We start from the raw sequence: 57,671 nt of genomic DNA on the forward strand, positions 1-57,671 counted from the left end.
GCCCGTTCACGAGATCGCGAAAGCGACCGTGGCCGAGCTTGCACTGCTCGACTCCGTCGCTCGTCCTATCGTTCTCCTGCCATCGCGCAACAATCTGGCGCCCGCGGTAGCTCCCGGTTTATCGCGTGTGGGTGTAATGTTGCCCGCAGCGCCGCTGCATCACCTCATCTTCCGTGCGCTTCGCCCGCCAAACCCGCTTAAGGGATCTGGGCCGGTGATCGTCGCGACCAGCGCCAATCTCCACGGCGAACCGCTGCTCATTGACAACGCGCAGGCGCTGCGGCGGCTCGAGGGGATCGCCGACCTTGTCGTGACCCACGATCGCGACATTGTAACGCTTGCTGATGATTCCGTGCTTGCCGTGACGGCTGGCCGGCCCCAATTCATTCGTCGTGCCCGCGGCTATGTTCCCGATCCGATCCGGCTTCAGAGGTCCGTCCCGCCCGTCCTCGCCGTCGGTGGCGCATTGAAGTCAACCGTCACCATAACGCGGGGCAATCAGGCGTTCGTCTCTCAGCATATTGGCGACCTCAATACGGGCGAAGGTGTAAGAGCATTCGAGAAGACGATCCGACACCTCACCTCGAGCCTTGACGTGGAGCCCGTCGTCGTTGCGCACGACCTGGATCCCAATATGGCTTCCACCCGGTTTGCGGAATCGAATGCGCGCGCGCTAGTGCCGGTGCAGCATCACCATGCACACGCCGCCGCAGTGATCGCCGAGGCTGGCCATGAGGGCCCTGCACTTGCCCTGGTGCTAGATGGCCATGGTCTTGGCTCCGACGGCGGCAATTGGGGTGGCGAACTATTGTTGTGCGAAGGGACATGGTTCCGGCGCATCGGGCACTTAGAGCCCCTGCAGATGCCTGGGGGAGATCGGGCAGCCCGCGAGCCGTGGCGCATGGCGAGCGCAATATTACACATGCTTGGCCGCGGTAACGAAATCGAGCAGCGCTTTGCGGCGCAAAGGCAAGCAGGATGTGTGTCGGACTTGCTTGATCAGCCGGGCGGCACCACCACGACCAGTGCGGGACGGCTGTTCGACGCAGCAGCGGCGCTGCTGGGGATTGCGAACACGCAGAGTTATGAGGGCGAAGCAGCGATGAAGCTCGAAGCGGTGGTGCGGCGGGCTGCGATTCTGGAAGCCGGCTGGACCATCAATAGCGGCGTGCTGTCGCTTGGCCCGCTATTTTCACGTTTGGTTGCTGATGAGATCGACGCCGCCGGCGCAGCCGGGCTGTTTCATGGCACGTTCGCCGCCGCGTGCGTTGACTGGGTCATACGCTCTGCGATGACAACCGGCGTTAATACCGTCGTTCTGAGTGGCGGCTGTTTCCAAAACGCGGTGCTGGCAGACAAAATCCCGCGCGGTTGCCGCGATGCCGGTCTTACCCCGCTGGTACCGCGGCAGCTGCCGCCCAATGACGGTGGTTTGAGCCTCGGCCAAGCGTGGATTGCCGCCCTACAGATCGCTCGGTCGTCCACCAGAGGAGGAGCTGTCTGATGTGTCTTTCAGTCCCGGCAATGATCACTAAGGTTCTTCCTAACGATATGGCCCTCGTGTCCATTGATGGCATCAGCCTGGAGATATCAATTGCTCTCATCGACGAGCTCGACGTCGGCGATTGCGTCCTCGTCCATGTCGGCTATGCGCTCGCTAAGATCGATCCGGCGGAAGCCGAGCGTACGCTAGAACTCCTGCAGGAGCTAGGAAGCGCTACGCAGGAATGACGATTATGAAATATTCTGACGAATATCGCCACAAAGCCATCGTGCAGGGACTTGCTCGTGCGATTGGCGCTGAGGTCAGTTCGCAGAGAGCCTATCGGTTCATGGAATTTTGTGGTGGACACACTCATGCGATCTCTCGCTACGGTCTGGAGGATCTGCTACCCGCGAACGTCCGGATGATCCACGGGCCCGGTTGCCCGGTCTGCGTTCTGCCCGCGGGCAGAGTCGAAATGGCGATCCAGCTCGTCAAGCGACCAGAAGTCACTCTGTGCGTCTACGGCGACCTTATGCGTGCCCCCGGGTCGCAAGGACATACCCTGTTGCGAGCCAAAGCGCTGGGTGCCGACATTCGGATGGTCTACTCGACGCTGGACGCTATGCGGATCGCGGAACAGGCGCCCGGCCGCGAAGTGGTCTTCTTTGCTATCGGATTTGAGACCACGACACCTCAGACGGCGGTAATGATCAGAATTGCCGAGGACAAGCGCTTGCAGGGCCTTAGCGTATTCTGCAATCACGTGCTTACGCCTTCTGCAATGCACAGCATCCTCGAGAACCCGAAGATCCGCAACACCGGTGGGGTCCCCGTTGACGGCTTCATCGGACCTGCACATGTCAGTACCATTATTGGTACGCGGCCCTACGAGCCCCTTTCGGAACGGTTCGAGAAGCCGATCGTGGTTGCCGGATTTGAACCTCTTGACGTGCTGCAAGCTATCCTGATGCTGGTCCGGCAGGTGAACCAATGTCGCCACGAGGTGGAAAATCAATACAGCCGTGCAGTGACGCGCGAAGGCAATCGGCGCGCCAAGGAGGAGGTCTCGCAGGTATTTGAAATGCGAGAGCAGTTTGAATGGCGCGGGCTTGGACTTGTATCCAAGAGTGGACTGAAGCTAAAGCGATCTTACGAAAAATTTGACGCGGAGGCCCGTTTTGCGCTCCATGAAATGCGTTTGCCAGATAATCCGGCCTGCGAGTGCTGCGCGGTCCTGCGTGGCGCCAAACGACCGGTCGATTGCAAGTTGTTCGGAAACGCCTGCACTCCGGAGACGCCCATAGGTGCCTGCATGGTGTCGTCAGAAGGGGCCTGCGCGGCCTATTGGACCTATGGCCGATTCCGCGATGAGCAGGTGAGGCAGACGTCGTGAGGATGAATGCTTATAAACGCAAGCTCGACGTGGAGAACGGGCACGTTGAACTTTCCCACGGGTCCGGGGGGCGTGCCATGGCGCAGCTGATCTCGGGCCTTTTTCACCAAGCCTTCGGTAATGAATGGCTGGCGCGCTGCAATGATCAGTCGGCGTTTGACGTTATGGCGGGTAGGATGGTGATGACGACCGACGGCTATGTGGTTTCGCCACTGTTCTTTCCGGGCGGCAACATCGGGTCATTGGCTGTGCATGGCACGATCAATGATATCGCGATGTCTGGTGCGCGTCCCCTCTATTTGTCGGCCAGTTTTATCATCGAGGAGGGTTTTCGGCTCTCCGATCTCAAGGTTATCGCGGAGTCGATGGGCGCGGTAGCGCACGGGGCTGGCGTTTACATCATTGCCGGTGACACCAAGGTGGTTGAGCGCGGCAAGGCGGATGGTCTGTTCATCTCTATGGCAGGAATAGGGCATATAGCCGATGGGCTCGCTCTGTCCGCCGACAGGGCACGGGCCGGAGACCGCGTGCTGCTGTCCGGCAGCCTCGGCGATCACGGGGTGGCGATCATGTCAAAGCGCCAGAACGTCGCTTTTCAAACCGAAATTGTCTCGGACTCTGCGGCGTTGCATAATCTCGTAGCCGCCATGGTTACTGCTGGTGGTGGCGGCATTCGAGTGATGCGCGACCCCACGCGTGGTGGGCTGGCGGCGGCTCTCAACGAGATTGCGCATCAATCCAACGTCGGGTTTCATCTGCAGGAATCGACCATTCCGGTGAAGCCTGCGGTTGCGGCTATCTGCGAACTGCTAGGACTTGAGCCGATCCATGTCGCTAACGAGGGCAAACTCGTTGCGATCGTCGCTCCGGATGCCGCCGATGCCGTGCTCGCAGCCATGAAGGCGCATCCGCTCGGGTCCGATGCAGCTGACATTGGCGAGGCGGTGGCTGACGAGCACCATTTTGTTCAGATGACGACCGGTTTTGGCGGCCGACGAATCGTTGACTGGCTGTGGGGCGAACAATTGCCTCGGATCTGTTGAAAAGGCTGCGCAACGTCCATTTGCTGGAAGCCAATTTTCCATCAATAGTCATTGGCCATCAGCTATGAGAGCGCTTCGCTTGATTGGCAATCTTGCTTGATTGGCAAATCGCCATTCTCGCTGCTTGAGAACGTCAGGCCGGATTCCGCTTGTCAGTCTTCTGCGGGCGGAGACCCGCAATTCGGAACGATGTATCGCCATCGCGCAGTTTCGATGGTTAAGTTCGCCATCACATCGTACGATCCGTTCAGCCTCCCGGGTCTGAAATCCTGCGAAGCCTGTCAAATATCGCTGAATTCCTGCGCCATTTTGGTCGGCAGCGTCGCGATATTGCTTCGCTCTTCCGATAAGAAGAGCGCGTCAGGCAGGGAGTTTTCAAATGAAAGTCGGAGTCCCGAAGGAAATCAAGACGCACGAATATCGCGTGGGCCTTACTCCTGGGGCTGCCCGCGAGTACGTGGCAGCAGGCCACCGGGTGATGATCGAAACCGATGCGGGCGCTGGCATTGGCGCAACCGATGAAGATTATCGCAAGGCTGGCGCAACTATTCTAACCTCTGCAGCTGAGCTATTCGCGTCGAGCGAGATGATCGTAAAAGTCAAGGAGCCTCAGCCGTCGGAGTGGTCTCAGCTTCGTGAAGATCACATTCTGTTCACTTATCTGCATCTGGCTCCTGACCCTGATCAGGCAAAGGGTCTCTTGAAATCTGGATGCACCGCAATTGCCTACGAGACCGTAACTGATGCGCAGAATGGTCTTCCGCTGCTGGCGCCGATGAGCGAGGTCGCGGGCAGGCTTGCGATCGAAGCGGCCGGTAGCGCGTTGAAGCGCAGTACCGGTGGTCGAGGGCTCCTGATCGGCGGGGTACCCGGTGTCCAGCCTGCCCGAATCGTGGTGATCGGAGGTGGCGTCGTTGGCACGCACGCGGCACGCATGGCGGTCGGTCTGGGCGCAGAAGTGACCATCATCGATCGCTCGATAGTTCGGCTACGCGAACTGGACCAGCTATTTGAGGGACGCGTCCGCACCAGGTTTTCGACCATCGAGTCCGTTGAGGAAGAGGTATTTGCGGCGGATGTGGTGATAGGTGCGGTGCTCGTTCCAGGTGCGAGCGCGCCGAAGCTGGTCAGCCGGAGCATGCTGCGCTCGATGCGCAAGAGGGCGGTGCTCGTGGACGTTGCTATCGACCAGGGCGGTTGCTTTGAGACATCGCACCCGACCACTCACGCTGATCCGACTTACGAAGTAGATGACGTCATTCACTATTGTGTGGCCAATATGCCCGGAGCCGTGCCGCTGACGTCGAGCCAAGCCCTGAATAACGCTACCCTACCGTTTGGTTTGGCTCTGGCCAACAAGGGCTTTTCAGCCGTACTCGAGAATCCACATCTGCGCGCCGGCCTCAACGTTCATCGGGGGCGGCTAACCTACAAAGCGGTGGCCGAGAGTCTTGGGCTGCCCTTCTCACCGATCGAACAGGCTGCGGCCTGATCTCAGAGGCCCTCATGGGGGCGTTTCCTCCCTGACTTAAGGCCACCCTTCGGGGTGGCTTTTTTTTGGCTATCAGTCGGATCGACTCCGCCTATCTAGATTGCGGAGAGAAGCCGGGGATTGCCAGACGAGCGCCTGCCTTCAATCCTTAAATAGGCGACCGGATGGGAAAGACCCTGTTCCGCTCCTTGGAGCGCTGTTGGATGTCAGTGTCCCCGCGGTGCAGAGGAACTGAGAATGCATCCATAGGTGCGGGGATGCGTAAGAACGCTGCGACTTTACCAGGCAATCGCTGCGGCCATTCGGATCAGCCGAGGAGACGTGGGCCCGACCTGCAATGACGACCGGTGGTTCGTCGTGATGCTGTCGCCTAAGCCGCGTCTGTCCCGCTGAGTGGAACCAACACAATGCGCTCGGGGTCGTCCGCGCAGAACCTGGTTATGTCGCGCGATGCTTCGTTTGTAACCGCGCGACGTGCGCTTCGGGAATGTCCTAGCGCGAACCCCAGCGATAAGATCAAGCTGTCATGTCTCGTTGTAGGGTTTGCGACACGGCTTCGAGCGGCGACATGCGGCATGGAAATTGGTCAGACAATTCAAGCCGAGGCTGTTTGGCACAAGACTTGTTAGCAGGAAACTGTCGCGCAACTTTGCTTATGGAATCGCAGTAATGGCCTACAAGATAATCGCGTCCCAGTGCACCGTCTGTGGCGCGTGTGAGTTCGAGTGTCCAAATGCCGCGATCAGCCTAAAGAACGACATATATGTGATCAATCCGTCCAAGTGTACTCAATGCGAGGGTCAGTTTGACGCGCCACAATGCGCCGTCGTTTGCCCTGTGCCGGATACATGCGTGCCAGCACAGGGGGGCTAGCGGTTGGGGGATCTCCTGCATGACAGATGACGAAGACGCTCTCGATAAGCCGCAGGCTTTACGGTTGGTCTCCTGCATCCTCATTCGCTGCTCCCATATTCGAAATGGTTGATTCGAGTCGCTCGGAGCGCTTCCAGCGCAATGCTCGCGGTCGGAAGCTGCTCTTGCGCAAGTGGAGCGGGCAATGGTAACCGTTCGAGAGACGGGCGAGGCTATCAAGCCCGTCGAAGTCAAGAAGTATGGTTGTGGGTTTGAGACCCTGATCGCGCAGGCACCCAACGCGCTGTCGGAAGAGACCGCCGAGTTCATCGCGCAGAAGAAGAATGAACCCGGCTCGATGCTCCAGTCGCGGCTTGAGGCGTATCGCCGCGAGCTGACCATGAAGGAGCCGACATGGGGCAGCGTCGATTGTCCCAGATTCGACTTTCAGGATCTGTATTCCTGGGGGGCGCCGAAGCCGAAGCGAAAGAAAACGGTCACCTCGCTCGACGAAGTCCTGGAGACGTATGAGAAGCTCGGCATCTCATTGCGGGAAATCGCGATGCTTCGAAGGGCGTCGAGCCGAAGCTTGACGAAGAAAATTCCGTGCGCTGAGAGATCGCGGACGATGCGCTCTTCGATTCGGTATGGGTTGCGACCACCTTCAAGGCGGAGCTGAAGAAGGCCGCCGTGACTCTTAGGCCGGTCTCGGAGGCCATCCGCGAGCATTCCGAATTGGTCTAGAAACGTCTCTGATTGGTGGTTCCGGCCCATGGCAATTTGTGCGCGGCGCTGAACTCGCCAGTGTTGTCCGATGGCTTGCTGGGTTACGGCGACCGTACGTGCGCTGCCCGATGGAGCTGTCGACGTTTTTCCGTATCCACGAGCGAAACAGGGTCCGTTCAAGCGCACGCTGATCGTCGGCGACAAGCTTCCTCCGTCTTCTACGTCGAGGGTTGGCGCCGCACCGCTCTGCGAGCGGATGCTGTGATCCGATTGCGCCGAGGCCGAGAACGAGCCGAGCTCGCAATCATCGCTGACGACGTGACCTGCAGTCTAAGCGATTGAAGTATCGCGAGCAACCAATCTCGCGAGTTTGTCACCGAGCGACCTGAATACTGGCTGCAGGTCGGAGACCAGTAAGCTAGAGGATTGGCAAGCCTGCATCGGTCAGCGGGCATTGCAGGCAACCTCCGCCTTCGCATTGGGCTGCTACCACTGGCAAGCTCCGGAATCGGCACGAAGAGTCGCGCCACGACCAGCCTTGTACCATTTCGAACAGGGGCAAAGCGAGAGTTCTCTGAGAAAGCGGGATGTCGGATTCGCAACAACACGCCCGCCATTGGACTTAGTGCGCTAAGCAATGTTGATCGTTGTGCTTTTCGTGCTCACGACGCGCTGGCATGCTGGTTGCTAAGTCTTGGGGCACAAAGCCGCTCTCACAACAGCTAACCTTCAAAGGACATCAGATGAGTCTCGCCACGACCCAGGGCACCGCAGAAATTAGGGCTCGCAACAAAGAGCTGATCGAGGATGTGCTGAAGGTCTATCCGGAGAAAACCGCGAAACGGCGTGCCAAGCACCTCAACGTTCACCAGGCCGGCAAGGCCGATTGCGGTGTAAAGTCCAATATTAAATCCATACCTGGCGTGATGACGATTAGAGGGTGCGCCTATGCAGGATCAAAGGGGGTGGTCTGGGGACCAATCAAGGACATGGTCCATATAAGTCATGGCCCGGTCGGCTGCGGCCAGTATTCGTGGGGCTCGCGGCGAAACTATTACGTTGGCACTACCGGTATCGATAGCTTCGTGACGCTGCAATTCACCTCCGACTTCCAGGAAAAGGATATTGTATTTGGCGGCGACAAAAAGCTTGTCAAAGTCCTCGATGAAATCCAGGAGCTGTTTCCACTCAACAATGGCATCACGATCCAATCGGAATGCCCGGTCGGCTTGATCGGTGACGATATCGAGGCCGTGTCAAGAGCGAAATCCAAGGAATATGGTGGCAAGACCATCGTTCCGGTCCGTTGTGAGGGCTTCCGGGGCGTGTCGCAGTCACTAGGCCATCACATTGCAAACGATGCAGTGCGCGATTGGATTTTTGACAATCTCGATGTCGACGGCAAGCCAAAGTTCGAGCCGACATCCTACGACGTTGCGATCATCGGAGACTACAACATCGGTGGCGACGCCTGGTCGTCGCGGATCCTGCTGGAGGAAATGGGCCTGCGGGTAATCGCGCAGTGGTCCGGCGACGGTTCACTGGCAGAGCTCGAAGCAACCCCGAAAGCAAAACTCAACATCCTGCATTGCTATCGCTCGATGAATTACATCTCACGCCACATGGAAGAAAAGTTCGGTATTCCTTGGTGCGAGTACAACTTCTTCGGACCTTCAAAAATCGCGGAGTCGCTGCGCAGGATTGCCGGTTATTTCGACGACAAGATCAAAGAGGGCGCCGAGCGAGTGATCGAGAAGTATCAGCCGCTGGTGGACGCCGTGATCGCAAAATATCGCCCACGCCTCGAGGGCAAGTCGGTGATGCTGTACGTCGGTGGGCTCCGTCCACGTCACGTGATTGGCGCATACGAGGACCTCGGCATGGACGTCATTGGCACCGGATATGAGTTCGGTCACAACGACGACTATCAGCGCACAGCTCAGCACTACGTGAAGGACAGCACGCTCATTTACGACGATGTCAATGGTTACGAATTCGAGCGCTTCGTCGAAAAACTCCAGCCTGATCTCGTCGGATCGGGCATCAAGGAAAAATACGTCTTTCAAAAGATGGGTGTGCCGTTCCGGCAGATGCATTCATGGGACTATTCGGGGCCATATCACGGCTATGACGGATTTGCGATCTTTGCGCGCGACATGGACATGGCCGTCAACTCGCCGATTTGGAAAAAAACCAAGGCTCCCTGGAAAGAAGCGCCCATCGCGAAGCTCCAGGCTGCAGAATAAAGCCACTCATATCGCCCCTGTGGGAAGACCCGGGCGATATCAATCCCGATAGTGAAGGATTTCACCAATGGCGCAGAGTGCCGAACACGTACTCGATCATTTCGAACTGTTCCGCGGTCCAGAATACCAGCAAATGCTGGAGAAGAAGAAAATATTCGAGAATCCTCGCGATCCTGCCGAGGTCGAACGTGTCAAGGAATGGACAAAAACGGCCGAATATCGCGAGAAGAACTTCGCGCGGGAGGCGCTGACGGTTAATCCGGCCAAGGCGTGCCAGCCGCTTGGCGCAGTTTTCGCCTCTGTCGGCTTTGAGCGCACGTTGCCCTTCGTCCACGGCTCGCAAGGCTGTGTGGCCTATTACCGCAGTCATTTGTCGCGGCACTTCAAGGAGCCGAGCTCCTGTGTCTCTTCATCAATGACGGAAGACGCCGCCGTATTCGGCGGTCTGAACAACATGACCGATGGGCTTGCGAACAGCTACAACATGTACAAGCCCAAGATGATTGCGGTTTCCACAACCTGCATGGCCGAGGTTATCGGCGATGACCTTAACGCCTTCATCAAGACATCGAAGGAAAAGGGCTCGGTTCCGGCGGACTTCGACGTGCCGTTCGCCCATACGCCGGCGTTTGTTGGCAGCCATGTCACCGGCTATGACAATGCGCTCAAGGGAATTCTTGAACATTTTTGGGACGGCAAGGCCGGAACAGCGCCAAAACTGAAGCGCAAACCAAATGGCGCGATCAATATCATCGGTGGGTTCGATGGCTATACTGTCGGGAATCTTCGCGAGATCAAGCGCATCTTGGAATTGATGGGCATCCAGCACACGATTTTAGCCGACAACTCTGAAGTGTTCGATACTCCTACAGACGGCGAATTCCGGATGTATGACGGCGGCACGACGCTAGAGGATGCCGCGAACGCGATTCACGCCAAGGCGACGATCTCCATGCAGCAATGGTCCACGGAAAAGACCCTGACCTTCGTAGCGGAGCATGGTCAGGACGTCTTTTCCTTTAATTACCCGGTGGGCTTGTCCGCAACGGATGACTTTATCGTCGCGCTGTCACGAATCAGCGGCAAGGAAATTCCCGAGCAGCTCGCGCGAGAACGTGGTCGGCTGGTTGATGCCATCGCCGATTCCACCGCTCACGTTCATGGCAAGAAGTTCGCGATCTATGGCGATCCGGATCTTTGCTACGGATTGGCTGCGTTTCTGCTCGAACTCGGCGCCGAACCGACCCATGTACTGTGCACGAACGGAAACAAGGCGTGGCAGGAGAAAATGCAGGCTCTGTTTGCAAACTCGCCATTTGGGAAGGATTGCCAAGCTTATCCGGGCCGAGACCTCTGGCATATGCGCTCACTCTTGTTTACCGAGCCAGTCGATCTTCTCATTGGAAACACCTACGGGAAGTATCTCGAACGCGACACTGGAACACCGCTCATTCGCATTGGTTTTCCGATTTTTGATCGACATCACCATCACCGCGTCCCACTGTGGGGCTACCAAGGCGGCCTGAATGTGCTGGTGAAGATCTTGGACAAGATCTTCGACGAGATCGACAAGAAAACCAGCGTTCTTGGCAAGACCGACTACAGTTTCGACATCATTCGGTAAAGCGATTGACCGTGCTATCGCTCAAGAGCGGTGGCACGTTCATACGAGGGTTCGCTTTTTCCATTGTTTGCCCTGAGAGGACACAGGATGAGTTCACTAGCGGCCACGGTCCAGAATATCTTTGATGAGCCGGGCTGCGACAAGAATGGCAGAAAGCCGGAGGCTGAGCGTAGGAACGGCTGTACCAAACAGCTGCAGCCGGGTAGCGCTGCCGGCGGCTGCGCCTTCGATGGCGCGAAGATTGCGCTGCAGCCGTTTACCGATGTCGCTCACTTAGTGCATGGTCCGATCGCCTGTGAGGGTAATTCCTGGGACAACCGCGGCGCGGCCTCATCAGGTTCGAATTTATGGCGCACCGCATTCACAACCGATTTGACCGAAACCGATATTGTATTCGGAGGCGAGAAGCGGCTCTGCAAAGCAATCAAGGAGATCGTCGACAAGTGGGATCCGCCTGCAATCTTTGTCTATCAAACCTGCATCCCGGCGATGATCGGCGACGATATCAACGCAGTTTGCAAGGCAGCATCTCAAAGATTTTCTAAGCCCGTCGTCCCGATCAATTCTCCGGGCTTCGTTGGATCAAAGAACCTCGGGAACAAGCTCGCGAGCGAGGCTTTACTCGACTATGTGATCGGGACGCGAGAACCTGACCACACCACACCGTGCGACATCAACTTGATCGGAGAATACAACCTTTCGGGCGAGCTCTGGCAAGTGAAGCCGTTGCTGGACGAGCTTGGAGTGCGGATTCTGTCCTGCATCTCCGGCGATGGTAAATATCACGAAGTCGCTTCATCTCATCGCGCGCGGGCCGCGATGTTGGTGTGTTCAAAGTCCATGATCAACATGGCACGCAAGATGGAGCAACGCTACGGGATCCCATTCTTCGAGGGGTCGTTCTACGGTATTCAAGACACAAGCGCATCGCTACGCCAGCTCGCCCGCTTGTTGGTGGGACGCGGCGCCGCGCCAGAGTTGCTCGTGCGCACCGAAGCGGTGATTGCGCGCGAGGAAGCGCGTGCGTGGGCTGCCATAAAACCGTACAAGCCGCGGCTCGAAGGCAAAAAGGCCTTGTTGATGACGGGCGGAGTCAAATCGTGGTCGGTCGTTGCGGCACTGCAGGAGGCCGGACTGGAGTTAGTCGGAACCAGTGTTAAGAAATCGACCCGAGAAGACAAGGAGCGCATCAAGGAGCTGATGGGGCAGGATGCCCACATGATCGAGGACATGAGCGCCCGCGAGATGCACAAGATGTTGAAGGAGGCAAAAGCAGATATCATGCTATCGGGCGGCAAATCGCAGTTTATTGCGCTGAAGGCGGCAGTGCCCTGGCTTGATATTAACCAGGAGCGTCGCCACGCCTATATGGGCTACGTTGGAATGGTCAAGCTGGTGGAGGAGATCGATAAGTCCCTCTCCAGCCCGATGTGGGATGAGCTACGCAGACCAGCGCCATGGGAGGCATTGGCGAAGGCCACAGACCAGATGCAATCTCCGATGGTTACGATCACTTGCGATCCGGCGCACACCGAGGCGGCGCACCGCACGCGGAAGGTCTGCGCGTGTAACAGCGACGATCTGGGTACGATTGAGGATGCAATTAACACGCAGGGCCTGAGGAGCGTCGCAGCGGTCCGTGAACATACCAATGCGGTCGGTGGCTGCTGTCAGAGGCTCATCGAAGGTATGTTAGCTTCTGAGCAACCTGAAATGCGACAGGCGGCAGAGTAGGGAATGGCCATGGCACTGGTCCTGACGCCATCAAAAGCCTGTGCCGTCAACCCGCTGAAGATGAGTCAGACCATCGGCGGCGCATACGCCTTCTTGGGGCTGCGTGGGGCGATGCCGCTTCTGCACGGCTCCCAGGGGTGCACATCCTTTGGATTGACGCTCTTTGTGCGGCATTTCAGGGAGGCAATACCGTTGCAGACCACCGCGATGAGTGAGGTGGCGACCGTCCTCGGCGGCTACGAGAATCTCGAGCAGGCGATACTGAACATCTCCCACCGCGCCAAGCCGAAGGTCATCGGAATCTGTTCGACCGGGGTCACGGAGACTAACGGCGACGATGTGGATGCGTATCTGAAGCTAATCCGGACGAAATATCCGCAGCTCGCAAAGTTGCCGCTTGTAAATGTATCGACGCCTGATTTTAAGGGTGCCTTCCAGGATGGCTGGGTGAGGGCGGTCGCGCGTATGGTGGAGGTGCTGGTGGAGGGGCCGAGCGCCCATGCCCTACAGGATCCATCGAAAGTCAATGTTCTGCCGGGGTGTCACCTGACCCCCGGCGACCTTGATGAACTCCATGTCATACTGGAGGATTTCGGATTGTGCCCCTCCTTTCTCCCTGATCTTGCAGGATCGCTCGACGGGCACATCCCCGATGAGTTTACGTCAACGACCATTGGCGGCATTGACGTCGGCGAAATCGCCAGCATGGGGCGCGCCGGGTGGACAATTGCAATCGGCGCGCAGATGCGCCGGCCAGCTGAGTTGATGCAGGCTAAGACCGGCGTGCCTTTTCGTGTGTTCGAGCGGCTGTGTGGTCTCGGCCCGAACGACGAATTCATGACGTTTTTGAGCGAGATTAGTGGCCGGCCAATACCGTTAAAGTACCGACGTCAGCGCAGTCAGCTCGCGGATGCTATGCTTGATGCTCACTTCCATATTGGCGGTCGCAAACTCGCGATCGGTGCTGAGCCAGACCTTCTGTTTGATTTGTCCGGCTTGCTGCACGACATGGGTGCGCATGTGACCGTCGCCGTGACGACCACTCAGTCGGAGGTGATCGAGCGGATTAAGACCAAGGAGGTTCTCATTGGCGACCTCGAAGATCTGGAAGGGCTTGCCAAAACGAGGCATTGCGACCTGCTGATCGCGCATTCGCATGGAAGGCAAGCGGCGGCGCGGCTGAAAGTGCCGTTCCACCGCGCAGGTTTTCCGATGTTCGATCGACTTGGCGCGGGCCACCGAGTATCCGTGGGCTACCGCGGTACCCGCAATCTAATCTTCGAGATCGCCAATCTCGTGATCGCACATCGTGACGAGAACGAAAGGCCTACGCCGGACAGCTGGCGAAGTACGCCCGAGGTGCCGCAAGGTTCTCGGTACAGCCGCTCAACGGGCGATATGGAAAGGTCAATCGCATGAAGGTCGCTTTTGCCACTCAGGACCTGAGGCACGTCGATGCTCATTTTGGCTGGGCAAAGAATATCGCAATCTACGATGTTTCGCCTGACGGGCATGTATTTTTGAATGCGATAGAGTTTCAGGGCGATCTTAAGGAAGACGGTGGCGATGACAAGTTGGTACCAAAGATTGACGCGGTCAAGGATTGCGCAATTCTTTACGTCGCTGCCATCGGTGGTGCCGCGGCTGCCCGAGTGGTGGCTAACAAAATTCATCCTATCAAGGTGAGTAAACCAGAAAGCATTCTGGTGCTGCTAGAAAGGCTCGAGCGGGTACTGAAGGGCACGCCGCCTCCGTGGCTGCGAAAGGTCCTGGCAAAGGACCAACGGCGGACCTTCGAGTTCGACGAGTGAGGTGATATGACTACGAAAGGTGAGCAGCAGAGCAACGTGATCGAGGCACCATTCCTGGCCCAACTGGTCAAAATTTGGCGTGCTCAGGACACCAACGGAGCTTGGGGCCGGAAGAGCGATGTTGATTTGCTCGAACCCTATATCCTGAACAAAGATAAACGGCGCGCGCTGCCGATTATCGGTGATCCCGATCCCAAGACACTGTGGCGGCTTGAGCTGTTCTTTAATGCGGTCGCACTGTCAGTAGAGCGGGAGACCGGCATTATGATCCAGCCGATCTTGAAGCTGCATCCTGAAGGGTTCGGCCGCATAGTGCTCGTTGCAGGGCGGTTGGTCGCCGTAAACAAGCAGCTGCGCGATGTTCATCGTTTCGGGTTCGATAATCGCGCGAAGCTGGCTCAGGAGGGCGATAAATATGTCAGCGAGGGAATCGGCCTGATCCGGAAATTTCCAGCCGTGGCGAACTATTGAGGATAGTCGCTCATGGGTGATCGTGAAACACTTAAGGCTGAGCTAAAAAAGTTGTCCGTCAAGGCGATACAAGCCAAGATGGATCTGCATGACCTTTCGGAAGAATTACCTACCAACTGGATCTCGATTATGAGGGTGGCGCAGAAGGCGTACGATGCCTATGCCGAACTCGAGCGAAAAGGTCGTGACTTGAAGGCGCTTGAAAATAATTAAAGGGGCAACGCATGTCGTTTCAAACACGAGACGGACGCGACTGGATACCACAATACCTGATCTCTATCGATCCAAAGAAGTGCATTGGATGTGGCCGCTGCTTCAAGGTGTGCGGCCGAGATGTCATGACCTTGAAAGGACTCAGTGAGGACGGCGAACTTGTCAAACTCGATGACGATGACGATGAGATTGAAAAGAAGATCATGATCCTGGATGACCAGGGCGCCTGCGTTGGTTGCGGTGCATGCGCCAGGGTTTGCCCGGCCAATTGCCAGACTCACAGCTCGGCCGAAGCTGAAGCGGCTTGAGCCTGTGATCAGGTGGGCTGATCGCGAGGCGGCGCGTCAGGAAGGTGCCGATCAAACTCGAATAGCCGGGTCGAGCGGGTTTATGCGCAAGTGTGTGGCCCAGCCGACGGTTGGGCGACAGCAATCCATGCCGGTAGAACATCTGTTGCTCACAAAACACTCACTCCAAAAGTCCACGTATTCGTGAACTGGGCGTCGCGCAATACTATTTGAGCCGAGTTCAAACGCTGCTAGCCCCCACATGGGCTGTCTGATCAAAGCGGATGCACGAATCGGGAAGAAGGCAAGCTCGCCGCCGGTGCCGATTGTGCACAATAATGGTCCAGCCTGGATGGTCGATTCCCGGCCAAGGTGGTCGGGAAACACTTTCGGTTGGTTCTTGGCACGGCTGGCGTCGGGGCGACATTTCGCTGCTCAGGCGGTCCTTGCAATAGAGCAGCGGGATCGGGAGCACACTGCAAAAAAGCACGATACAGTTCTTCGTTGCGCGCATTCGCGGGCATGTGCCTGGTTGACCCACGAACCGTGTGCCCCTGGAACACGGAATACGCGAGCCATCGCCATTAAGTGTTGGCGCTCGGAAAGGCCGGTGGCCCGTTTACTAAGGCAGAGGTCGCCTACAGATCACCGCCTTCATCGACAGGTACATATCTAACTCACGCGAGATTGTGTTCTAAGTCGCGAGGGGGCGCGCAGGAGGGTCGGACAGGTTGTGGTCAGCTAGGAATACTATCCTTGTCGCGGGGCTTGCACGGCACGAGCTCAATTGCGTGCAATTTTTGCCGATAGGAGAGCGGTCTCATGTATCGCGGAATCGCTGGCTCATCTAGCCAGTTCACAACCGGTAGCCAAACTGACGATTCGTCAGAAGCGGGAGACAGCCCCCGGTTTGCGCAGACAGTTGCAGGAACGGAGCGAGGTGGGTCATCCGAACCAGCGGCGTCATACTCTCTCGTTCCCGAGCCGCCCATTAGAGACATCGCCCGCAGAACGTTCAATGATGAAGTTCGCAGATACAGGGGCAGTGAGATCAGGCAGATCGCCGAGAACCCAGAAGAGTACTCAGAATTCGTGGCCGAAAAGGCTGCGCGCGCAGCAATGGTTGCTGGAAGCTACGCCAACACCTATGACGATCCAGACAAGCCGGCACGATTTTACGGCTACCATTTGGGCAATGAAATCGTGGGAGTTCTGCGAGCCGGGGGTCCTGCACGGATCAAGGGTGATCATTTTCAACAACAGTTTGGGCGCAACGATATCACATCCGTGGTGGACCTTAGGCTGACTCATCCATTCGTCGAAAACGCTGGCGATATCCTGCTAGAACATCAACTGCGAGAGGATGGCGAACATCCGCTGATCTTGTCGCGGCCGGCCTTACCAGGCATGGAACCGCGCCTGGCGGAAATGGGCTTCGTTCACGTGGGTCGTAATCACTGGGTGCTTGATCCTCACCAGCACCCGGATGTGTGGACGAAGAACGAGAATGACAAGTGGCAGCGAGTAGGCAAGCCTACGAAGTATCTTTCGCAGGATGGGGGCCATGACGTCGGTCCTCAAAGAGGTTACGACACGGATTCGTCCGACGATGACCCTTCATTCTACTTAGAGCGCGCTCTTAGAGGGATGCGTATCGGGTGAATTGGCTGCAATAGCAGCAGCGGGCTGGAGTGGTAGACATTTGACCGTTGTCCCTCCGGCCCCGGCGGTCTCGCTTAAACGAGGGGGCGTACGCCCAACGCGCCCCTCTTTGCAGGATGAAGGGCACTTCAACTCTTCTCGACGGCACCCCCAACGTGACGCTAGATGCGCGATCCGAGGGGCGTAACTAAACTCGTTGGCCCCTAACGGGAAGCGATAACGAGCCCCCGCTTCACGCTAGAGTGCATGGAGCCCCAAGCTGCAGCTGCGCAGCCTTCATGGAAACGGCAGAAGGTCCAATTGTCGAGCGAAATTGGCCCAATTGCGCGCCGGAGCGTTGGATCAGCAATCCTGCCTTGCGGATTGGATGACCACGGGGACGATACGCTCCAGCAATTGTACGATTCTTGCAAGTCAACCGCACGGCGATATGACCTCGTCTTGCAATAAACGTGCGATCAGTCCAGCCAAAACCAATCTATGCCATTTGCGGCTTTGCAGACATCCCGGACCGACAGGCCCTAGGATTTCACCTTATGGTCGCCGAAGATGACGGTAAGCAACAGCCGTGGTCCGTTGTTGTGGCGCGGAGGGGCAAAAAGGTGCTTGGCTACGTCAATAAATGCCCGCACAACAGCGTCCGATTGGATTGGGAGCAGAACCAGTTCTTCGATCGATACGGTATCCGGCTGACGTGCGGGAAGCACGGTTCGACCTGCGAACTCGGCACCGGCCGTTTGCGTCGAAGGTCCATGTCAAGGTCGAGCGCTCACGCCGATCGCGTTGGCGGTTCTCGATGGCGATATCTGCGTGTTGGTATGCATCTTGTCGAAGGCGATCCATCGACGACCGAGTGAAACCGTGCTCAGACCGGGCGGTTCTCGTTACGGTTCTTCACAGCTTCCATCCTCCCTAGTCCATCCTCATACGAGATCTCCTCATAAGAGAGATCGAGATCCTTTGCAGCATCGAGGAGGACATCAAGCTTGCCCCCTGGATCGAGCTTCTTGATGTCGTCTTTGTTCAGCCCTGCCAGGTCCATCATCTCCTTCCAAACTGTGGACTCGTCGCACGGTAAGACGTGGAATTTAACATCGCCAAACTTGACTCGGTACTTCGCCAGCAGGTCGATGTTGTTGCAGAACATAAAATAGCTGCCTGTCGAGCTTAAGACGCCGTCAAGAACGGTCGAAACGTCGTCTAAATAGGCAAAGGAGTGTAGGTAGCCGGCCAGCACCGGAATGGTGCGTTCTCCGTCCTGCGCGATGGTCAGAACTTGCTCAATCGAGTAGTCCGGCGGCCGTTTCTCATCCGCCACCTGAGTTTGAAACTTCAGTGCGATGTCGCCGCGAAAGCCAAATCGGCCCGGCTTGCTAGTCGCGCCTTTGAGTACGGCATTGAGCAAGCGGCCCTCCTTCTTGAGTCTACCGAGTGCAGTGTTTTCGATTGAAGTCATTAATTTGGTCCTCGATCTAAGGCCTTCATCGACCCATTTGGTCAGGTGCCAAATGAGATGCAATTTGCCTGCCGGCGGATGTGTAGGGGCCGAGCTAGGAAGAAAGAGGGCAGGCAAACCCTCGACGAGATGTTAGGAACCGGACAACTGTTCCAAAAACAACGGCGCCAAAGCAGGCATGAGTCAGCGGCTGCGTGGTGGCACGTGACTTGCTCATTGCTGGGTCCAAACTGACGGGGCAAAGACATGATCAACCTGACGCACAGTGCAGTGAATGCGATCAAGAGCGCGATGTCATCATCCCCGCACTCGTCCGGGGGGCTTCGCATCATGATCGAAGCAGGCGGCTGTAATGGCTTCAAATACAAGATGGGCCTGGCCGAAGAGCCAAAGCCCGACGAGACCGTAATCGAATGCGATGGTCTGAAGGTCTTCGTCGATAACAACAGTCAAGAGTATCTGGTCGGTACGACCATCGATTTCGTGCTAGCACCGGACAGCCCGGGCTTTACCTTCTGCAACCCGAACGCGACAACAAACTGCTCCTGCGGAAAATCATTCAGCTGATGGAAAAGCCCTAATCAGAGGATGGGGGAATACATTGAACGATGCCGGCCTAGCCAGAGCAACCGAGGGCATTGTCGCTTGGGGGGGAGCGCTAGCCTCGCATCGGCCGCTCGCTCGAAGCGATGCCGCTCAATCAGTAAGACCGGAGTTATCGGCTGATCGGCACGACGGCAGCATGTTCATGTCGAGGCTGGCCGGTGCCGCCACATCGTCAAGGCTCTCGCGTGTGCGCTTGAGGGGAAGTCAGACGCGGCAAGATGGGCTCGGAGTATTGGACCGCCAAATCCTTGTTGCTGCTGCAGACGAGGTGCTGGATTGAGCGAAAATCGAGTGCCGATTTACCTTGATAACAATGCAACGACGCGGACCGATCCGTCCGTCGTGCAAGCAATGTTGCCTTTCTTCAGTGAGCAGTTCGGCAATGCCTCGTCCACGCACGCGTTCGGCAACGAGGTCGCAGTCGCCTTGAGGCGAGCCAGGAGAAACTTGAGGGGCTTGTTAGGCAGCCTCTACGATCACGAAATCGTCTTCACCTCGGGAGGGACTGAAGCCAATAATGCCGCAATTCTCTCGGCGCTTGCGACTAACAAAGGTAGAGACGAAGTTGTCACCACTTCGGTTGAGCACTCCGCCATACTAGCGCTGACGGAGCAACTGGCGGCAAAGGAAGTCAGGACGCGCATTGTACCCGTAGATGCATGCGGCCGGCTCGACATCGAGGCATTTCGCTGCGCGCTTGGACCACGGACAGCGATTGCCTCTGTTATGCTAGCCAATAACGAGACGGGAACGATATTTCCTGTGGAGTATTTGGCCGGGTTGGCCCATGAGGCGGGTGCGTTGTTTCATACAGATGCGGTCCAGGCCATTGGTAAGGTGCGCTTGAACCTGAAGGACAGCGCGATCGACATGCTATCGCTATCCGCGCACAAACTCCACGGTCCCAAGGGGGTCGGCGCGCTATATTTGCGCAAAGGCACTGAATTCCGGCCGCTCATCTGCGGCGGATCACAGGAACGAGGGCGTCGCGGGGGGACCGAGAATGTTCCGGGAATCGTCGGCCTGGGAAGAGCTGCCGAGCTTGCGGCGGAACGCCTTGAACCCGAGAACATTCGCATCGGCGCTTTGCGCAACCGCCTTGAGCAAGGGATTTTGCAAAATGGCGGGTGCGTTGTGCTTGGCGACGTCAGCAATCGGTTGGCGAACACGACAAATATTGTCTTCGACCATCTCGAAGGCGAAGCCATTGCCCATCATCTTAATCTCGCGGGCATCGCCGTGTCGCTCGGATCAGCTTGCAGCTCGGGCTCAATGCAGCCATCGCACGTCCTGCGAGCCATGCAGGTGCCGACCTGGCGGATGCATGGCGCCGTGCGCTTTTCTCTTTCGCGTGAAACCTCCCTCGCTGAAGTCGATGAAGTCGTGTGCGCAATGTCAGATATCGTCGCGCGCCTGCGCGCCGGCCCGCGCCTTACAGACGGAGAATAGATCGAATGAAGATCATGATTCGTCGCTCTCCGGAAACGGGTCTGTCGATTTACGTGCCAAAAAAAGATCTCGAAGAGCCGATCGTAGCCTCGGAATACGAGACCCTCTGGGGCGGCTGGATCAAAGTGGCTAACGGCTGGGTGCTCGATCTACCCGAGATGGCGAGCGACACGCGATTACCAATTACAATCGAGGCGAAGAAGCGGGACGAGAACGGCAGCGATGCATGAAGGCACTCACGCAAATCGAATCTATCGATGCGGGTGCAAGGATCAATCTCGCGCCTCCCGGCGAGCCGACTTGGGATTGCCGGCGGCCTTTGGCGACGAATGGCTCTCGGCGCGGCATATTTAAGATCAGCAAAGTGCTCTCCTCGACGGCATTGATGGTGAAAACTTTGCTCGGCCGTTCGGGCAGAGAAGATTGCGCAATCATCTTTTGCACTCATTGCTGCGGGTCATCGCAGGACGCGTCGTGCATACTCTTAGCCTTGTAAGTCTGGATCGGTTGATTCGGATCCGCTCATTGCGAGAGCGGAAACGCGTGAATACCCCTTCTAGTTCTTGGCGGCCTGTGCGCGCAGAGCGCGACAGTGAAAGCGCAAGCCAAGTAGCTCTAGGTAAGAATGGCGACGCATCTGTCGCTTTGCAAACAAGCTCATGATTGCCGCTCCTGCAAGTGCCAACGCCAGTTTCGCTAGCTTGATGAACCACAACCGCATTGGCCATTCTCGGTATGGCATGCGAGTTGCTACCATCAGCCTGAGGCTCGCTCGAGAATGATCTTGAGAGGGCGATGATGGCAGGGAAATCGGAATGAACGCGGTCAGGGGACGCGGGAAATATGTCACAGCTGCAATGAATTGCCAGGAAATGATGCGGCCCGTCACCGAGCAAGAGGGCTGCGCCGCTAACGCCAGGACCGGACAGGCGAACTGCGGCTCGACGTCTGGCCAAGGCGAGCTGCCGAACGAAATCTGGGACAAGGTCAAAAAGCACCCCTGTTACAGCGAGGATGCGCACCATCACTACGCTCGCATGCATGTTGCGGTCGCGCCTGCCTGCAACATCCAGTGCAATTACTGCAACCGAAAATACGATTGCACCAATGAGTCGCGCCCGGGTGTGGTGAGCGAGAAGCTCACGCCTGAGCAAGCCGTGAGAAAAGTGATTGCCGTCGCGACAACAATTCCGCAGATGACAGTACTTGGCATCGCTGGTCCCGGCGATGCGCTCGCCAACCCAGAAAAGACCTTCAAAACGTTTGAGCTGGTCGCCAGGGCTGCCCCCGACATCCAGCTTTGTCTGTCAACCAACGGACTCGCGCTGCCGGACTATGTTGATACCATCGTGAACGCCAAGATCGACCACGTCACCATCACCATCAACATGATCGATCCGGAAATCGGAGCCAAGATTCATCCGTGGATCTTCTTCAACCACAAGCGATATACCGGCGTCGAGGCGGCAAGGATACTCACTGACCGCCAGCTCCAGGGCCTCGAGATGCTTAGCAATCGCGGCATCTTGTGCAAAATCAACTCAGTGATGATTCCCAACGTCAACGACGAGCATCTGGTTGAGGTCAACAAGGCGGTCACCTCGCGCGGTGCGTTCCTCCACAATATCATGCCGCTGATCTCTGCGCCCGCGCACGGCACAGTGTTTGGCCTCAAAGGTCAGCGGGGACCGACGCCGCAAGAGCTGAAGGCGCTGCAAGAAGCTTGTGAAGGGCAGATAACCATGATGCGGCATTGCCGCCAGTGCCGCGCCGATGCCGTCGGTCTACTCGGCGAAGATCGTCGCGAAGAGTTCAATATGGCTCAGGTGATGAAAATGAACGTCCGTTATGATCTGGAGAAGCGTAAGACGTATCAAAAGAGAATGGAGGATGAGCGCGCCTCCAAAGTGACGGTCGGCCAACCGAAGCTGACCGAGGCCGGTGAAGAGGTGAGCGAGATAACTCTCCGAGTTGCTGTCGCAACCAAGGACGCTGGGTTAATTAACGAGCACTTTGGGCACGCAAAGGAATTCCTAGTGTACGAGCTCTCCACGTCAGGCGCCAAGCTCATCGGTCCACGTCGCGTGCAGGAGTACTGTCAGGGCGGATACGGCGAGGAAGACAAGCTGGCTGCCATCATGCGCGACATTCGCGACTGCCATGCGGTCTTCGTGGCTAAGATCGGCGGCTGCCCGAAAAGCAATCTGATCCAGGCAGGAATTGAGCCGGTCGATCAATTTGCTCATGAGCTCATTGAGAAATCGATAATTGCGTGGTTCGGAGCGTATCTCGGCAGGGTAAAGCGCGGTGAGATCCAGCACGTGCAGCGCGGCGAGGAGGCGTGTCATTTGGAAGATCGTAGCTCTGCGGCATAAGGAGAAAGGTGTGCCATTCAAAATCATATCGTCGCAGTGCACAAGCTGCTCAGCGTGCGAGCCTCTATGCCCGAATGTTGCTATCTCTGAGAAGGGCGGGAGCTTTGTCATTGAAGCGTCGAAATGCACTGAGTGTCTCGGCCACTTTGACGAGCCGCAATGTGTCGCTGCCTGTCCGGTCGATGATACCTGCGTGGTCGACAGGTCCTTGCCTCGCTACGAAGCGCCCGTCTCGTAAAGCCTCATGAGCGATATGCCAACGCGACACATCCGGAGTGGGGGATGAGCAGAAGTACCAGCGACAGCGAGGTCGTTGAGCTGAACGGTCCGCCAGTCTTCAGCTTTGGCCAAAAGCTTCGAGCCAATCGCGTCATCCGAAATGATGGCACGTATCCCGGCAAGCAGATCGGAGACGTATTGGTCAAAAAGGGAGAGATCGGTTACGTCGTCTCGATCGGAACATTCCTGCAGCAATTCTATATCTACGGCGTTGAGTTTTTGGAAAGTGGGCGCCGCGTTGGCATGAAACGCAAGGAATTGGAGCCAGTGGGTTCCTGCGAGGAGGACGTTGATTTGCCGTCACCAGAGGAGGCGTGACCTTTGAGGCCATCATCTATCAATCATGTTGCTCCGGATCTGATCGTTATCGTGGGATCTCGAAGAAAAGTTGATCATCGGCCGGCTTGAAGAACAATTTACAGTGCGTTGAGAGGGAGGCGTCCGGCATGAATGCCGCGGTAATGAGGAAAGTAAAGGCGGGGGCTAGTGCCTCACCCCAATGAGCTTGATCGCAACCGAATCAAACGCGGCTTATCCGCGCGCAAGCGTTATCTCTACGTCTCACCAAGCGTAAGGCCGGTGAGAGGCGGCTACCTCATCGAGAGCCCCTGTTGCTCGCGGAATGCTGACGAGAACGGAGCTCTCATCGACGTCGCGCTGATTCTTTATGATGCCGTGAGCGGCATCTGGAAGCTGTTTCGCAAGAATCACGCGGTCGGAATCTGGGAATTTTATAGCCTTTACCATCGTTTGGCTTCTGTAATCGACGAATTGAGTGCAGACCCGGAGCGCGTGTTTTGGCAGTGAGGGGACGACCGTATTCGCGGCGTAGAGAAAACGACAACGGCACTTACCGCGGAGGGATTGATCGAAATTGAGCGACTGCTTTCTACCGATGGAGCCGAGATGTGTGAATTGTCGAGCTGCGCCGCCGCTTTCCACAGCGCGCATGGGCGCGTTGTGATGCGTCAGACTTAACAAGTGGCCCTTTCGGCTGTCTCCTGGCTTGGATCTTGACCTGCAGGATAGATCGGACCACTGCGTGCAGATCACGGCCGGCACAACGTGAGCGCCGGCGACCGTATTGGCCGAAAGGACTGTTGAACGGTGAGTACAGGCCCGAGCGTTTTACGTTGAGAGTCTAGATGATGTCGAAAGGTCTAGCGTTAGGAGGCGCAGCTGCAGATGCCTATGGCTCAGTCGCCTCTACCGCCAGCCATTACGTGACTATTTCCCGTATGAGGAGGAGAAAGCCGATGGCATCATGGCCGTCCATTTTATACCAGTCTCACGACAAGGGGCTCGGGCGCATGGTAGCCCATGACGGCATGGATCGTTGAATATGGAATAGACGCCCCGACAAATCACATAAATTCGAAACTGTCGGAATCGGAATCGCGATTGTTGGTGACCAAATTGAGGGAGCGATACATGGACTCGCAAGAAGTAGTAATCCACGTCCGCTTTGCCCCGAACGGCAGGGTGATACAGATCAGCGAACGTCCAGCAAAGCTCACTCCGAACCAATGGTTTGATGTCCTACACACCCGAGCCGGCTCGGCTTATCGACCACTCGCTCGAGGTCGCGGGGCTTTTCGGTTGAGCCGGACTGCAGTCGACCATTTCAAGCAGCAAACCGCGGGGCATAGATGAGCGAACCGAGTACCGGCGACTTTGTGGGCTAGCAGAGCTCCTCTTTTGGCCGATAGCCATCAGTATAAGCGGGGCAATAGACTTTTATCATTCTCACTGCTTTCGAGCGAGAGTAGGAATCAGTTGCATATACCGGCCAAAGAGCGCTCAGTCGTTACACATTCTTGGAAATCATGTGCTCAAGCTTGTTCGTCTATGCGCTGGCTGATTGTGAGCCCAGATGAACCGAGGTAACGAGGCACTTCGCGCCTACTAGTACGCTGGCAGCAGGTCATTGCGCTCCGTGGGGCCTACCGTCTTTCACGGGAAAATGAGAACTTTGCTTCATTGCAAAGCGCGACGAAGCAGACGTCCGGCATATGCCGGCCGATCCATCTATTTGTGGTGCTGTCAGCCACGTGGCGCGCGATTCCGGACGCGAATTGCGAGCGATGCTCCGAATGAGCCCGCCGCTCGCGAGCTGACGCTTCTGTGACGCGCCAGCCGGCTCTCCCCACGCTCCAGTACCAGCGGGAGACGCGCTCGACGAGAACGCTGCGTTTCGAGCTGGCCAGACCGAGTCTTCTTTCCGGGTTTTGTTTCTGGCCTTGTTTTGGCGTCAGAACTTGTAAGCGACCCCGCCGCTGACGAGCCATGGCTCGATATTGGCGCGTCCGGTAACGGTAAGCGCATTGTTCACTGTCGCTGAGTACTCCGGCCGCAGCCACAGCCTTTCACGTCGAAGTTGAGACCCCAGTGACTATCAAGCATATGGTCGAAGCCGAACTGGACCGCCACGCCGAATTGGTTCCTGATGTGGAGATCCGTGACGGCCGGACCAGCGAGCGACGTATTGGCGGCCGTGGTTGAAGAATACAGGGTAGTTGATGCCTGCGCCGATATAGGCTCAAGCACGCCAAAATCGGTGAAGTGATATTGCAGGGTCAGCGTGGACGGCAACAGCCAGGCTTTGCCAATATCGAGCCCGGTGAGCGCGCCATTGCCGCTGACGTGATGGCTAGTCACGCCCAGGATCAGTTCAGCGCCGGGTTCTTTGTGAAAAAAGGCTCTGGTACGACCTGATCGCTGATCGAAAGCCCAGCACGTGAGGAAAGCGATGGAGCCCCCGGAATGTTGACCGAACTGCCTTCGGCATCCGGCAAAACGCCGAGCACGCGCAAGCGGATCATCCACGGATTGGCGGATTCGATTAGCGGGGCTTTTTAGTAGACCGGCGCCGGCCCCAGATCCGCACCTCGTACCGAGTTGCTAGCCAACGAGGTCGCCAACGCGACGACCGATACTGCCGCCAGAACTGTTCGTGCTCTCATCGAACTCTCTATTCCAAAAAATCGCGCGGCTGGCCGCGCAGAAGGCCTGTCACATACAAGCGGCGGCCAAAGAGTTGATACGAATCAAATGCGGGTGCGGCCGTTTACAGGATTGCGTCGGTCAGTTGCATCAGGAGCACAGCCGCGAGACACGCCTAGCTCACGGTACAAACCGCTGATAGCTTTCTCACACCCCTGCAAAGGCCGTAAGCATGGCATCAAGGGCAATGCCCGGGGCCATCCTGCTGAGTAGCCACTCGCGCGGGCCATGAGCGCGAAGGCTGCCCGCGTACTGCCCCCATGGAAAAGCCGAAGTTGGAGAACGTCATTTGTTGTCTGGTGTGATCGAGGCTCATCGCCTTCACCTTTGCGGGCAACGCGTGCGGTCTGCTTCGTGTGAACATTCTATTGAGCTCGTCTTGCATCTCGGGGCCAAGAAGCGCCAGCACGGGTTCACGATCGAGTCCAGCACACCGTGCCTCGCCTACGTCGATCAACGGTCGCCGTATCAGGAGCGGATTGTCTAGCATCAATGCGAATGCGCTTGCCGTGTCGACCCAATTGGGTTGATTTCGCCTGACTTGATCCTGGGCGAGGCAGGGTTCAACCAGGAGCTGACCGGCATATTGTGGAAAAGCTGCGCAATTTGTCCGCTTGCCATGGCACCTTCGAGATGTCTTTGACGATTATTTCATGACCTGCGGACCTGAGCGCCCGAATCTGGCGCGTGTTCGCGGCGCAACCGGGCTTTTCATGAAAGATGATCTTCGCTACAGCGTACCTACGTAATCGTACCAAGCGGCGCAAGGCGCACGGCGCTCCCGCATCCGCGAGCCTTTTCGAGGTGTCTAGGTTCCAACTCGGATATCAGCGCCAAGAGTCACAGCGCGTTTGCGCGACCCGCCACGGGGCGGACTGATTTGGAATAGCTCGGGCAGGGCTACTCTTCTCGAAAGCTAGCGTTGCGATAGGAGCAGCAAGTCCCGTCCATAAACGGACGTCGAGATGGTTCGGCCACACAGCTTTTCGCGTTGATGGTCGGAGCAGTTTGTACGTTGTCCGACAGCGTCGCAGACCCTGTCGGGTCCAAAACAGCCGACGGACACGCAAGCAGCCGGCGGCATTGTGCAGTGCAATCATAAACTTAAGTGCGCGGTCGAGTGTTGGCATAGCCATTGCTAATATGGGGCAGCAACACTGAGTGAGGGCTGAGTGCACGTCGACGCATAGGCGAGCGATGCGCTCCTTCCCTTGAACCCGTGTGCCCTCGCTTTTGTGAGAGAAACAAGCTCACACAAGAAGCGCGCAACGTTTGGCAAATTGGTTGATGGAGAGCAACATGTCTTCACTAAGACAAATCGCGTTCTACGGAAAGGGTGGCATCGGTAAATCCACCACCTCGCAGAACACGCTGGCAGCACTGGCCGAGATGGGTCAGAAAATTCTGATTGTGGGGTGTGATCCGAAGGCCGATTCGACCCGGCTGATTCTGCACGCGAAGGCGCAAGATACGATTTTGAGCCTTGCAGCAAGCGCCGGCAGCGTGGAGGACCTAGAGCTCGAAGACGTAATGAAGGTCGGCTACAGGGACATTCGCTGCGTGGAATCCGGCGGTCCTGAGCCAGGGGTCGGCTGTGCGGGCCGCGGCGTCATCACCTCAATCAATTTTCTGGAGGAGAACGGCGCCTACGAGAACATTGACTATGTCTCATACGACGTTCTTGGCGACGTCGTTTGCGGTGGCTTTGCGATGCCGATTCGCGAAAACAAGGCACAGGAAATCTACATTGTGATGTCCGGTGAAATGATGGCGATGTATGCCGCAAACAACATTTCCAAGGGCATCCTGAAATACGCGAACTCTGGGGGGGTGCGGCTTGGCGGGCTGATCTGCAACGAGCGGCAGACCGACAAGGAATTGGAACTGGCGGAAGCGTTGGCCAAAAAGCTTGGCACTCAGTTGATCTACTTCGTGCCACGTGACAACGTGGTGCAGCATGCGGAGCTACGCCGTATGACGGTGCTTGAATATGCACCCGATTCCAAGCAGGCCGATCACTATCGGAAGCTCGCTCAGAAGGTTCACAACAATGGCGGTAAAGGAATCATCCCGACCCCGATCTCTATGGACGAGCTCGAGGACATGCTGATGGAGCACGGCATTCTGAAGGCGGTGGATGAATCGGTCATCGGAAAAACCGCCGCTGAGCTCGCAGCCTCGTAAAGGTCGCGAGTCGCTGCCTTGCGAAGGCGCGCGACAGATGCCGGTCTCCCTTACCGTCCCTCCCGGGGGGCCGGCATACTGACAATCGACGGTAGCCAAAATCAATGTGGGACGTTGCAGGCCTCTCGATTGTGAAAACTCAAAAGATTATGTCCGAACCGCACATCCTTCCAGTCATGGCTGAATGTGCTGCCGCCTGTAGCCAGTCACACAGGGGAATTACCGCCTACCGTTTGCTCACCGGTGAGGCTCCTGCTGATGCAAATATCTCCAGCGACTCTAAGCTCGATCGTCATGTCCTGGCGTCCATTCTGGCGGCTGCCACGATGGATGGTGGCTCCCTGCTTGAGAAGGTTGGCCTGTCCGGCCTTGAACTGGCGGCCCTGCTGCAGCAGTACTTTCCCTCAACCAAGATCAATGCCGCGCAGCGAGCTTCGCTCCTCAAGGAGGAAGATGACGAGGAGATCGTAATGCTGCGCGATCTGTTGCTCAAGCAGCGATCTACGGAAGGGGATATCGGAGTATGGCTGGCCGCAATGATCGCACGTCGAGCCATGGAGCCGGACCATTTGTGGGAAGCTCTCGGCTTGCGTAATCGTGGCGAACTCGTTCTCGTGCTGACCCGGCATTTCGGGCCGCTGGCCGCTCGAAATGTCAACAATATGCGCTGGAAGCGTTTTTTCTACCGAATGCTTTGCGAGAACGAAGGCCTTGTGATGTGTACGACGCCCGTGTGCGACCAATGTAGGGAATTCGACATCTGCTTCGGTGAAGAAAGCGGCGAGAGCCGGATGGCTGAGCGTCGGCGCGAGTTGCTATTGCAGGAGGCTGCTCGGCCGGTTGTGGTCGGCGACCAAGCGTCTGAACCAGCCGAAATGGTCTGAGATTGCATCGGCCTCCGAGAATCCGTAGGCGGCCGGGGGCGTGTAGGCGGGGTATAACGCTTGACTGCAACGGCGTGGCGATGCGTCCGACACGGCAGAGGCAGGACTCTCGCAATCGCGAACCCGGTACGCGCGATGAAGGCTGGGGTGAAACGCTTCAGCGATCATAATTAGGCTCGGCGAAGTACCAAAAAACGCGGCTTAAGGAACTCGCGGTAATATTCGAGCAGATTTATAGGAGATGGGCGTCATGCTCGCGGGGCAGAAGAGCCTAGACCGGGCGCGAGACAGCCGGGCCGCACGTGCGATGGTCATGAGTAAGGTGAGTGGGCGTGTATTCACCCGAATCCGGCGTTCATGCCCATTCGAAAGACCAGAACACCTATCGATCGCTTGATCACGAGTTGGCTCTAGCGCCGTAAAGAACAAACGAAGGAGAATGTTGATGATCAACTCGTCCACGGCGTCCGGTATCCTGGATCGGCTCGGCAAGGCCTCCTCGGCAGAGGAGTTTTTCTCGCTGCTTGGCGTCGAGTACGATCCTAAGATCGTCAATGTGGCGCGCCTTCACATCTTGCGGCGCATGGGACAATATTTCGCCCAAGAGCAACTTGCTGATGCCGAAGAGGGGGAGATCAGAGCTCGATGCAAGGCGATGCTCGAACAAGCCTATGCCGATTTCGTAGCTTCGTCACCAATCGAGCAGCGAGTATTCAAGGTTTTAAAGAGAGCCGTCGCAGACCCTCAGGGGGCTGCGGCCTTTGTCCCTTTGACCGAGCTGAAGTGATGTCGCGTTCCACCGTAAGGAAGTGATCTCGACGAGCGAGGAGACCCTGCGTTGTTGTGAGCGTCCTCTTTATTGGAGGCTAGTCTCTGCAGCCATGCCCGACAGGTGACCGTTGTATTGCCGACCGATGCCTGGGATTGCTCGTGCCATCAATACAGCGGCTTTTGAAGTGTCACGCAAGCGATTACGTTCCGCAGCGTTTCTATCTTCTTTGTAACTGGTACGACACTTGCTTTTCTTGGGCTGGTCTAATGATCGATGCCGATAGACGGTAGCGTCTGCGATGAGTGTGAAGGACGACCCATGATGCTGCTTTTACTGGCTGCCGAGCCGCGCGGTGCCCTCGTAGCGAGTATTATGATCCAGCCAGCTACGTTCGCAATAGTCTTGAGCACGGCCGCGGTCTTGTAGAAACGGTGAGACGGTGGTCAATGAAAGAGTGTCCCCTTCGCGCTACTCCTTCAGTGGGTATGCACAGCGTCATGGGAAGCAAATTGGCTCTCGACACCGATCAGTTTCTCTATCTCATGGCGGATAAAAACCACAACGCCAAGAGCGGGAGTACTGTTCCTTGCCGATCACTGCGGAAGGCACGGCATTGCTTGTGCGGCAGAAGCGTTGCCAGGACCGCCCTCGTTGCCACCGCCAACGCGGAGCCGCTGGGCCGAACTCAGCCGCCAGCTCTGCGCAATGAACTGGCTCACCGACTCGTATCCGGAGACGATTGGCTTGAATCACCCGCGGCCCTGGGCAGCCGCGACGGCGCTCGTTCGTCTCGGTGGGCAGGGCTCCGGTTAATCTCGCAAAGTCGGTCGAACGGGTACTCTATCGCCACAATGCAAATGCTTGCGCGACCGGTCAACGACGCAGGCGGAGCAGAGCGATTGACCATTTTCTGACCGAACGTGACCTTCAGTTAAAGAACTTAAAAAAAGCAACCGGGGCGCGGGCGCGCCTATCGTTGAGAGGAGCTAGACATGAGCAACGTCAGCAGAGCGACCATGCCCCCGGGGAGCAGCCGCGCAGCAGCCAGGAAGGAGCTCCCGGAGCACTTCAAGTCCTATAAGCACGTCTGGGTCTTCGTCGAGTTGGAGCGTGGCCAGGTGCATCCCGTTTCCTGGGAACTTATGGGTACGGGGCGCGGTCTTGCTGACAAGCTAAATGTAAATCTTGCGGCGGTCGTTATCGGTCCGGAGGGGCAGCACACACGCAACGCCGCGCTTGACGCATTCTGCTATGGCGCCGATCTGGCATATCTCGTAAGCGACAATGTTTTGTCGGATTATCGCAACGAATCCTACACCAAGGCGCTAGCCGACCTCGTCAACACCTACAAACCCGAGATCCTGCTGCTGGGTGCGACGACGCTCGGTCGCGATCTCGCAGGTTCCGTTGCGACGACCCTATCGACGGGACTTACGGCCGACTGCACGGCGCTGGAAGTCGACGCGGATGGCTCGCTTGCGGCGACGCGCCCGACCTTTGGCGGATCGCTGCTCTGCACGATCTATACGCTGAATTATCGCCCGCAGATGGCCACCGTCCGGCCGCGAGTTATGCCGATGCCTGAGCGCGTTGCACGCGACGCCGCTCATATCGTCGTTCACCCACTGGGCCTTGTGGAAGACGATGTTGTGACAAAAGTATTGTCGTTTCTACCCGACCGCGATGCGGAGACGTCTAATCTTGCCTATGCTGATGTGGTTGTCGCGGGGGGGCTAGGACTAGGCTCTTCCGAGAACTTTCGGTTGGTGCGCGAGCTCGCAACTCTGCTTGGGGCGGAATATGGCTGCTCGCGTCCTGTCGTACAAAAAGGTTGGCTTACACCTGACAGGCAAATCGGCCAGACAGGCAAAACTATTCGGCCGAAGCTCTATATTGCTGCCGGCATATCAGGAGCGATCCAGCACCGGGTTGGCATCGAGGGTGCGGATCTGATCGTTGCGGTCAACACCGACAAGAACGCTCCGATCTTCGACTTCGCCCATTTGGCGATCGTCAGTGATGCCATGCAGTTGCTGCCGGCGCTGACGGCTGCTTTTCGCGCGCGGCTTGTGTCAGAGTCGCGCGCACGGATCGCGGTTTAGAGGAGATTCGGATGATTGAAGAGAGATTCGATGCAATCGTGGTCGGAGCTGGTATGGCCGGCAACGCGGCGGCATTGACGATGGCGAAGCGCGGCATGAAGGTGCTGCAGCTCGAGCGGGGTGAATACCCCGGATCAAAGAATGTGCAGGGCGCTATCCTCTATGCCGATATGATGGAAGAGCTGGTCCCAGACTTTCGCGAGGAGGCGCCGCTCGAACGCCACCTGATCGAACAGCGGTTCTGGATGATGGACGATCGCTCCCATGTCGGCGTGCATTACCGTTCGGAGGACTTCAACGAGGAGCGGCCGAACCGCTACACGATTATACGAGCTCAGTTTGACAAATGGTTTTCTTCCAAGGTGCGCGAGGCCGGCGCACTCGTGCTGTGCGAAACCACCGTTACAGAGCTCGTGCGAGACGGCCGTAAAAAAATCATCGGTGTTCGTACGGATCGCCGCGACGGCGAAATACATGCCGACGTGGTCGTGCTCGCTGAAGGGGTCAATGGCCTGCTCGGGACGCGTGCAGCCCTGCGCGCGCGGCCGAGACCCGATAACGTTGCGCTGGCGGTCAAAGAAATGCACTTTTTCCCTCGCGAGACCATCGAGGCGCGCTTTAACCTCAACGGTGACGAAGGTGTCGTGATCGAGGCGGCTGGTACCATTTCCCGCGGCATGACCGGAATGGGATTTATCTACGCCAATAAAGAGTGCATCTCGCTGGGTATCGGTTGCCTCGTCGCAGATTTCCAGCGCACGGGCCAGACGCCGTACGGCCTACTCGAACAATTCAAGAGGCATCCCTCCGTGGCGCCTTTGATGGCAGGGTCAGAAGTCAAGGAGTATGCCGCGCACCTCATTCCCGAAGGCGGCTACAAATCAATTCCGCAGCTCTATGGAGACGGCTGGGTCGTGGTGGGCGATGCTGCACAACTCAACAATGCCGTTCATCGTGAGGGCTCCAATCTTGCGATGACATCCGGCCGTATCGCCGCCGAGGCGATAAGTCTCGTCAAATCGCGCGGCGAGTCGATGAGTGCAACAAATCTGTCGATCTACAAGAAGATGCTGGATGAGTCTTTCGTCATCAAAGATTTGAAAAAGTATAAGGATTTGCCGCCCCTAATGCATACCCACTCCCAAAACTTCTTCCTCACCTATCCGCAGCTCATCTCCAAGGCGATGCAGAACTTTGTGCGCGTTGATGGTACACCGAAGGTAGAGAAGGAGAGGGCGAGCCTCAAATCCTTCGTCAAGGCGCGGTCGTGGTCGGGCCTGGTCGGCGATGCTTGCCGTTTTGCCCGCGCCTGGCGCTGACCGCAAGAGAGAAGCTTAACAATGGAAAGCCAAAGCATGAATTGCGAACCCACAGTGCGCGTCGAAGACAAGCTGTATTACAACCGCTATCTTGTCGATGTCGGACACCCCCACGTCAAGGTCCGTGCGCACACAACGCCATCGCCACAGCTACTTGCACTTTTGAAAGTCTGCCCTGCCCGATGTTACGAGCTCAACGATAACGGTCAGGTCGAGATAGCAATTGATGGCTGCATCGAGTGCGGTACCTGTCGGGTTATCGCCGAGCCGACGGGCGACATCCAATGGAGCCATCCGCGCGGGGGATATGGCGTGTTGTTCAAGTTTGGGTGATGGCGGACGAAGGATGTGGTGCGACCGAGGCGGGGCGACAGGAACTCATGCTGGTCCGATGCGCATACCGTGACAATCGTAGGGCCGCGGGATTCGGCGCGACCTCTCCATGAGAACTGGCGCTGCCGAAGTTTCCAACGTGACGCCGGTTCGCTAGCTGCAGAGAGCTCTTGTGGTGCGAGTGAGTGGAACTCAAGCCCCGTTGGTGTCGGATTGTAGCGCGATCAGCCCATCGCCTGAGGGCGGGCGGAGCCAGGAGTGTCGATTGCGATCGCCACTGATTGGGTGATCGCAGCGAAACGCACGGCTGTGTGTATCGCTCCGGAATCGACGCCCGCAGCTCTTAATGTCATCTCATGGGCATCAATGCAGGCACCGCAACCGTTTATGACGGAGACCGCAAGCGACCACAGCTCAAAATCTGACTTGTCTACGCCGGGATTGCCAGTCACGTCCATACGCAGCCGGGGCGGCATCGTCTTGTATTCCGGGGCGGAGACGAGGTGAGCGAACCGGTAGTAGATGTTGTTCATTGCCTCCACTGAGGCCGCGGCTTTCGCCGCGGCGATCGCTGCAGGGGGCATCACGTGAGACGCGTCGGACTCGATCGCGGCAACCAGGGTTGCATTTCTGGTGGCCGCCGCACTCGCCAGCAGCAGCCCGTATTTGCGCTGCGGCGAAAGTGTCTCATCAGCCACCAAGGAGGTCAAGTTTACCCTGACATCGTTCGCGAAGTCAGGAATCCTGGCGTATATGTCTTCGATCGAGGACATGCCGCGTCAGGCAACTTTCAAAGTCTCGCCGCCGATTTCGCGGTTGCAGGGACAGAGTTCGTCCGTTTGCAGCGCGTCGAGCACTCGGAGCGTGTCCTTAGGACTGCGTCCGACACGGAGATTAGTCGCATAGACGTGCTGGATCGTGTTGCGGGGGTCAACAATGAAGGTGTAACGATAGGCAACCCCTTCGGGTGATCGCACTCCAAGGCCGTCGACGAGCGTTCCCTTCGTGTCGGCAAACTGCCAGATTGGTAGATTGTGCAAGTCGACATGTGAGCGTCGCCAAGCAAGCTTGCAGAATTCATTGTCGGTTGAGCCGCCCAGAACAACCGCATCGCGGTCAGCGAAGTCGTTGGCAAGCCGGGCAAACTCAGCGATCTCAGTCGGACAGACGAAGGTAAAGTCCTTGGGATAGAAGAAGATGATCTTCCATTTTTTCGGAAAGCTCCTTTCGGTCAGCGTCTCAAATGCACTCTGCCCTTCTTCTTCCTGCGCCTGAAAACCGGGCTTGACGCCCGTGATGTCGAATGGCGGCAACTGACTTCCAATTCCGAGCATGCTGTCCTCATAAACTTGCGTTCTGTAGATCGTTGACGTCTCCGTTGAAGCAAGCCATATGCCATCGTTCTCGCGCGAGAAGTTTACCGGTCTGTGGACAGGCATGCTCGCACGTCGGTAGCGTCAATAGCCGGTCTTCTGGAAATGTTGTAGTTAATCTCTTTCTGCTGCGGACCCCTCCCATGAGTTGGTGTGTAGGCGACGCATTCAACCTTTGCGGAAGGCATAACGTTGCCGCGAGCGCCTGCGTTGTCCTACAAGCGTTTGATGCGACCTGATAAGGCTGCGCCGGAGAAAAGACCTGGTTCTGCGCCTCGTAGACGCGGGCTGACAGTGTTTGCAGCAGACTAACGTCTTCAGCAGGCGACAGCAGTTCCGCGGACAACGCTTAACGAGGTCCTCCGCCTTTACGTTTGTCGTGGAGCTTCACTAAATGGTAAAGCGCAAATGCGCTAAGTCCGAAAAGCGCTGCTAAGAATTCTACGACGTGCAATGTGGTCGGCGTCAGGGTTCCTAGCGGATTGGCGGATAGATAATGAACCATCTCAATTGGGATATTTTGATCGCCGCGGAGTTGCGTTCGATAACTCCAGCCCTAGGCGGTGTGACATCGTGGATTGGCCAATTGTTGGTCGCTACAGCAACTGTCTCCAGAGTGAGCGGACGACAATGTGAAATTTATGGCGGATGCCGGTGCCGGTGCAGTGAGCGCGCTAATGCTGAAGATCAGGAGCAACGTGAATTTGTTATTGCTTCGGACATGCTGTGGTTCATAGGAGTAAAGCACTGCCTGTCCCTGGCCTATGTGCTTCCAGCGAGCCGCTCCATTTTTCGGCGTGCAAAACCACCATTAAACGAAGCCTGCTAGGGCGAGCAGTTCTCGCTGGCGCTCGCGTGAGCCGCAGCCGCCCCCAATCTGCCATTCGGCCGGCGCTGAGCTTCGGCACATGCTGGACACCTGCTCAGCGCTCGCTCGACGAACCGCGAGGCCTGCCAAACCTGCGCCGAGTCGTCGCAAACGCCGCTGCATGTCCAAGTCGCCGCTTGCGAGATTTGACGGGAAACATCCCGATCCGCGCCAGGTTCGATAGAAGTTGCTGCGAGGGGAATCCGAAGCAAAGAGCCTTGAGCTTTGCTGGCTGATCTGAAGCATGGATCGCGCCCGATAGTCATAGCGTGCGCGCTATCGGGTGCGAGCAAAGTCAAAGCGAAATCCATTAAGATCAATCGGATAAGTCTCATTGGTACTCCGGCCCGGCGGCGACTGCTTCCCTTCGCGAGATATGCTCGATGTCTCGGCCAGCAAATCGCGTGCCGTGGGTAGGAATAGCACCGAAACTAACTCGATCTACGCCTCCTGCAGTCTTCGTCCGCCGCAACTCTTTGTCGGGCTTTTGACACTCGCGCTGGTAACCACCCATGCAAAAAAAGGTGATAAGAGGGACGATAATGAACCGCATCTTATTGATGCTTAGGCGGATAATGCTGCCCTTTGTGTAGACGCAGATTTCCGCCGATCGATTCCATGGATGTCCTTGGCGCGCCTTGACGAATAGGGGAAGCTTCATCAAGGAAATCGGGCCTTTCGTAAACGAAAGCAGGCGATTAAGCCTGGAGTCGTGTCTGCCCGAAGGGGCGTTCCCTCAGAACATACTTACAACTGCCGAAGACTAAAAAGAGCTTGAATCGGCGGTAGCGTCAGGTTGTACGCCTTTGCGAAGGAGTGCGCGATGTTCGAAGCGAGGATCGGCACACAAGCGCTAAGTATCGACCAGGGTGTATCGCGGTCTTGCAAACGACTCGAGTGTTTTGTCCAGACTCTGATGCCGGCGCCCTCAATCAGGGGGCGCAGCATGACAGCCGCAGCCGCCGAGGGCACTCGGGTGAAGAGAACAGGCTTCGGGAGGAACAATTACAGTGAAGGACATGCGGCCCAGAACAGGATGCGTGGAGCAAGAGCTACGAATGAGTTGTACCTGCGATCTTCATTTGCGTGTGGTCGCTCTTGCCGTCATATTAATCGCGGCATCATGGTGGACCGGACGCGCTGATGCGCGAGATCTTCGGGCTGAGCGGGTCTTGACGTCATGCAGATCAGAAGTAATGCGTTTCTGTGACCGATTTAAAGAGCGTGGCGATGAGGACATAGCCATTTTTTGTCTTAGGGGAAATTTCGAGAGCTTGCGTACCCAATGCCGGCGCATGATTCCAATCGCCGCAAAGAGAAGTGACGGACCGGTACGGCGTATCAACAAGTTTCCACTCGTCCTCCATCGAGAGACGGAGCGGTCCGAGCGACAGATACAAAAGTCTAGCGTCAGCGAGGAATTCAGACGACGGTCGCCGGAGCTCGGCCAACTTGGTGACCGAAAGCCGATCTGTCTGGAAGTGTCCACCTGTTCAGATACCACTCGTCAACGGGCAGATTGAGCTCCGTGCAGCAATTGGTCTCCATCACGATTGTGGGAATAGCTGCCATAAAGAGCGTCCTCGTGCACAGAAGTCGTGTGAGCACTTGAAAGCTCATTGGACTAACCGGTCTCATAGGAAAGCAGCCAAGCGCCCCCCCCCGCAGCATCGAGGTCCTCGTGGATGCCAGAGGCAGCCCAATGGAACTAGTCTGACGGCCCCGCAGCCCATCACCATCCCGGTGCAGAGCGACTGCGACGCTCCGCCAGAGGCTGCGGAGAGTCAACGAAAGCCAGCGCTACGATGTCAAGAGGGTTTCTGACCGGACGCGCACGACAGCTCGACTTTTGCGCGTGCTGATCTGCCGGACGAAGGGCGCGGGGTGGAGCCCCTGGAATGAGCTGAGATAGATATGGAATGTCGCGCAGCTTCGGCGCACCAACAGCGTGATGACAACAATCGCGCTCCCCAGAGTTCCCGCACGGCCAGCTTGGTTCTGAGATCGGAAGGCTCTGCATATGAGGCGAAACACCGTACCCTGCTGCAAGTACAGCACCAGCGTGCTCTGTCCTATTTTAACTCGACTTGAGTGGCAAAATCTCCAGCATGAGTTGGAGCAATGGTCGCATCGCGCGCTCTTGACTGGAGGTTCACTCGCTTCATTCGATCTCAGTGCATTTTGGGAAATGCACTTTTGGACTCAAAATCAAAGGTAATGCTATCGATAAGAGCCGTTCAAAGGCAGAAAGCTGTTCAATTAGACGCTTCTCAGTGGCCACGCGCGCCGCACCAGCCAGGCCACTTTTTAGTAATCTACGGCGGCGCCAGATTTCGTTCCTCAGCCATCTGATCTCACTGAGTGTATCGTCAATTGAAGTCGTCATCGATGTGGTCCGCTTCGTCCCTCGAGAGTCGAGCATAGCCATGGTACGGGTGGCGCATTCTTGTGTTACGCCTTGCTGCCGCGTAGTGCCAGCGACTTTACTCTTGTAGGGGCTGGAACTAAGCAGCCCGTCCGGATCAATATCACCATCGCGCAGCGGCTGTGATGAGGAGTTTCCGCGGATCATGGGGTTTTGCGGCGCTCCTATTGGCTGACTTGCATAATTCCTGCACGGTACGTGATTGATTGGGTACGCCAAAAGATGACTAACCGATCAAGCTGCACGATTAAGAGGCTCGATAGAAAGAACGGGCGCCGAACAGATCGGAATCTCAATCGGCCCTTGTGTAACGTAGGCTGTCGATATCTGTCCCCCGGGATCGAAAGGGACTTCGAACCATCACGCTAGCATCAAGGTCGCGAAACATGCTGTAAGTCTGACGGATCCACTGATGCAGCTCGGTCGACCAGTCCTTCTCGTTGCGCAAATACTCAGTGAAGGAAAAGCCAAGCCGGTCAATATATCGGTTGAGGAACGGCGGAAGCGCGGCAATCCGAAGAATGCGGTCGCCGTGCATCGCTTCACATGGCCCGCCGCGCAGCACGTATTCATTGTGAATGGTAACCAGCGAGGCTGGCGGAATTCGCCGCCGCAGCATTTCGTACTTGCGAAGAGAAATGCGTTCAGCGCCGGAAACGAAGAGGATCATAGGAGCGACATAGCGGCGTGCCGTCTCCTTTATGAAGCCGACCTCCTCGCACAGTTTGAAGAACTCGTCGAAGGCGTGAAAGCCAAGATCGATTACCTTGGGTACCCGATCGTGGATGACAAGAGGGTCCATGAGCTGCATCTTGCCATAAGTGTCGATCAGATCCGCGGTTTCTGTGATGTTTGGCAGGTAGTCGACCAGCGACGGCTCGTTCAGGTTGACGTCCAATGACAGCGCTGTGCCATGTTTTAGGAACAAGAACTCGCTCATGATCCGGGCGATGAGAGTTTTACCGACGTGCGGGCTAGGAGAGCAGATGAGGTAGATTGGGGTTGCTAACATAGCCAGCAAGTCAGTTTCGATGCGTACGAGGTTAGCCGAAGCTCACCATATATGAGGCTAATTCTCGCCGGCCCGAGCGGTGGCCTTGGCGCCGGCCAATTCCGTCAAATTGATGCGATCAAATTCCCTCCAGACATTTGCCAACCAGTGCCGAACATAGCCGCGAAGCACGAACGAGTTGTTCGCGGGTTCATCGTTGCGCCCTTTGTTTGCCACGAAGTCTACAAAAGGTACGGATGCGACCTCTACCTGCTCATAGGCCATCTCGTTAAGTTTTGGTATGACCAACTCGGTCGCGTGTTTGATGCGGTGAAAATACGAATTGTACGTCGCTTGGTCCCACTGGAAAAACTGAGTGTCGTTGATGAAGTTTTTGACTAGATAGTACTTCGCGCCGTTCATGAATGTCGCGGTTTCAGCGATCTCGTCTAACGAAGCAATAGAAGATCCAAGGATATGGAACACGGCGAACGTAATCTGGCCAGCGCGCGCAGAGTCGAGAAATCCGATGTCGCGTAAGGACGCCAACGCCGATGATAGTAAGCCGGCGCGAGCATCGATGACCGTGACGGATAGCCCGGCATTGAGTGTGTCGAATATCTTCATCTGGTCAGTCGTCGTCGTCATGTCGACGATCTCAGTGATCTCGGGATAAAAACGCTTCAGCGTCCCCCGTGGCGACTCCGTATCAAAAGCGCGTGTTTGAACGTTGTTGACGCGGAAGTAGTCCAGTAGCGTTCGTGATACGGTCGTCTTGCCGACTCCACCCTTGTCCGCACCTACCACAATTACGACTGGCTTCACCATAGAAATCTCCTGAGACGCTTGTGCCGTGCGCAAGATGCGCAACCGACGCTGCTCTGCTTTAGGTGTGAACATGGCAGAAAGAAGGGTCAACGAACGGCTCATGCGATCGCTCCGCTTTTGATGAAGGTTTTCAACATCAAGTGAGCGAGGGTAACGGATCGCAGCGACCATGCAGGCCGAGATGTAGCGTAAATAACTTGTACTCGCGGTCTACGTGAGGTTTGCGAGCGACGCGAATGCGAGGCGCCATCATATCGATTGCGTCGCCATCTGGATTGGCATCAAGCGACCGATCCTTACGTAGCGTCGGTTTACCAGCTCGGGGAAGCGCAATTGAAGCGGGCCACGATGTCCACGGTTATGGCTCGGGAATCAACAAAGGTCCGCTGGCCAGATCGTTATCTGGCGTGCAGATGAGTGCCGAGAGATGAGCCTGCACGACCGATCTCTCACTCTGCTGAACGATATTGGGATATCCGGGCGCTGAGAGGGGTCTCTAAGGCAAATGGCAGGGATGACATCTGTTCACAGGCGAGATTATCGTTTCATCGAGAACGAGATCGAGAGGTGAGTGGGTCTTACGCCGACGGAGCAACATCGGCGGCGAAGCGACATCGAGAGCGCTCCGCAAAAAGAAAGGGCGTACAACCAATACGACCAGCGATTGCGCCTGCGCTGACAGCGGCTTCCTCTCGGGTACTGAGTTCGCCGATGAATTACGTGGTGGAAGTCGGTACTAACTTGCAGCGATGCCCTGGCGCGTGTGCGGTCTCGCTGGGCTGCTTCCGTGGGCGCGGCGTACGGTGTACATTATCCTTGTGAAGGGCTTACTCTGGCGAGCCGTTCTTTACTAGGTAAGCTCTCAGATGCGAGGTGCGTGTCCAGTTCTCCCTTCTTCTGACCGTCGGCTTTAGATAGTGGGTTGGCATAGTCGGGCTCTGCGTAAAGCAGCGCCATCCTCGTCTTTATATGGGCAACCATCCGAGCGTTGCAGGATACCTCCCTAGGCGCTTGAGGAGCATCGATCCCGCTGGCGCGCCAGCCTTGCGGCGTAACGCAGCTCGAAGACAGGTGAACGCGGCGAAGGCGGATACCTACTGCAACAATTAGGGGCGTGGAAAGCAGGAAACGCCGGCTTCATAGCTGCCGCCCAAGGCCGCCGAAAGAGGCAATCCTCTGGCGCTGGGAAGAGCTCCGGTCCGAATATCGCTGGTGTGACTGGAAATGGAGAGAATTAGGAGCGAGCCATTTGGTAACCGGCTGGCACCTCGCCGAGTTGTGACGAAGGCGCGGAAGCACGGTGGAAGGATCGTTCGACACTGGCCCGTTCGAGACGGCGCGAGGTTCGTGCCATCCCCAAAGGGTCAAAGGGCTTCGTCTGCGTTGTCCTGGAGCGTGCGCAAAGAACGGTGGAGGTGCTCATGGGCCGAGCGAGAATGAGTCGCGCGACGGTCGAGCCGCTCAGCAAAGGTCTTTAAGTCAAGTCCGGCAGAAACTTCCTCGCGCAGGCTCTGCGGATGCTTTCGCCCTAGCGGACGCTGTGCCAAAGCCGCCGCCTGGTAAGGCTAGCCGTCGGCAAGCTGACAGCAAAGTATCGAGACGCTACCGTTCCGAGCCGCTCCCGCATTGGCTTGCTCCAGATAGCGCCGCTAAGTGGCGGAAGTCCTGCTGCGGTGCTGGGTTGGCGCCGCTGGTCTCCGTCTTACCTTCAAGGGCAAGGGACAGTTTCAAATTATTGCGCAGCATCGGGTTTGCGGGTTCCGCAGCGAGAGCTTGGCGGTAGAGTTCTTGGGCCTCGTGATGCCTGCTCTCTTGATCGAGAACAACTGCTTTGGCATTCAGTGCGCGCAGGTCGCCAGGGGCTGCCAATAAGATCCCGTCGAGCACCTCAAGCGCATCATTCGGGCATTTGCGTGCCAGCAAGCCCCGCGCAAGAGGAATTGCCGCATCGACATTGTCCGGTTGTTGCTTCAGCGTGTCGCGCAAAGCCTTCTCGTCAGCATCACGGTCGAGGGCGTGAGTGATGCGCTCACGCATAGCAGGATCGACCTCCTTGGGCCCGAACAGCTCTGCTGTGGACGTCGGCTGCTGTAAAAAACCAGACTTGTGCGAGCCGGCACAACCTGTGAGCAGCACGATGGCAAGCATGGGGAGAAAGGCCAAGCACGAATGGCGATGAAAGTTACGCCAACGCCGCAGAACATTAGTCTTATGTGAATTCATAAGCGATCTCACGACCCAACACCTACGCTCGTCAGCCAGCCGCAGGGAGGAGGTCACGATAGCCGCCTGTAGGAGCTTTGTCCTTGGCAGGCGCAAGTTTTACGGAGCCAATCGGCTGGACGGTGAAATCCGAGGCGAGATCCTGATAGGAGAGAACAGGTAGGTCTATTCCATTGCGGGTGAGAAAGCCGCGGACGAAGCGCCGGATATCCATCGAGCCCAGGATTACCGGCTGGTTCTGACTGCGTGCGATACTCAAATGGATCTGCCGAAATTGCGCAAGCAGCATCTCGCTTTGCCGGTCCTCCAAAACGAGGTAGGGACCGACGGCGGTCTCGCGAACCGCACTGCGCACGATATCCTCGGTCTCACGCTCGACGATAAAGGCCGCCACTACACGATGGGCATTGGCATAGCGGTGACAGATCTGTCGCTTCAGCGCGGAGCGCACATATTCGGTGAGCAATACGGCGTTTTGCTCTCGTTCGCTCCATTCTGCAAGCGCCTCCAAAACCAGACGGGTGTTCCGTATCGGAATGCCCTCGTCCAGCAAACGACGTAGGACATCCGCTATCCGAGGGATCGGTGTCGTGCGCAGCACCTCTTTCACCAGATCGGCATATTCCTGCTCCATCCGGCCAAGCAACTGACGCGTCTCCTGGATGCCCACGAGGCGCTGTGCATAGCGTGTCAACGTCGACTGGACCCTCAAGGCGATTATTTCGCTCGGACGGTGATGCCCTATTCCGGCAGCTTTGAGAGCAGGCGCATGGCCTTGTTCGATCCAGATCTGATTCGTGTCCGGGTCGTGCCTAAAGGGGATCCCGCTCAAGTCAATGTTCGCCACGTCGTCGTTAAGTAAGAGTTGTGTAGGATCAATGGCGCCCTCTTCCACGGGCACTCCTTCGACATCGACCCGGAATTGCGATTGCGCCAGGTGCCTTGCACTTTGAGCGGGAATGCGCGGAATTGTAATGCCAAGATCAGCCGAAACCAGGGCCGAAACCCGAGCGACACGCTGCTCCAGTTCCCCTACGTCGATCGCCTGCATAAGGTTCGGCGCTAGCAACAGCGTAATCGGAAGTGCCTCCGCGGGGACAGCTTGCTTCTGGCCCTGTGCGGAAGCAGGAGCCGTACCGGTGAGACCAGTACCGACCTTGGGAGCGGTGTTGCCCTCTTGCATGCCAACTTTGAAAAAGCTGGCGGCGGAGAAGAGGGCGGCCAGTATGACAAAGGGGAGCAAAGGGAAGCCAGGAACCAACCCCATCACAAGCAAGACACAGGACGCCAAGCGTAGCGCTTGTGTGCTGGCCGTAAGTTGGTTGACGATATCGGCGCCGAGATTGAGTTTGGAAGGACCGTTGACACGAGTGACAATGGTTGCGGCGGTAATTGACAGCAACAGAGCAGGAATTTGTGAAATGAGCGCATCACCGATCGTCAGGATCGTGTATTGATGCATCGCGTCCTCGAGGGACATGCCTTTGGAGAGCGATCCGATCGTGATGCCGCCCAGCATGTTGATGCAGATGACTATGAGGCCGGCTATGGCATCGCCCTTCACAAATTTCATAGCGCCGTCCATCGCGCCGTGCAGTTGGCTTTCTCGCTCCAGCGCGCCGCGCCGGCTGCGGGCTTCGTGCTGGTCGATATGGCCGTTGCGCAGCTCCGCGTCGATTGCCATCTGCTTGCCCGGCAAAGCATCGAGCGTGAAGCGCGCCGATACCTCCGCCACCCGTTCGGCGCCCTTAGCGAGAACCATGAACTGCACCATGGTCACAATCAGGAATATGACAATGCCGACGGCGATGTTGCCGGATATGACGAAATCGCCGAAAGTATGAATGATGCTGCCGGCATCGCCCTCGGCTAGAATCAGTCGCGTCGTTGCAACGGTAAGAGCGAGACGAAAGACGGTAGAGATCAGTATGACGCCCGGCAGAGACGAAAAGTCGAGCGGCGTGTTCAGATACAGGGCTACCATCAACAGCAATATGGCAAAGCCCAGATTGAATCCGATCAGCATGTCGACCACAACTATCGGGATCGGCATGATCATCATTCCGATCGCCAGGAGGAGCATCAGCGCGACCATTAAATCCGGGTGAGCCGGCGCGCGCGTGATGAATTTTCTTAGAAGGTTGGCCATGAGAAGCCTTATTGTTGTTCGATTACAGCTGTGCTTCCCCGCAACAAAACATAGCGTTTGAAGAGGGCTCGTGCTTCGGTCATGCGGCCAGCGTGACGCAGGGCGTGGCTGCGCATCAGCATCAAGGGCAGACACGAAGACGGCTCGTCATCCAGTTTGACAAGCTGGTCCAATACCGACAGTGCCTCGTCGCCGAGTCGCTCCGAGATGAGAGCGTAAGCCAGGATCCGGAGCAGGCCGATGTCTTGAGACTGTTCGTGAGCGACCAGCCGTAACAGAGCCACGCTTTTGGCGCTTTGTCCGCACGCAAGGTGGGCATATGAAAGCACGCAGAGCAAATCTCGCTCAGGCCCGGAGATCAACTCGACAGCGCCGGTTTCGGAAACGATTGCCGGCTGTGCAGATGCGACGTGTTGCACTTTGTCTGGACCGGTCATTGCTAACCTTTGATCAAGCCGTTGTGACTCTGCCGAAGCAGGATTAATCGCTGCAGCTCCAGTCGCAGAAGGGCGGCCCCTTCACGCGACACCAAATCCTCTGCCGAGGCTGATAGCTTATCAGCCAAACGCTCCAGAAGAAGGCCATGTTGCTCTGGACGCAGAACGTGCGAATGACGTAAGCGCGGCGTCACGAAGGAGAGCAGACTGTTCGCGAGATTTAGCTCGTTAGACCAAGCGAGTTCCGAGCCCGGATCGCTCCGAGGCAGGGCGCCCGCCTCGTCCAGTTTGATGCTCGAAACTGCATCGATCGAACTGAGCTGTAACGTGCTCTCGACCGTGGCGTCCACCAACCGATCCGGCACGTCGCTATGACGAGAAATTGAGGGGTGGCTGTTATCATTGCCACGGGTCCGATCAATCCCGATGGACTTGGCTCGAGAATTAACCTGCGTCATGCTAGTTGCATGATGATCGACGTTTGGCTCCTGAAAAGGGGTGCCAGGCTTGACGGGATTGGGGGGCAGCCTAGTCATGGCACTTTCCTTCGTTACCTGCGGGCTAATCGCTAATAGGGTAAAGTGGCACGCCGGCCATCTCGGCTCAACAGAACACGCTCTTTCTCAATCCCGTAGACGGTCCATCCATTGCTCAGGAGCGCGCCGACGAAATACTTTTGACCAGCAATGACGATATAGGGATCGCTCCCGCGCCAAACAGCCTGGACCCCAATTGTGGGGGGCGTCTTCTCATCCTTGAGCGCGACCGCATTGACGAGCGTATAAGCCCCATTGCTATAGTGATCAAACCGCTGCTGGACGTCTCGCCATGTGGCGAGCGATGCGGGCGGAACGGTACCGTCGGCAGTGACAACGCCCCCTTGAGAGCCGATCTTGATGCCGACAAGGCCCGCTCTATCAACTTCCTCTTGCAGCTGCTTGGCAGCTGCATCGGTGGCCAGAACATCCGGAGTGCTGAGCGCCAGCTTGGGTGTAATCTCAGTAGCAGGTGCCGGCGGACTTGACGCCATGGTGGTGTCGGTCTGGACAAAACTGGATGAGACTGCGCCAATCGCAGCAGAGCTGATCAGGATCAAAGCGAGAACTGCGAGCAATATACGCCGGTGATGGATGGAGCTAGCTTGTTTGTAGTCCCCGATCGTCCAGCGAATGGACATCCCCCCGGCATGCAAAACGACAGGAAGAGGGACAACAATGGGCTCTTTCGGTAAAACTGTCTCGTGACCCTCGATCCTGACGCCCCCCGCAAGGGTCTCAATCTCGATTGCATTGGAATGGGGGGTGACACGAAGATGGTGCGGTTCGAGGCCTTGTTCGACGAAGATTAAGTCTGCATCGAGGCTGCTGCCAATCAGACACGATTCGCCCTTTATTTTACTTGTCAGCCCGGAATAAGGTCCCGACAGCACTTCGAAATGCGGGCAATTTGGTTCAATCACGGTCGGTTTCCTGAGCAGCGAACAGGACCGTACGGCAAAACCGTACGGCCCGTTGCGACTTCACAGACTAAGCAGCAGGGAAAATGGGGCGGCGACCTCGCCCCATCTTATCCTTTACTGCACCCGCTCGTCGGCCGCTTTTTTGACGGTCGAGAGCTCGGTCGAGACGACGCGAAGTTCCACATCCCTCTCGGCAGCTTTTGTGCTGGTCAAAGTCAGAGCGGCGATTTGCCGTTGGAATGCGGCCTCTCCAGCAGCTTCAGCAGCCGTGGAAGCGGCTGCAGCAGTAGCGGTGCCAGCTGCCCCACCTGCAGCTGAGGTATGAGACGCACCAACATTTTTAGACATACTATTCTCCTGTGTGCTCGAATTTCGCCGCCACATGCGGCGCCTATTTCCCAGCGTCGCAACATGCGACGTCAGGAATCCTCCTCTGTCTCTGCCATGACATCTTCGAAATGGCTCATTGCACTATTCGCAATTTGGAGAGCAGCGGCTCCCAGAGCGACGCTGAACGCTTGCTGCATAGCGGCTTCATGCGAGTTACCGCCTGCAGTGGAGGCGCCGCTGTTTACGGGAATGTTTGTATCAGGCGATCGGTCATGATTTTCGCGCTCGCCCGGCTTATGAGAACCTTTCTTGCCGCCGCTTTTGCCGCCGGCCTGATGAAGGTCAGCATCAAAGTGCGCAGCGGCATTAGAGCTCGTAACGCGCATCGGGTTCTCCTATGTCAGTTCGATGTGCCGATGGTTGAAGTTTCTGCCCCCACTATGCAAGTCTTAGCTTTCGACAAGCTGACGAGTCGTAGAATGTGCAATGAGCCGATCCTCGATCCTCACTAAAGGTCTTCACCAGCAGGCCGTATTTGAAAGGTCGCCGGCGAAAGTTGGAGATCAGATAGATAGAAACAACGGATGGTTTGTCGAGATTCATCGGGTGAGCATGTTGCTCATCACTTCAAAAGCGTTCAATATGCGAAATATCAAAGCCACCACTATAAGAGTGTTTTGGGGCCGACGTGCTGCAAGCTCGGGCTCACGTTCCTTGAGATGCCTCCGAGCTCTCTCAGCAATTTGCTTGGAGCCAGGCACGGAGCTTGACCTGTTCGGGAGTGAGGCGGACAGTCAGAGTGACGGCCGATTTAGGGGCGGTCCATCGGGCCTGGGCGGGCTCATGGCAGATCCGTCAATCGCGATCTTTCACGGAGACTGATTAGGAGCCTGCGGCTCGACAAAGAGCCCTTCGGGTCCTACCGATCGCGACCAATGTGCTCGCGATCCTTGCGCAATCGACCGGCATGGCGGCTGCGGCCAGTCTGTCGCACAATTTCAATGCATCGTGTGTTGACAGGGGGCGTCAGCGGCAGACTGGGTTTGAAGTCGGACCCGGGCGAGCGAGTGCGGCCAACATACTTGCGCAGTGAAGTGCCGAAATAAGCTCTCTGGATTCCGGGGGCGGTAGAGCTTGCGCCACCTGCTGCTCGGCAGAGAGGCCCAACCGCGCGGGAGGCCGCGCAAGCTCAGTTTCCAGCGTGATGAGAGGATAGCGTCTCTCGGCCTAAGCGTAAGCGCCTGCAGCTTGCAAGCGCTCGGACTCGATACGGGCCTTTAGGCTATTCAGATAATCCTCCGCGTAGGACTGGGCCACGGAAACGGGCAGGTTGATGCCGGCCGTCGCAGCTTCTTGAATAGCCTTCTTCACCAAGCCTTCTCGCATTGCTAATTTGACCTCAGGTCCGGCGATGCAGCCCACCGCCTGTGCCGCAAGGCTCAGCCCGGCTTCTTCCAGCGCTTGCTTTAGGTTACCGCCACTGATCGCAGTGTGAAGAAGATTTGCAGCTTGCGCCTCGGCTTCTAATATCATTGACCCCAGATCGGCTAATTCACCCAAGCCTGGAATGAAGCCAAGTACACCAACTGCTGTCGCGGCCCAGTCGAGTACCTTGGAGCCAACTTTGAGCACGTCGTTAAGTGCGTGCATGAAGGCGCCACCGTTCTTTTTGGCAGACTTGATGTCGGGTTGATCTGCCAAGCCCATCGTCATGTCCGCGACCGCGTCTTGCTCGGCAGGCGTCCTGGCGCCATGCGTCTTCACCTGGTGAACGGTACGGTTGGCGTCCGACATGTTTTTGAAGAACTGGTTGAAGTCGCTGTTGCTGATGTTGCCGGAATCGACCGTATGCCCCCCGCCGAAGTCGAAGAACTTGTGGTGGGTCTTGTAGCCCGTAATCGCGTTGTTCATCACCCCGAACAACACAGGATCGGAGAGCAGCTGGGAGGCCGCCTTTCGTACCTCGGGCGCGAGGCTTTTATCATCGACCATACTCATCAGCTTCTCCCGGGTCAGGTCGCCCTTCCCGAAGAAAGCGTTTTGGTTCTTGCTGATCGTTTTGAGGGTGTCGAGCTCGGCTTGCGTGAGATTCATCGATGATGAAGCAACCTGCAGGAAGTCCTCTTTGTGGACCTTATCTATGGTGCCACCATACAGCTGCTTCCATTCATCCGGATGGTCGAGGAAGTATTGAGCGGCCGCGAGGACTTGTGGCGGGCATTTGCCACTTTTCGCTTCGCCGTCGACGATTTGCTTGAAATCCGCGAGGCTCAAGTTCTTAGGCAGGTTGTCGGAATACCGATAGAGCTCGCGCAATGCATCGGTCTTGGTCATAACCGATGGCTCGCCATTCCCGGTGCCGTCGGAAGGGATGTAGTTTTGCGTATAGCTCTTTGCTCGCTGCTCCTGGTACGCAGCAACCTGGGGATGGTGATCGGAGAAGCCGGAGAGATCATTTGCTTTGATCTTTCCGCCACAGCGGCCGTCACCTTGCGAGCCTATCGCATAGAAGAGCTCTGGGTCCTGTTGCAGAGCCTCAATTGCCGCCTTTAGATCGGGCGGTGTGGAGGGATCGTTGGCCAAATCTCCAAGAGATTTCCAATCCAGCGGGCATTTGTCTTTGTGTCGGTTCAGCACTGACACAATCTGCAGCTCGGAATCAGTCAGTGTGCCGCTGTTCCACGTAATCCTGGAGCTTTGCACGGGTGCCTCTGCAATCTTTGGGGCGCTTGCAGCGGAGGAGGACTCCGGGGAGGATGGCTCTGGAGCCGATTGACATGCGTCCAGTGCGGCCTTGATCTCCGGTGGGAGAATGTTCCGCACCTCTTGCGTGAGTTCCTCCGTTAACTGCTTAGCTGAGGCTGCAGCGCCCGGATCCTGCGGCGCGGAACGATCATCGGTCTTGTCTTGCGACGAGAAACTAGCCAGCATCGCCTGGAAGTTTGAAAAATCTCGTGCCGATGAGGGGCCGGGGGTCAGCCCGGATAAAGTCGAGCTGGCAGTTAGCGATAAGTTGTTGACTGACATCATACGTCCTCTGGTTTGAGAGTGCACCACAAGCCTGTCATGTGGCGCAGACCGAGAGCCGCGACGAACAACGAGCAAGAAATATCGATAGCCTTCGATGCTCCTACCGCTTGCTTCCGATTGCTCCGCGGGCCCCTCAGCGCTCTGTTCCGCTGCAATCTATAGGCACATCGCCCCTAGATATTCGCGCTGCATGATAGGTTTGATTAGCTTTCCAAAAGCTGACGGCGCTCAGATTTTTCACAACGGGACGCAAAATGATGGTGTGAAAGACAGCAATGGAATCTCGATATCGGAATCGGCTTGCGTGCTGTGCCCGATCGCTCGCGCCTCCGCGCCAACTACTCTGGCTGGTGCCTCGCATGGCCGAGTGCGAGAAGGTTATTTATCTCAGGCCATCGCTGGATACTGCCCTTTGATTGTCGGTCCGAACGAACACTCGCTAAGCGGCCAAGCATGATGGCAAGTAGATGCCAAGCACAGCTGAGCTTCGATCCGGAAGGATTTCGTCGGACTAGATTATCTAGTCAATTGATACGATCATTCGGTATGTGGCTCATCTGGTAGGTGCCATCGGTATAAGATCGCGGTTTCTTAGCATTGCGATCAGAGCATACGTTGCAGTTTGGCCAGTGAAGAACCACTCGGTCTGACGCGACGACATTTCGCCACGGCGAAATTTCCAATTTACAGCGGAGCAACCAGTGCGCGCAACGTGGACTCAGCTTGAGACGGTCCAGCGTGAGGTAACCCGGCCTGCCATTAGCCAAGGATCTAGAACTTGCCAAATAGGTCGTTGCGAAATCGGAGGCGTCCGCGGCCTTGAGCGATCGGCTGTTGGGAATCGGACCGCTCGCTGATGGCTCGGTACGGGATGATCTGCCTCCGAGTTCCTGCCAAATCAGGTTCCGCTGTTTCAAGCAATCCATTAGTTCACGCTCAAACTTCCTTAGACCGGCGCGACGAGGACGAATGGGGCGCTGGGCTGTTGTCCGCCGGGCTTAGTACGTTCAATTCCATCCTGTTCCTCCCTTTGAACACGGGAGTGGCTTTCATTCTTATGCGACAAAGCTCGTTTGCATGACGGATTCGTAGAGTTGTTCAAAAGCTCGCGTGAGGCACTAAAAAGCGCCGCTGCCGCTGCTGCTGGCCAGGAGTCTGGTTCGCACCGGCTGCGGCCTGAACGTTTATTGCGTCGTCCTGCGGCATCGGCCATCTACACATCCGAGCTCTGACAGTTGCAGCAGTAGCTTTCGAACGCGACTACAAGGCATAAACAGAAGTCATTTGTTAGTTGAATCGGGTGTGTGGACCAACCCCTCTTTATGTGATGCCTCCGGCGAAGGAGCGTCATTCGGTTGTCCTTCGCGAACGACCACGCTGGAAGATCCCCGAAATAGCATCAAAACCGAGTCGTGCGGTGGCTTTTCGCTGCCGCTCGGGTTTCGTCGTGCCTGTGCCTCCGCCACAAGTCCTTTGAGTGTTTGCTCCACAAGCGCGACAAAGCGGGGTGGACCAGAGGCGAAGACGAGGCCATCTCCCGGCACCGTTCTCACAATGTAACGCTCGTCTGAGATGTTGAGTGCATCGAGTGCCGCCTTAAATGCATCAAAGTTGATTGGGCTCAAGAGCAAAAGGCGGCTCTGCGCCTCATGAGCGTCGGATACGTAGAGCACCAGCCCATCGTAGTACCATTGGAGATTGTACAAGTTGATCAACCGTTCGAGGAAATCTCGCGGTGGGAGATCGGGCATTCGCCCGCGAATCCGCCCCTTCACCCCGGCGCTGACATTGACCCTGATATTTAGGTTGTTGCCGAATTCCTGCAGTGCTGCCGCGAGGTCCTGATCCAGAACTGTGTAACTATAGGGCGTCGACGGCAGCGCCAAGGGAGCGCCGAGCGCCTCAACGACGCCCAAGGAAATAAGAACACCAGCATAGAGAACTTTCTTCAAGTTGTGCAGTCCTATGGATGAGATGAGCATTCCTGCTATTTTACACATGAGAACGAGGCGTCGGATGGAAGCCGATGCTTCATCCCAGATTGGAAGTGGACCGTGATCATTAGATGGCAGCTCCTCGTCAGTTTTTGGTCAGCTTGCTTTTCTAAGGTGCCGCCCATTCGTTTGAACAAATGGCACTTCTCACTACAGGACAGCAATGATTTCCTCCATGTTGTTCGGCATTAAGTCGGTCTCTTCCAATTCCGTCGAGTGCGCCTCCGACGGATGTTCGCCGGTACGTGCCCAGTTCGACGAGAGTCTTGCGCAGGCGGCCTCGAACCAGGGCACTGCTTCTTCTGTGGCCGAGCCCGCGTCGGCTCGATCGCTGCCGGAAGTGCAGCGCGCAGTGACGCCGGCAAGTCCGCTCGGCGATCGCGTCCTTCAGAGCATTTCTGCTATGCACCAGGTCACACCGTTTGCCTCGAGTTCAGTCTCCCCGCCGATCGTCGACGTGCCTGATGCTACCAAGAGTCTGCAGCTTGGGCCGGCAGCGCAACCTGTCTTGCGCGGGCAGCAAATCGAGGTACATCCAGCGGGAAAACCGGAAGGTGCGGATCATTTCGAATCGGCGCTGGCGAATCTGCGGGGCGTTTACAACGGAGTCATCCAGGTGTCGCTCCTCTCCAAGGGGACAGGTGCTGTTAGTTCATCTCTGAACAAGCTTCTATCGGCGGGTTGAGCGGGCCCTTGGCTGTCTTAACGAAAGACAAGATCAGGAACGGCTGTCCCGCAGGAAGGCGGAATTATGCTCTCGTCCTGTTGCCGCTCTTAGTGATCCTCGCCGGTTGCAAAGCTGATCTGTATACGAAAGTTCAGGAGCGCGAAGCTAACGAGATGCTTGGGTTGCTCCTGAGCAAAGGCGTCGATGCCAGCCGTGTCGTCGGTAAGGATGGCACCAGCACAATTCAGGTGGAAGAAAAGCAGCTCGCCTACTCGATCGATCTGCTGAATGACCAGGGCCTGCCGCGCCAACCCTTCAAGAGCCTTGGTGAGGTGTTCAAGGGTGCGGGCCTTGTTGCCTCTCCCGTTGAGGAGCGAGCCCGGTACGTCTATGCTCTCAGCGAAGAATTGTCGCGCACGATCAATGATATCGATGGGGTTCTTTCCGCCCGTGTTCATGTCGTTCTGCCGAAGAATGATCTTTTGCGACAGGATGCAACTCCGTCCTCGGCGTCGGTGTTTATTCGACACGCCTCCAACGCGAAGCTCTCTGCCCTGCTACCGCAGATCAAGATGCTCGTCGCCAACAGCATCGAGGGTCTATCATACGACAAGGTGGCGGTCGTGTTCGTGCCGGTTGAGCGGGCTCAGCATGAGGTCTCCGTCGTGCCAGCGGCAGTTTCCGCCGAACCAACCAAGTTGATCGCAACCCACATCGCGATCGGCGCAGGAGGTGCGCTCGCCGCGTTGGGCATTCTATCTTTGCTGCTGAGCGCGCGTGGGCAACGGCTGCGTCAATCCTGGCGCAAAGTGACAAGTCTTGGCAGAGACGTCGGCAAGCCAGTGGTCCGGTCCGCTGGCAAAAAGCTCTCCTCCGATCCGAAATAGTGGCAGCAGGTCCGTATCGATGGCATCCAGTGACCCAAATTATTCACTCAACCCGCGTTCCGATCGCCTGCGCGGGCTTGCCGCTTTAATCCATCCCAGCCGGTTTGCCGGCCACCTTGATGGGCTCCTGTCGCCCGACACAGTGCTGCAGTTGCAGAAGACTGGCAGGCTGCAGCAAAGACTCGTCGAATTGCTACTAGGCAATGAGCTGGTCTCGAACGGAACCGACTGGGGTAGGGACGTCCTGCTCGGGCATGATCCACGTCGGGCGGCGCTGCTCGCTGGGAGTATCTGGCATGCCCGTTCGGTGCTGAAGTTTGTGTCAAGGCAGGATGTAGCAATTCTGATCGAAAATATTGGCGCGGAAGCACATGCTTTCGCAATCCGACACTTGTCCAGCGGTGTCGCAACCACATCCATTGACGACCCGCAGAAGCTGGCGAGCCAGATTGAGCATGACGGATATGCCTGCCTTGGCGCTTGGCTCAAGGAGACGTCAAAGCTTGACCGTGTGCGCGTTCTTTTCCGCTTACCTGTGGGGACTAGCGCCGAATCCCCAGCAGCCGAACATTATAACTCAGCGGGTCGGTTGCTGACTTTGGTGGTGGCCCACTTGGCCACGGAGGAGCCAGCGGCATGACGGACAATGAAACAGTCTTGCCAGATAGCCCCAGGATACGACCGCTTGGTCCACTCATACCCGCCGCGGAACTTGGCATCTGGTACGACGCTGTGCAGACGCGTGCGCTAGCCGAGCGATACCTGCGGCAGGTTCGTTGTTGGGCAAGGAAAGCCTATCAGCAGGAGCGAGAGCGCGGCCATCAGGAGGGTCTGAAGTCAGGCTCCGACGAAATGGCACAGCTGATCGCCCGAGCTGCTTCCGATCTGGCACGGCGAAAAGCCGCTCTGCAACAGGAGTTGCCACAGCTCGTCACTGAGATATTGGCCAATTTATTGGGCTCCTTTGATCCAGGTGAGATGTTGGTAAGGGCCGTTCGTCACGCCGTCGAGCAAAGATATGGCAGCGCAGAAGTATGCCTTCACGTGTCTCCTATGAACGCTGATGCACTAAGACATACATTTCTGGCGTTCGATGGAACGGATGGTCGGCCGAAAGTCAGAATTAATCCGGACCCGGCCGTGGGGCCCGACCAGTGCGTTCTGTGGAGTGAGTTCGGCAATGTCGATTTAGGACTCGCCGCGCAGGTCCGCACATTGCGTCTCGGCCTCGATCCATCTTCTCAGGAAAACTATCTGTGACGACTCAAGGATCAGGCCATGATCAAGCGGCCGGAGAAGGGGATGTGCATGCGGCGTTAGCATCTCTAAGATTCGCGGCAAAGGATCTCGATACGCGTGCCGTGCGGGGACGGATTACGCGTGCGATCGGCACCCTGCTCCATGCCGTGTTGCCAGGGGCCCGTGTTGGCGAACTTTGCCTGTTGCAGGATCACGCTTCCGGATGGTCACTTGAGGCGGAAGTCATCGGTTTGCTGCCGGACGGGGTGCTGCTGACGCCCATCGGCGATATGGTAGGCTTGTCCCACCGCGCGGAGGTGCTCCCGACCGGGCGCATGCAGGAAGTGTCAGTCGGGCCCGACCTGCTCGGCCGCGTTATCGATAGCTTCGGCCGTCCACTCGATGGCAAGGGGCCGATAAAGACGGTCGACACCTGTCCGCTCCGCGGCAAGGCGCCCAACCCGATGAGGCGGCGTGGCATCGAGCAGCCGTTTCCACTCGGCGTTCGCGTGCTGGACGGACTTCTGACGTGTGGCGAAGGTCAGCGGATCGGAATCTATGGAGATGCCGGTTGCGGTAAGTCGACTTTGATGTCGCAAATTGTAAAAGGCGCGGCCGCAGATGTCACCGTGGTTGCGCTCATAGGAGAGCGTGGACGCGAGGTGCGTGAATTCATCCAACGTCATATTGGAGATGCCCTCGCTCGTACGATCGTTGTCGTCGAGACATCCGATCGATCGGCAATGGAGCGGGCGCAATGCGCTCATATGGCGACCGCACTCGCTGAGTATTTTCGTGATCAAGGCCTGCGGGTGGTTCTGATGATGGACTCGCTGACGCGCTTTAGCCGTGCGATGCGCGAAATCGGCCTTGCCGCCGGAGAACCCCCCACCCGGCGCGGTTTTCCTCCTTCCGTCTTTGCTCTGCTTCCCGGTCTGCTAGAGCGAGCCGGTATGGGCGAGCGGGGCTCGATCACGGCATTCTATACCGTGCTTGTTGAAGGTGACGGCACAGGCGATCCGATCGCCGAAGAGTCGCGCGGCATTCTCGATGGTCATATCATCCTTTCGCGCGCGCTGGCCTCGCGAGAGCATTTTCCCGCCATCGACGTGCTGTCGAGCCGAAGTCGTGTCATGGATGCGGTTGCCTCTGGTCCACATCGCAAGGCGGCATCCGTCTTCCGCGATCTGCTCTCGCGCTACAATGATGCAGAGTTCTTGATCAAGGTGGGTGAATACAAGGTGGGCGGCGATCCGCTGACTGATCTGGCAATCGATTCAATCGAGGAACTGCGTGGATTCTTACGCCAGGGACAGGACGAGCCGTCTAACTTTGAGGAGACCATTTCATGGATGTCGCGTCTGACGGCCTGAATCTCATGCAAGCGTCGAAATTGCGATTGGTGAAAGACATGAGAGAGCGAAACGCCGTTCGTGAATTGTCGAACATTGAAGCCAGACGCCAAATTTCGCTCGAAGCGCTGCAGCGGGCGGTTGAGAATCTTAAAAGCGCGGAGAATCGTCGTGCCAAGGTCGAAAGTGAACTTTATCAGGAGTTGGCGTCGCTCGAGACGATGTCCGTGACCGAGCTCGATCGTCGCTGTCAACTCGTCCTTGGGCGGCTGGCAGCAGAGATCGAATCGGCACGCCAGGAGCGTGAGCAGGCGCGCATCGCGCATGAGCAAGCCCAGCGAGCGGTGAACGAGGCGCGGGCCATTTGGGCCAAGCGTTCGGCGGCCAGTCAGAAATGGCGGGAGATTGAGGGTGATATCCAGCGCACCACCACTGTCCGCTCGGAGTTGGCAGCCGAAATCGATGCCGACGATGAGGTCTTGCTCAGATACATGGGTAATTCGCGCAGCCAGGCGGTGGGTGGCTCAAACTGATGGCTGGTTCGCTTATTAAGTCGCGAGCTGCACCCGTGGAAACTGTCGGTAAATGCCGTGGGTGAACTCGCACTATTTCAGCCAGCGGCAAAGCTGTCGCATGTTGTGGTCTCGTGGCTCAACGATATCGCCGCACCCCGCACGGTTTTGCGCAGCCGCATTGGCGATAGGACGCTATTGATCCGTATGAGCCGGCTCGTTTGGCGGGCCGAGCCATATGCCATGTCGATGCTCGACTGCGTATTTTGCGCCGGAGGACAGACCACTGTGTTGTCCCTGCCCCGCCCCCTCATCGAGGCACTGATTTCAACGGTCCAGAATGGCCTTACTTTACCGTCTGACCCAACCCGTTCGCTTCTTCTCGAACTTGCGCTGGAACCCTGGCTCGCCCCATTAGAGATCGTGCTCGCGCAAAATTTGCAGCTGATCCGCGTCGAAGACGCAAAGGCCAAAGACCCCTATTTGGAGCTCGATGTTACTTTCGGGCCGCTGGCGGCCAAGGCCCGCCTGTTCTTGTTCGCGCCTCTTGACGGTCCGGTTCCGTCTGCGTTTCGTGCCTTGGGCGAGTTGATCGGCCAATTACCGCGAGATTTATGCAATATTCCTTCGGAGTTGCCGGTTGTAATTGCGAGAGAGATTGGCTCGCTGCGCGCGCCCATCAAGCTTCTTCGCCAAGCACAGCGCGGCGACGCACTGCTGCCCGACGTCATTCCTTTTGCCCGTAGCCAGCTCATCCTCGCGGCGGACAAGTTGTGGGCGCCCGCGCAGGCCGCGGGCGACAGACTTATCCTTCGAGGACCATTCCGCCTGCAGTCCAATCCTCTAAGGTGCGCAAATATGACCATACGCCCCCAAGCTGAGCAAGCAATTCCGCCCTCGGAAGCCGACCTCGACAGTGTTGAGATCACGCTTGTGTTTGAATGCGGCCGGTGGCCCATCCCGCTGGGTACATTGAGAAGCATCAACGAGGGGCACGTGTTCGAGTTTGGGCGGCCGGCCGACTGCCCGGTCGATATTGTTGCCAATGGTCAATTGATCGGCCGGGGCGACATCGTACGTGTCGGAGAAGAGTTGGGCATCCGGT

At 57.1% G+C, this 57,671-nt stretch carries 52 protein-coding genes and 2 pseudogenes (2 of these 54 cut by a window edge); 37 read left to right on the top strand and 17 right to left on the bottom strand.

Annotated elements, in window-relative coordinates; translation table 11 throughout:
- The 17 genes from hypF to GGD61_RS34970 form a co-directional block, all read left to right on the top strand.
- Positions 1-1,504: the 3' portion of a carbamoyltransferase HypF gene (gene hypF / locus GGD61_RS34890; RefSeq protein ID WP_183231996.1), read on the top strand. 746 nt of this gene lie to the left of the window's left edge; the window shows 1,504 of its 2,250 coding nt (coding positions 747-2,250); the start codon falls outside the window, past its left edge; its stop codon occupies positions 1,502-1,504.
- On the top strand, positions 1,504-1,731 hold the full coding sequence (locus tag GGD61_RS34895) for a HypC/HybG/HupF family hydrogenase formation chaperone (RefSeq protein ID WP_183231997.1): 228 nt from the start codon (positions 1,504-1,506) through the stop codon (positions 1,729-1,731). The genes hypF and GGD61_RS34895 overlap by 1 nt, the downstream gene beginning before the upstream one ends.
- A gap of 5 nt (positions 1,732-1,736) precedes the next feature.
- Entirely contained in the window at positions 1,737-2,879 is a 1,143-nt protein-coding gene (gene hypD, locus GGD61_RS34900; RefSeq protein ID WP_183231998.1) for a hydrogenase formation protein HypD, read from the top strand.
- A 2-nt stretch (positions 2,880-2,881) separates the two neighbouring features.
- Positions 2,882-3,922 carry a hydrogenase expression/formation protein HypE gene (gene hypE / locus GGD61_RS34905; protein WP_183231999.1) on the top strand — a complete coding sequence of 347 codons (1,041 nt, stop codon included), beginning with the start codon at positions 2,882-2,884 and terminating at the stop codon, positions 3,920-3,922.
- Between the two features lie 379 nt (positions 3,923-4,301).
- On the top strand, positions 4,302-5,414 hold the full coding sequence (ald, locus tag GGD61_RS34910; RefSeq protein WP_183232000.1) for an alanine dehydrogenase: 1,113 nt from the start codon (positions 4,302-4,304) through the stop codon (positions 5,412-5,414).
- A gap of 669 nt (positions 5,415-6,083) precedes the next feature.
- The gene (locus GGD61_RS34915; RefSeq protein WP_183232001.1) at positions 6,084-6,287 is read left to right on the top strand and encodes a 4Fe-4S binding protein; all 204 of its coding nucleotides are present in this window, start codon (positions 6,084-6,086) and stop codon (positions 6,285-6,287) included.
- Positions 6,288-6,459: 172 nt separating this feature from the next.
- Entirely contained in the window at positions 6,460-6,945 is a 486-nt protein-coding gene (locus tag GGD61_RS34920) for a hypothetical protein (protein WP_183232002.1), read from the top strand.
- Between the two features lie 790 nt (positions 6,946-7,735).
- Positions 7,736-9,238, top strand: a complete 1,503-nt coding sequence (gene nifD, locus GGD61_RS34925) for a nitrogenase molybdenum-iron protein alpha chain (protein ID WP_183232003.1) — start codon at positions 7,736-7,738, stop codon at positions 9,236-9,238.
- Between the two features lie 67 nt (positions 9,239-9,305).
- Positions 9,306-10,862: a nitrogenase molybdenum-iron protein subunit beta gene (nifK, locus tag GGD61_RS34930; protein WP_183232004.1), complete on the top strand. Its 1,557-nt coding sequence runs from the start codon at positions 9,306-9,308 to the stop codon at positions 10,860-10,862.
- A gap of 87 nt (positions 10,863-10,949) precedes the next feature.
- Positions 10,950-12,596 carry a nitrogenase iron-molybdenum cofactor biosynthesis protein NifE gene (gene nifE, locus GGD61_RS34935; RefSeq protein WP_183232005.1) on the top strand — a complete coding sequence of 549 codons (1,647 nt, stop codon included), beginning with the start codon at positions 10,950-10,952 and terminating at the stop codon, positions 12,594-12,596.
- A 9-nt stretch (positions 12,597-12,605) separates the two neighbouring features.
- Entirely contained in the window at positions 12,606-14,015 is a 1,410-nt protein-coding gene (nifN, locus tag GGD61_RS34940) for a nitrogenase iron-molybdenum cofactor biosynthesis protein NifN (RefSeq protein ID WP_183232047.1), read from the top strand.
- The gene (gene nifX, locus GGD61_RS34945; protein WP_183232006.1) at positions 14,012-14,407 is read left to right on the top strand and encodes a nitrogen fixation protein NifX; all 396 of its coding nucleotides are present in this window, start codon (positions 14,012-14,014) and stop codon (positions 14,405-14,407) included. Before nifN ends, nifX begins: the two co-directional genes overlap by 4 nt.
- A 6-nt stretch (positions 14,408-14,413) precedes the next feature.
- On the top strand, positions 14,414-14,878 hold the full coding sequence (locus GGD61_RS34950; protein ID WP_183232007.1) for a NifX-associated nitrogen fixation protein: 465 nt from the start codon (positions 14,414-14,416) through the stop codon (positions 14,876-14,878).
- Positions 14,879-14,890: 12 nt separating this feature from the next.
- The gene (locus tag GGD61_RS34955; RefSeq protein WP_183232008.1) at positions 14,891-15,091 is read left to right on the top strand and encodes a CCE_0567 family metalloprotein; all 201 of its coding nucleotides are present in this window, start codon (positions 14,891-14,893) and stop codon (positions 15,089-15,091) included.
- An 11-nt stretch (positions 15,092-15,102) separates the two neighbouring features.
- Positions 15,103-15,399, top strand: a complete 297-nt coding sequence (gene fdxB, locus GGD61_RS34960) for a ferredoxin III, nif-specific (protein ID WP_183232009.1) — start codon at positions 15,103-15,105, stop codon at positions 15,397-15,399.
- An 801-nt stretch (positions 15,400-16,200) separates the two neighbouring features.
- A complete protein-coding gene (locus GGD61_RS34965; protein WP_210311304.1) occupies positions 16,201-17,040 on the top strand; it encodes a host specificity protein in 840 nt (279 codons plus the stop codon).
- Positions 17,041-17,576: 536 nt separating this feature from the next.
- On the top strand, positions 17,577-17,897 hold the full coding sequence (locus tag GGD61_RS34970) for a Rieske 2Fe-2S domain-containing protein (protein ID WP_409362481.1): 321 nt from the start codon (positions 17,577-17,579) through the stop codon (positions 17,895-17,897).
- 8 nt (positions 17,898-17,905) lie between these two features.
- On the opposite strand, the gene GGD61_RS34975 is transcribed toward GGD61_RS34970, so the two are convergent.
- Positions 17,906-18,496: a hypothetical protein gene (locus tag GGD61_RS34975; RefSeq protein WP_183232010.1), complete on the bottom strand. Its 591-nt coding sequence runs from the start codon at positions 18,494-18,496 to the stop codon at positions 17,906-17,908.
- A 246-nt stretch (positions 18,497-18,742) separates the two neighbouring features.
- Here GGD61_RS34975 and GGD61_RS34980 point away from each other — a divergent pair, with 246 nt between their 5' ends.
- From GGD61_RS34980 to GGD61_RS35010, 7 genes and pseudogenes are all read left to right on the top strand, one after another.
- Positions 18,743-19,063 carry an iron-sulfur cluster assembly accessory protein gene (locus tag GGD61_RS34980; RefSeq protein WP_183232011.1) on the top strand — a complete coding sequence of 107 codons (321 nt, stop codon included), beginning with the start codon at positions 18,743-18,745 and terminating at the stop codon, positions 19,061-19,063.
- 315 nt (positions 19,064-19,378) lie between these two features.
- Positions 19,379-20,551, top strand: coding sequence for an aminotransferase class V-fold PLP-dependent enzyme (locus GGD61_RS34985; RefSeq protein ID WP_183232012.1), 1,173 nt, complete (start codon positions 19,379-19,381; stop codon positions 20,549-20,551).
- 5 nt (positions 20,552-20,556) lie between these two features.
- On the top strand, positions 20,557-20,781 hold the full coding sequence (nifT, locus tag GGD61_RS34990) for a putative nitrogen fixation protein NifT (RefSeq protein ID WP_183232013.1): 225 nt from the start codon (positions 20,557-20,559) through the stop codon (positions 20,779-20,781).
- Positions 20,782-21,366: 585 nt separating this feature from the next.
- Positions 21,367-22,926, top strand: a complete 1,560-nt coding sequence (nifB, locus tag GGD61_RS34995; protein WP_183232014.1) for a nitrogenase cofactor biosynthesis protein NifB — start codon at positions 21,367-21,369, stop codon at positions 22,924-22,926.
- Positions 22,927-22,936: 10 nt separating this feature from the next.
- On the top strand, positions 22,937-23,164 hold the full coding sequence (locus GGD61_RS35000; RefSeq protein WP_183232015.1) for a 4Fe-4S binding protein: 228 nt from the start codon (positions 22,937-22,939) through the stop codon (positions 23,162-23,164).
- Positions 23,165-23,208: 44 nt separating this feature from the next.
- On the top strand, positions 23,209-23,523 hold the full coding sequence (locus tag GGD61_RS35005) for a nitrogen fixation protein NifZ (RefSeq protein WP_183232016.1): 315 nt from the start codon (positions 23,209-23,211) through the stop codon (positions 23,521-23,523).
- A 128-nt stretch (positions 23,524-23,651) separates the two neighbouring features.
- Positions 23,652-24,012, top strand: a pseudogene (locus GGD61_RS35010) (DUF3024 domain-containing protein).
- 1,521 nt (positions 24,013-25,533) lie between these two features.
- On the opposite strand, the gene GGD61_RS35015 reads toward GGD61_RS35010, so the two are convergent.
- Positions 25,534-26,031, bottom strand: coding sequence for an OmpW/AlkL family protein (locus GGD61_RS35015; protein ID WP_409362482.1), 498 nt, complete (start codon positions 26,029-26,031; stop codon positions 25,534-25,536).
- A 1,476-nt stretch (positions 26,032-27,507) separates the two neighbouring features.
- On the opposite strand from GGD61_RS35015, the gene nifH reads away from it, so the two are divergent.
- The 6 genes from nifH to GGD61_RS35050 all read left to right on the top strand — a co-directional run bounded on the left by nifH (position 27,508) and on the right by GGD61_RS35050 (position 33,802).
- Positions 27,508-28,392: a nitrogenase iron protein gene (gene nifH, locus GGD61_RS35025; protein WP_183232018.1), complete on the top strand. Its 885-nt coding sequence runs from the start codon at positions 27,508-27,510 to the stop codon at positions 28,390-28,392.
- A gap of 149 nt (positions 28,393-28,541) precedes the next feature.
- On the top strand, positions 28,542-29,276 hold the full coding sequence (locus GGD61_RS35030; protein WP_183232049.1) for a nitrogen fixation protein NifQ: 735 nt from the start codon (positions 28,542-28,544) through the stop codon (positions 29,274-29,276).
- A 445-nt stretch (positions 29,277-29,721) separates the two neighbouring features.
- Positions 29,722-30,063 (top strand): nitrogenase stabilizing/protective protein NifW, encoded by a 342-nt coding sequence (gene nifW, locus GGD61_RS35035; RefSeq protein WP_183232019.1) that lies wholly within the window; start codon positions 29,722-29,724, stop codon positions 30,061-30,063.
- A 977-nt stretch (positions 30,064-31,040) separates the two neighbouring features.
- Complete coding sequence (locus GGD61_RS35040) at positions 31,041-32,150, top strand: electron transfer flavoprotein subunit alpha/FixB family protein (protein WP_183232020.1); 1,110 nt, start codon at positions 31,041-31,043, stop codon at positions 32,148-32,150.
- A gap of 11 nt (positions 32,151-32,161) precedes the next feature.
- A complete protein-coding gene (locus GGD61_RS35045; RefSeq protein ID WP_183232021.1) occupies positions 32,162-33,469 on the top strand; it encodes an FAD-dependent oxidoreductase in 1,308 nt (435 codons plus the stop codon).
- Between the two features lie 36 nt (positions 33,470-33,505).
- Positions 33,506-33,802 (top strand): ferredoxin family protein, encoded by a 297-nt coding sequence (locus tag GGD61_RS35050; RefSeq protein ID WP_183232050.1) that lies wholly within the window; start codon positions 33,506-33,508, stop codon positions 33,800-33,802.
- Positions 33,803-34,026: 224 nt separating this feature from the next.
- Here the strand turns inward: GGD61_RS35050 and GGD61_RS35055 are convergent, their stop codons facing one another.
- From GGD61_RS35055 to GGD61_RS35120, 15 genes and pseudogenes are all read right to left on the bottom strand, one after another.
- The gene (locus tag GGD61_RS35055) at positions 34,027-34,575 is read right to left on the bottom strand and encodes a carboxymuconolactone decarboxylase family protein (RefSeq protein ID WP_183232022.1); all 549 of its coding nucleotides are present in this window, start codon (positions 34,573-34,575) and stop codon (positions 34,027-34,029) included.
- Positions 34,576-34,581: 6 nt separating this feature from the next.
- Positions 34,582-35,136: a peroxiredoxin gene (locus GGD61_RS35060; RefSeq protein WP_183232023.1), complete on the bottom strand. Its 555-nt coding sequence runs from the start codon at positions 35,134-35,136 to the stop codon at positions 34,582-34,584.
- A 2,747-nt stretch (positions 35,137-37,883) separates the two neighbouring features.
- A pseudogene (locus GGD61_RS41520) lies at positions 37,884-38,152 on the bottom strand (nodulation factor fucose acetyltransferase NolL); the annotation flags it as partial.
- Positions 38,153-38,204: 52 nt separating this feature from the next.
- Complete coding sequence (locus tag GGD61_RS40870) at positions 38,205-38,615, bottom strand: hypothetical protein (protein ID WP_246786123.1); 411 nt, start codon at positions 38,613-38,615, stop codon at positions 38,205-38,207.
- Between the two features lie 145 nt (positions 38,616-38,760).
- Complete coding sequence (locus GGD61_RS35070) at positions 38,761-39,480, bottom strand: hypothetical protein (protein ID WP_183232051.1); 720 nt, start codon at positions 39,478-39,480, stop codon at positions 38,761-38,763.
- Between the two features lie 57 nt (positions 39,481-39,537).
- The gene (locus tag GGD61_RS35075) at positions 39,538-40,287 is read right to left on the bottom strand and encodes a hypothetical protein (protein WP_183232052.1); all 750 of its coding nucleotides are present in this window, start codon (positions 40,285-40,287) and stop codon (positions 39,538-39,540) included.
- Between the two features lie 1,602 nt (positions 40,288-41,889).
- Positions 41,890-42,510: a hypothetical protein gene (locus GGD61_RS35080; RefSeq protein WP_246786124.1), complete on the bottom strand. Its 621-nt coding sequence runs from the start codon at positions 42,508-42,510 to the stop codon at positions 41,890-41,892.
- A gap of 31 nt (positions 42,511-42,541) precedes the next feature.
- Complete coding sequence (gene sctV, locus GGD61_RS35085) at positions 42,542-44,659, bottom strand: type III secretion system export apparatus subunit SctV (RefSeq protein ID WP_183232024.1); 2,118 nt, start codon at positions 44,657-44,659, stop codon at positions 42,542-42,544.
- Between the two features lie 8 nt (positions 44,660-44,667).
- A complete protein-coding gene (locus GGD61_RS35090; protein WP_183232025.1) occupies positions 44,668-45,096 on the bottom strand; it encodes a histidine kinase in 429 nt (142 codons plus the stop codon).
- A gap of 2 nt (positions 45,097-45,098) precedes the next feature.
- Complete coding sequence (locus GGD61_RS35095; RefSeq protein ID WP_183232026.1) at positions 45,099-45,632, bottom strand: hypothetical protein; 534 nt, start codon at positions 45,630-45,632, stop codon at positions 45,099-45,101.
- A gap of 32 nt (positions 45,633-45,664) precedes the next feature.
- On the bottom strand, positions 45,665-46,555 hold the full coding sequence (locus GGD61_RS35100) for a hypothetical protein (protein WP_183232027.1): 891 nt from the start codon (positions 46,553-46,555) through the stop codon (positions 45,665-45,667).
- 114 nt (positions 46,556-46,669) lie between these two features.
- Positions 46,670-46,903: a nodulation protein NopA gene (locus GGD61_RS35105; RefSeq protein ID WP_183232028.1), complete on the bottom strand. Its 234-nt coding sequence runs from the start codon at positions 46,901-46,903 to the stop codon at positions 46,670-46,672.
- A 71-nt stretch (positions 46,904-46,974) separates the two neighbouring features.
- Complete coding sequence (locus GGD61_RS35110; RefSeq protein WP_183232029.1) at positions 46,975-47,271, bottom strand: hypothetical protein; 297 nt, start codon at positions 47,269-47,271, stop codon at positions 46,975-46,977.
- An 841-nt stretch (positions 47,272-48,112) separates the two neighbouring features.
- Positions 48,113-49,912: an HrpF/NolX family T3SS translocon protein gene (locus GGD61_RS35115; protein ID WP_246786128.1), complete on the bottom strand. Its 1,800-nt coding sequence runs from the start codon at positions 49,910-49,912 to the stop codon at positions 48,113-48,115.
- A 1,283-nt stretch (positions 49,913-51,195) separates the two neighbouring features.
- Positions 51,196-51,897: a secretin N-terminal domain-containing protein gene (locus GGD61_RS35120; protein ID WP_246786125.1), complete on the bottom strand. Its 702-nt coding sequence runs from the start codon at positions 51,895-51,897 to the stop codon at positions 51,196-51,198.
- A 175-nt stretch (positions 51,898-52,072) separates the two neighbouring features.
- On the opposite strand from GGD61_RS35120, the gene GGD61_RS35125 reads away from it, so the two are divergent.
- The 7 genes in view from GGD61_RS35125 to sctQ are tightly spaced (at most 57 nt apart) and all read left to right on the top strand, a layout consistent with a single transcriptional unit that may run on beyond the window.
- The gene (locus GGD61_RS35125) at positions 52,073-52,594 is read left to right on the top strand and encodes a nodulation protein NolB (RefSeq protein WP_246786126.1); all 522 of its coding nucleotides are present in this window, start codon (positions 52,073-52,075) and stop codon (positions 52,592-52,594) included.
- Positions 52,595-52,626: 32 nt separating this feature from the next.
- Positions 52,627-53,463, top strand: a complete 837-nt coding sequence (gene sctJ / locus GGD61_RS35130) for a type III secretion system inner membrane ring lipoprotein SctJ (RefSeq protein ID WP_312012780.1) — start codon at positions 52,627-52,629, stop codon at positions 53,461-53,463.
- Positions 53,464-53,482: 19 nt separating this feature from the next.
- Positions 53,483-54,103: a nodulation protein NolU gene (locus GGD61_RS35135; protein WP_183232031.1), complete on the top strand. Its 621-nt coding sequence runs from the start codon at positions 53,483-53,485 to the stop codon at positions 54,101-54,103.
- Positions 54,100-54,723 (top strand): type III secretion system stator protein SctL, encoded by a 624-nt coding sequence (gene sctL / locus GGD61_RS35140; RefSeq protein WP_183232032.1) that lies wholly within the window; start codon positions 54,100-54,102, stop codon positions 54,721-54,723. Before GGD61_RS35135 ends, sctL begins: the two co-directional genes overlap by 4 nt.
- Positions 54,720-56,075: a type III secretion system ATPase SctN gene (sctN, locus tag GGD61_RS35145; RefSeq protein ID WP_312012779.1), complete on the top strand. Its 1,356-nt coding sequence runs from the start codon at positions 54,720-54,722 to the stop codon at positions 56,073-56,075. Before sctL ends, sctN begins: the two co-directional genes overlap by 4 nt.
- Positions 56,051-56,587 (top strand): hypothetical protein, encoded by a 537-nt coding sequence (locus GGD61_RS35150; protein ID WP_183232033.1) that lies wholly within the window; start codon positions 56,051-56,053, stop codon positions 56,585-56,587. Before sctN ends, GGD61_RS35150 begins: the two co-directional genes overlap by 25 nt.
- Before the next feature lie 57 nt (positions 56,588-56,644).
- Positions 56,645-57,671 carry the 5' portion of a type III secretion system cytoplasmic ring protein SctQ gene (gene sctQ / locus GGD61_RS35155; protein ID WP_183232034.1) on the top strand. It continues 29 nt past the right edge of the window, so only the first 1,027 of its 1,056 coding nucleotides appear in the window; its start codon is at positions 56,645-56,647; its stop codon lies beyond the right edge, outside the window.

Source organism: Bradyrhizobium sp. SBR1B (assembly GCF_014198205.1).
Lineage (GTDB): Bacteria > Pseudomonadota > Alphaproteobacteria > Rhizobiales > Xanthobacteraceae > Bradyrhizobium.

Excerpts from the sequence above, each read along its gene's own strand:
- nifX (WP_183232006.1), top strand. The coding sequence starts at position 14,012 with ATGAAGGTCGCTTTTGCCACTCAGGACCTGAGGCACGTCGATGCTCAT.
- hypE (WP_183231999.1), top strand. The coding sequence starts at position 2,882 with ATGAATGCTTATAAACGCAAGCTCGACGTGGAGAACGGGCACGTTGAA.
- GGD61_RS35115 (WP_246786128.1), bottom strand. The coding sequence starts at position 49,912 with ATGTCAGTCAACAACTTATCGCTAACTGCCAGCTCGACTTTATCCGGG.
- GGD61_RS34915 (WP_183232001.1), top strand. The coding sequence starts at position 6,084 with ATGGCCTACAAGATAATCGCGTCCCAGTGCACCGTCTGTGGCGCGTGT.
- GGD61_RS34955 (WP_183232008.1), top strand. The coding sequence starts at position 14,891 with ATGGGTGATCGTGAAACACTTAAGGCTGAGCTAAAAAAGTTGTCCGTC.
- nifT (WP_183232013.1), top strand. The coding sequence starts at position 20,557 with ATGAAGATCATGATTCGTCGCTCTCCGGAAACGGGTCTGTCGATTTAC.
- fdxB (WP_183232009.1), top strand. The coding sequence starts at position 15,103 with ATGTCGTTTCAAACACGAGACGGACGCGACTGGATACCACAATACCTG.
- GGD61_RS34975 (WP_183232010.1), bottom strand. The coding sequence starts at position 18,496 with ATGACTTCAATCGAAAACACTGCACTCGGTAGACTCAAGAAGGAGGGC.
- GGD61_RS35150 (WP_183232033.1), top strand. The coding sequence starts at position 56,051 with ATGGATGTCGCGTCTGACGGCCTGAATCTCATGCAAGCGTCGAAATTG.
- GGD61_RS35095 (WP_183232026.1), bottom strand. The coding sequence starts at position 45,632 with ATGACTAGGCTGCCCCCCAATCCCGTCAAGCCTGGCACCCCTTTTCAG.
- GGD61_RS34970 (WP_409362481.1), top strand. The coding sequence starts at position 17,577 with ATGGTCGCCGAAGATGACGGTAAGCAACAGCCGTGGTCCGTTGTTGTG.
- GGD61_RS35090 (WP_183232025.1), bottom strand. The coding sequence starts at position 45,096 with ATGACCGGTCCAGACAAAGTGCAACACGTCGCATCTGCACAGCCGGCA.
- nifE (WP_183232005.1), top strand. The coding sequence starts at position 10,950 with ATGAGTTCACTAGCGGCCACGGTCCAGAATATCTTTGATGAGCCGGGC.
- nifN (WP_183232047.1), top strand. The coding sequence starts at position 12,606 with ATGGCACTGGTCCTGACGCCATCAAAAGCCTGTGCCGTCAACCCGCTG.
- nifD (WP_183232003.1), top strand. The coding sequence starts at position 7,736 with ATGAGTCTCGCCACGACCCAGGGCACCGCAGAAATTAGGGCTCGCAAC.
- GGD61_RS35030 (WP_183232049.1), top strand. The coding sequence starts at position 28,542 with ATGTCCGAACCGCACATCCTTCCAGTCATGGCTGAATGTGCTGCCGCC.
- GGD61_RS35135 (WP_183232031.1), top strand. The coding sequence starts at position 53,483 with ATGGCATCCAGTGACCCAAATTATTCACTCAACCCGCGTTCCGATCGC.
- GGD61_RS35055 (WP_183232022.1), bottom strand. The coding sequence starts at position 34,575 with ATGTCCTCGATCGAAGACATATACGCCAGGATTCCTGACTTCGCGAAC.
- GGD61_RS34950 (WP_183232007.1), top strand. The coding sequence starts at position 14,414 with ATGACTACGAAAGGTGAGCAGCAGAGCAACGTGATCGAGGCACCATTC.
- GGD61_RS35080 (WP_246786124.1), bottom strand. The coding sequence starts at position 42,510 with ATGAATTCACATAAGACTAATGTTCTGCGGCGTTGGCGTAACTTTCAT.
- nifK (WP_183232004.1), top strand. The coding sequence starts at position 9,306 with ATGGCGCAGAGTGCCGAACACGTACTCGATCATTTCGAACTGTTCCGC.
- nifH (WP_183232018.1), top strand. The coding sequence starts at position 27,508 with ATGTCTTCACTAAGACAAATCGCGTTCTACGGAAAGGGTGGCATCGGT.
- GGD61_RS35040 (WP_183232020.1), top strand. The coding sequence starts at position 31,041 with ATGAGCAACGTCAGCAGAGCGACCATGCCCCCGGGGAGCAGCCGCGCA.
- GGD61_RS35110 (WP_183232029.1), bottom strand. The coding sequence starts at position 47,271 with ATGCGCGTTACGAGCTCTAATGCCGCTGCGCACTTTGATGCTGACCTT.
- GGD61_RS34895 (WP_183231997.1), top strand. The coding sequence starts at position 1,504 with ATGTGTCTTTCAGTCCCGGCAATGATCACTAAGGTTCTTCCTAACGAT.
- GGD61_RS35120 (WP_246786125.1), bottom strand. The coding sequence starts at position 51,897 with ATGCTCATCTCATCCATAGGACTGCACAACTTGAAGAAAGTTCTCTAT.
- GGD61_RS35075 (WP_183232052.1), bottom strand. The coding sequence starts at position 40,287 with ATGGTGAAGCCAGTCGTAATTGTGGTAGGTGCGGACAAGGGTGGAGTC.
- GGD61_RS35060 (WP_183232023.1), bottom strand. The coding sequence starts at position 35,136 with ATGCTCGGAATTGGAAGTCAGTTGCCGCCATTCGACATCACGGGCGTC.
- sctL (WP_183232032.1), top strand. The coding sequence starts at position 54,100 with ATGACGGACAATGAAACAGTCTTGCCAGATAGCCCCAGGATACGACCG.
- GGD61_RS35045 (WP_183232021.1), top strand. The coding sequence starts at position 32,162 with ATGATTGAAGAGAGATTCGATGCAATCGTGGTCGGAGCTGGTATGGCC.
- sctV (WP_183232024.1), bottom strand. The coding sequence starts at position 44,659 with ATGGCCAACCTTCTAAGAAAATTCATCACGCGCGCGCCGGCTCACCCG.
- GGD61_RS35105 (WP_183232028.1), bottom strand. The coding sequence starts at position 46,903 with ATGTCTAAAAATGTTGGTGCGTCTCATACCTCAGCTGCAGGTGGGGCA.
- GGD61_RS35005 (WP_183232016.1), top strand. The coding sequence starts at position 23,209 with ATGAGCAGAAGTACCAGCGACAGCGAGGTCGTTGAGCTGAACGGTCCG.
- hypD (WP_183231998.1), top strand. The coding sequence starts at position 1,737 with ATGAAATATTCTGACGAATATCGCCACAAAGCCATCGTGCAGGGACTT.
- GGD61_RS34965 (WP_210311304.1), top strand. The coding sequence starts at position 16,201 with ATGTATCGCGGAATCGCTGGCTCATCTAGCCAGTTCACAACCGGTAGC.
- nifW (WP_183232019.1), top strand. The coding sequence starts at position 29,722 with ATGATCAACTCGTCCACGGCGTCCGGTATCCTGGATCGGCTCGGCAAG.
- GGD61_RS35125 (WP_246786126.1), top strand. The coding sequence starts at position 52,073 with ATGATTTCCTCCATGTTGTTCGGCATTAAGTCGGTCTCTTCCAATTCC.
- ald (WP_183232000.1), top strand. The coding sequence starts at position 4,302 with ATGAAAGTCGGAGTCCCGAAGGAAATCAAGACGCACGAATATCGCGTG.
- GGD61_RS35070 (WP_183232051.1), bottom strand. The coding sequence starts at position 39,480 with ATGTTAGCAACCCCAATCTACCTCATCTGCTCTCCTAGCCCGCACGTC.
- GGD61_RS34980 (WP_183232011.1), top strand. The coding sequence starts at position 18,743 with ATGATCAACCTGACGCACAGTGCAGTGAATGCGATCAAGAGCGCGATG.
- nifB (WP_183232014.1), top strand. The coding sequence starts at position 21,367 with ATGAACGCGGTCAGGGGACGCGGGAAATATGTCACAGCTGCAATGAAT.
- GGD61_RS40870 (WP_246786123.1), bottom strand. The coding sequence starts at position 38,615 with ATGATCCGCGGAAACTCCTCATCACAGCCGCTGCGCGATGGTGATATT.
- GGD61_RS35050 (WP_183232050.1), top strand. The coding sequence starts at position 33,506 with ATGAATTGCGAACCCACAGTGCGCGTCGAAGACAAGCTGTATTACAAC.